Here is a 57,671-nt window from a genome sequence, read left to right as displayed (position 1 = left end):
AATCAATTAAATTGATGAGCTGATTAATGAGCTTAGTATTGATAATTAACTGTCAACTTAACTATCACGAACGTAAAACTTTATTATAAACTGTTGAGGCAATTTTAATGGTTTAAAAAACATTAAATGTATGCGAAAAAATTAAACTTAAGCAATCCGCATATTGCCTGCTCATCATGGGTTAGATACCCACACTATAATTTAAGCTTATGGATTATACTTTACGCTTAAAAGTGATAAAGGTCAAGAGGTTTTTAAAAAATCATATTAATTCTTTGCTGAATAAATAAGCTGCTACTAATTTTTCAGTAGCTTCAATTGATTCAATATGTGTTCTTTCATAAGCATGACTAGCCTCGATACCTGCCCCGATTAAACCATGCTTAATATCAGCACCAGATCTGATAGCAGCAGAGGCATCACTACCGTAGTAAGGGTAGATATCTAGCTGGTAAGGAATGTGGTTATTTTGACAAAGTGTAACAAAATGATTTCTAAGAGAAAGGTGATAGGGCCCGCTTCCATCTTTTACACAGATTGAGACGCTGTATTCATCAGTTTGTTGATCATCACCCATAGCACCCATATCAACGGCAACATACTCAATCACACGAGGGTCAATATTTGAATTACCGCCATAACCAATTTCTTCATTATTAGAAAATAAAAAGTGTGTCGTAAATGGAATCGTATCACCTGATTTTTTCAGTTGAAGTAGAAAATTAATTAAAATAGCAACACTCACTTTGTCATCAAGATGTCTAGATTTAATAAAGCCAGTAGGAGTAATGACAGTACGTGGGTCAAAGCTAATAAAATCACCAACTTGAATCCCTAATTTTTGAGTTTCTTCTTTACTTGTTACTTTTTCATCCAGTCTAATCTTCATATTGTCTTGGTTTCTAGGAGCATCACCAGCATCTTTATAGACATGAACACTGGTTTGATGCATTAAAATCGTTCCTGTTAGTTCTTTACCATTTTGTGTGTAGACTGTACAGTATTCACCTTCAATGGCATTAAACTTAAAACCTCCAATTAGATCAATCTTAAGTCTACCATCAGGTTTAATAGCACGAACCATAGCACCAAGAGTATCCACATGAGCTGTAATAAAGCGATGTTTATGGTCATCATTTCCTGGAACACTTACTAGTAGTGCACCTTTGTTCGTTTTTTTCGGTACATAATTTGATTCTTTTAAAAGAGTCTCAATGTAGTCGATAATAGTAAAAGTATTTCCTGTTGGTGAAGCGATATTAGTTAATTGGCTAGTTAATTCAATAGTTGATGTCATCTATATCTTCCTTTCTTGTTGTCAAATCAAGATTAGAGGAATTGGGTTAATAAATCAATAAAAAATAACCGTAGGCGGTTATATGCCTATGATTATTTTTTATTGTCATTAGATAAGTAGAGTTTACTTATTTTTTATAAGAACAGTAATGTTGTTGTTTCTTCATATAATCTTGTTTTTGTCGGCGCTTGTAATTTTTATCATCCCATAACATCAACCAAATTAAGACAAGAGGGGTTAAAACAAGTAGGGCAATATTTAAACTCATATTCCCTAAAAACATCCCAACAATCAAAACAACTAAAATAAACGCATATCTTCTTAATGCTAACATGATGATCTCTCCTTTATTCTTAATAAGAACATTTGTTCGATTGTCCTTATTATACGAATGCTTGTTCGATTTGTAAAGTAAAAAATAAAGCATTTATTAAATGCTTTATTATATATGGTTACGATATAATCCAACGACTTTACCTAAAACAGAGACATTATCTAAAATAATAGGCTCTAATGTGTCGTTTTCAGGTTGTAGTCGAATGTAGTGGTCTTCTTTAAAGAATCGTTTACATGTTGCTTCATTGTCATCTGTCATAGCAATAATAATATCACCATTGTTTGCTTGAGACTGTTTTCTAACAATGACATGATCTCCGTCAAATATACCTGCATTGATCATACTCTCCCCACGAATCGTTAGCATAAATAAACTATTTTCTTCATATTTTAAATCAGGAGGTAGAGGAAAGAAATCCGATGCTTCTTCGACAGCCAGGATCGGTTCACCAGCTGTAACAACTCCTAACATAGGAATAAAAGGTGATTTAACTCCTATTAATTTAAGTCCTTCATCGGTTAATTCAATAGCACGTGGCTTTGTTGGATCTCGTTGAATAAGTCCTTTTTTTTCTAATCTTGATAGGTGACCATGAACAGTAGAGGTGGAAGATAGATTAACAGCTGTTCCAATTTCTCTAACCGTTGGTGGGTATCCTTTTTCTTCAACTTGTTCGTATATATATCTTAAAACATTAATTTGTCTAGATGAACGAGAGTTTGACATTCGATTCCCTCTTTTCGCTTTTTTTTGAGTGTAACATAAAAGTTTAAGTTAATCAAACACATGTTCGTTTTTAGGTTAAGGCAGCTAATTAATTGAATTTTTAAAGAATTTAAGCTACTATTTAGGTAGTCAATCCAAGGAGGAATATAATATGTTAAGTAAAGATAAATTAGATAGAATTAACGAATTAGCGAAAAAAGCTAAATCAGAGGCGTCTTTAACAGAGGCAGAACAAAAAGAACAACAAGAGTTAAGAGATGAGTATATTCAAACCTTTCGCTCAGGTATGAAAAATCAAATAGAGGGTATGAAAGTTGTAGATGAAGAAGGAACAGATGTGACTCCAGAAAAATTAAAACAAATTCAAAAAGAAAAAGGATTACATGGAAGATAACTCTTCCATGTTTTTCAATTTTACCTTGAAAAAATAATGTAACCGTTGTAAAATACAATAAAGGTAAAAAAAACCTAAATAGGAGGATGTTAGATGTTATTTGATAAAACAGATCAGTTAGGTGTTAATTCAATCCGTACATTAAGTTTAGATATGATTCAAAAAGCTAATTCAGGTCATCCTGGATTACCAATGGGTGCAGCACCAATGGCCTATGTGCTTTGGACAAAATTTTTAAAAGTAAACCCAAAAACGTCAAGAAACTGGGTGGATCGTGATCGTTTTGTTTTATCAGCAGGACATGGTTCAGCTATGCTTTATAGCTTATTACATTTATCAGGTTATGACTTACCGATGGATCAATTAAAACAATTTCGCCAGTGGGATAGTTTAACGCCAGGACATCCTGAAGTATTACATACTGACGGGGTTGAAGCGACGACAGGACCATTAGGACAAGGGATTGCAATGAGTGTTGGTTTTGCAATGGCAGAAGCTCACTTAGCTGCAACGTACAACAAAGAAAATTATAATATCGTTGATCATTACACCTATGCTTTATGCGGTGATGGGGATTTAATGGAAGGTGTTTCTCAAGAAGCTATTAGTTTAGCTGGTCACCTTAAATTAGATAAACTGATTGTGTTATATGATTCAAATGACATCTCTTTAGATGGTCCTTTAGACAAATCATTTAGTGAAGATGTTAAGGGGCGTTTTGAAGCATCAGGTTGGCACCATATTTTAGTAGAAGATGGTAATAATTTAGAGTCACTAGAAGAGGCAATTAGTATTGCTCGTGCTCAATCAGCTAAGCCGACTATTATTGAAGTGAAAACAATTATTGGTTTTGGTGCGACTAATGAAGGAACAAATAAAGCTCACGGAGCGCCACTTGGGGTAGATGGTGTAGCTCATGCCAAAGCTAATTATGGTTGGGATTACCCAGAATTTACTGTACCAAAAGAAGTTGAAGAGAGATTCCATGAGGATATGGTTGTTAAAGGTCAAGAAAAAGAAGCAGCTTGGCATGAATTATTTGAAAGCTACAAAGCTGAATATCCAGAGTTAGCTAAACAATTTACAGAAAGCTTTAGTGAAGAAGTTGTGGTTGATTTAGAAAAAGTATTACCAGCTTATGAAGTAGGAGAGAGTGCTGCAAGTCGTGTGACAAGTAAAGAAGCAATCCAAGCTCTATCTAAAGCTCTACCTAATTTCTGGGGTGGTTCTGCTGATTTATCTTCATCAAATAATACTATGGTAGCAGATGAGTTGGATTTTGAACCAGGACAGTATCAAGGCCGTAATATCTGGTTTGGTGTACGTGAGTTTGGAATGGCAGCTGCGATGAATGGTATTTCATTACATGGTGGCACGCGTGTGTACGGAGGAACATTCTTCGTCTTTGTTGACTACCTACGCCCAGCATTACGCCTATCAGCTATTCAAAAAGTTCCTGTGACATATGTCTTAACACATGATTCAATTGCTGTTGGGGAAGATGGACCAACTCATGAACCGATTGAGCAACTGTCAAGTTTACGTGGTATGCCAAATGTGAACTTAATTCGTCCTGCTGACGGTAATGAAGTATCAGCAGCTTGGAAATTAGCAGCTACAGCAACACAAACACCTACAGTTCTAGCTTTATCTCGACAAAACCTTCCAGTATTAGAAGGAACTAAAGAAAAAGCTTATGAAGGTGTGGCTCGTGGTGGGTATGTATTATCGGCTCAACAAGGTGAAAAAGCAGATGGTATTTTAATTGCAACAGGTTCAGAAGTGAACTTAGCTATGGAAGCACAAAAAGTATTACGTGGTGAAGGTATTGATGTGTCAGTTGTTTCTATGCCATCAACAATGCTTTTTGATTCTCAATCTAAAGAATACAAAGAATCGGTTTTACCATCAACAGTTGAAAAACGTGTTTCTATCGAAATGGGCTCAACAGTTGGTTGGGAACGTTACACAGGACTAAATGGTGCTTTGATTGGAATAGAAGAATTTGGTGCAAGTGCTCCCGGAAATAAAGTGATGCAAGAGTACGGATTTACAGTAGAAAATGTTGTTTCAACATTTAAAGGGTTAAATTAATCATTATAATTACAAACAGGACTAGTTGATGCTAGTCTTGTTTTTTGTTATAAATAAAAAACCCACTCATTCTTTTAATTAAAAATGAGTGGATTTTAAGTTATTTAGTCCATCTAAGCGTTTGAATCTTAGCAGGAATTAAAGTTGTCTCAACTGGTGTTTCTTCTTTAAATTCTTCAATCATATTGGCTTCATGAGCTGTGTAGCCAGGTATATCAATATTAACATCACATGTTTCAGTATTAGATAAGTTAAAGCCACGTGTGATAATATCAACACCATTTTCTTGGCGTTTAATCGCTGTTAGAGCGTATTGATCACCTTCAAGATTTAAGAATTGATGCGTTGGTTTTTGAGTGCCTTCATGAATATCTGTTTGAGTGATTGTCCAAGGGATTTGGAATCCTTGAGCATTAGTAAACGTCTCATACATATCATCTTTACCGTGGAATTCAATAGCAAAGTCAACAGATTGCTCACCTAAACACTGTGCTTCTGGTGTTGGGAAGTAACCCCAGTCACCTAATTCACCAACTGCTCTTAAAATAGTTAGTGCAATTGTATTGTCATCACTAAGTAATTCATATTCATTTAACCCGTAGTTAGCAACAGTTACTCCTTGTTTGTCATCGTGAACATTGACAAATGAATGTTGATGTTGAGGGTTTGTTGGGTTTTCCCAAGTTGCTTGGTTCACATTATTTGGTCTTTCTACCACTTCAAAAATACTTTCAGCAAAATGCGTATCAGCAGTGATACCAGTAGGGAATAAGACACGTAATCTATGATCTTTCATTTGGTTGTCAAATTCTGTATGGAACGTTATTTGTTTATTGTATTTTTCTAGACGAACCACTGTTTTAATCACAAACTCAGCAAGTTTTGTACTACGGTTTGCTTTTCGTTGACGCATTTCATAGACAGCTTCCATCTCGTCTTGAAGTAGTTTTTCAGCTGATACTGGAATCATCATACGTTGTGTGATTAAAATTTCAGCAACAAGTGGTGAGTCAACAATCACTTCACGAGTTGTAGGGAAGTTGTGAGCATATAATGCTTTATCTTCACGCGGTTGCTTAAAGATATACTCATTACCAACATCACCAACATTTTCATAAATAAGCCCACTTGAGTAAGTGTTATTATGGATTTTATCTGTAAAGTTAATTAGGCCGTTTGGTTGAACTTCAGCCTTAACATAATCATTTTCTAAAGTCATTGTGTTATCATCTACAAGGGACTTACCAGTAAGTTCATATTTTCCTTCAAGTAGAGCAAAAGTACTCCAAGACATACCAGGCATTTTTTCAATACTCATGCGTACCGTCACGTAAATGGCCATATAAGGAATTCTAAATCGGTCAGTTGGTAAATCGTAATCAAAAGCGACATCTGTTTTAACAACTTCAGCAGGTACAGCTTGTCCATTTTCATCTATCACATAGAAATCAGTTAAGTTTTTCACTTCTTCTTCTAACTGGTGATATAACTCTAAAGGAATACCCTCAGCAAACGTTAGGCGTTTCCACTCGATTGTTGTTTCAACGATTTGAGTTCGCTTAGTTCCAGCTGTATTAAAGATAACAAAAGGTTTACTATCTTTAGCAAATTTAGATGTGTTAATTGAGTCTACTAAGGCAGTCTCAGCTTCTTCAGCTAGGAATTTACCTACTTCTTCAGCCTTTTGGTAACGTGTCATCATCTCTTGATGCACCTCATCCACACTACAGCCACAAATACTATCATGAGGGTGATTTTGCATTAGAGTTTTCCATGCATAACGTAACTCGTCATGAGGATAGTTCTTTGTTACTTCATAAGCCATAGTAGCTAGTGGCTCTGTCACATTTTCTAATTGTCTTTGGACATCAGTATTACGTTGTTTTAAGTAAATACGAGCAGAAGATGTGTTAGCTAATGTATACCATCCATCTGTTTCTTGAGAAGTTAATTCTCCTTCTACTGTACTTAAATTATCAGGGACATCACTCATAACAGCACTTAAATAGTCATCAAAGTTACTGTGAATAAATTCGTAGTCAGGGTACAATTCGTTAGCTAGCTTAATCGCTTGTGTCACGTCTTTTTGTACGGGTTGGTGATCCACACCGTTCATCATCAATATATGATCTGTTGAAGCATACTGCTGGGCATCAGCTAATTTTTGATCCCAAAAAGCAATAGCTTCTTCTTTTTTAGCTGGTATCTCATTACCATTACTGTACCAGTTGGCAAATAATAGGGCGAAGATATTAGATTTGTCAGGACCTTCCCACCACATTTCAGAAAACTGAGAAGCATATTTTTCGTCATTAATCACGGCGTTATTAAATCCAGTTGGTTTTACACCGCGACCAAAAGCTGCAGCTTCAATGCCAGCTTCTTTCATCATTTGTGGTGTTTGTCCCATATTACCAAATGTATCTGGGAAATAACCTAACATCACAGGATCTCCCCACTTACGACTTTCTTCTAAACCAATCATAGTGTTACGAGCATTTGACTCACTACTAATTAAGAAGTCATCTTGTAAAATATAGAAAGGTCCAATTTTTAATTTACCATTATCAATGGCTGCTTGGACTTCCTCACGTTTTTCAGGACGAACTTGTAAGTAGTCATCTAAAATAATAGTTTGCCCATCTAAATGGAAGCTATTGAAGTCTGGATTTGTTTTAAAAATCTCTAAAAGATCATCCATTAAACGGACAAGTCTCATATGGTGTTGTTCGTATGGTAAGTACCATTCTCTATCCCAATGGCTGTGAGAGATGATATAAACTTTTTTCTTTGTCATGTTAGTTAATCTCCTTATTTGTCATAATGTGCATCAATACGAATGTCATAGTAGTCCATCACAAGCTCACAAAACATCATATTTGCCCATGAGAACCAGTCACGAGTGAAGTTGTTTGGATTATCCACATCAAATCCTTCATGCATTAAGTTAGTCCCACCATCACAATCAACTAATAGGTTTAAGATACGTTCTTTTTCAGCTTTGTCATCTGTTGTTAACCCTTCAATTGATAGAGCGATTGGCCAAACGTAATTTTCAGGAGTATGAGAGCTTCCGATACCTTTAGCAAATTTTCCTTCATAAAAATAAGGATTTTCTTTGCTTAAAAGTGTTTGACGAGTATTTAGATAGAAGTCATCATCCTTAGCACAGTAACCTAAGTAAGGGGCTGCCATTAAACTTGGTACATTTGAATCATCCATAATTGAATAGCCACCTAAACCGTCAACTTCATAAGCAAAAATATCTTCACCTGCAGCATTTTTAACAATGGCATGTTCTTTAATTCCTTTGTCAATTTCAAGACGTAATTGTTTGGCTTCTTCAACAATGTTTGGTTCATTAAATAATGTTGAATAGATCTCTTCAATATATCCTAAAACTACAACAGCGAACATATTTGATGGGACTAAGTAACCGTAAATACAAGCATCATCACTAGGTCTAAATCCTGACCAAGTCATACCAGTTTCTGCAACGGGTGTTCCTTTGCCGTCGTGAGATAGTGTGTCTTCAAGGCGTGTTGTATCTCTTTCGAAGCTGTAGGGAGAATTTTTATGATTTTGTTCCGTTTTCCAAACTTCAAGGATTTTTTTAACTCCCTCATGGAAATCTTCGTTAAACTGAGATGTTTCGCCTGTTTGTTTGTATAAAAGATAAGCTAGTTGAACTGGGTAACATAATGAATCAATTTCATATTTTCTCTCCCAAATCCATGGAGTCATTTCAGTGTCATCACTTTGATGCCCTTTATTATTTGCTTCTTCATTAAATGCATTAGCATATGGATCCATATTTATATATCTAAACTGACGTTTTACTAAGCCAGCAATCATGTCACGAATATCTTTGTCTTCTTTAGCAATCACTAAATAAGGACGAAACTGGGCTGTAGAATCACGAAGCCACATAGCAGGAATATCTCCTGTAAGTAAAAACGTTGTACCGTCATCGTAGCGTCTAACTGTTGTCAGTAGAGTATTTGCAAATCCTGCTTTAAAGTTTTCTGCCCAACGTGGATGCTCGTCAATGCATAGCGCTTCCATTTTATCCATAAATGTTTGTACTGATGTTGGTACTTCTGTGTAAGCCATAATTTATTTCCTCCTGATGATATATCATTTATTTGTAATTCTTATTATATGATATATCATTAAGGCTGTCTAGTCGATAATTATAGTTTTTTAAAGTTTTTTTATATGGTATGATATATCATGAATAAAGGAAAGAAGTAGGTGAAAGATTATGGCTAGTAAGCCTTTATATAAAAAGATATATCAAGACTTAAAGAAAGATATATTAACAGGTGTTTATGAAGAAGAAGGGCAGATACCAACAGAATTAGAGTTGGCAGAGTCATATGGTGTTAGTCGAATCACATCAAAAAGAGCTCTTGTAGAGCTTGAAACAGAAGATTTGATATATCGTGTGAGAGGAAAAGGGAGCTTTGTTAAAAAAAGAGAGAAAGGCATCTGTGTATCAACGAGTGATAATTTATTATTTGTGATGCCTTTTGCTCAAAATGAGGGCTTTGGGAATTATGCAGAAGGGATTTTAGAAACATTAAAGGATACAGATTATAGGTTACATATGCAACCTCATGAGTGGCTATCCTCAGAAAAATCTATTAATTTAAAAGAAGATTATGCAGGTATTATCTACTATCCAATTAATACACAAGAAAGCCTTGATTTTTTATATCAATGTCAACTTCAAGATATACCTGTGATTTTATTAGATAAAACGATTGAGAAGATGAATTATAGTTCAGTAGTGGCTGATAATGAATCTGGAGGTTTATTATCAACAGAGCATTTAGCAAGTACTGGGTGTGAACAAATTTTATTTGTGAGTGGTAATCGTTTAACTGATGTGTCATCAGTGAGGGATCGCTATTTAGGTTATTTATCAGGTATGTATCAAGTTAATTTATTACCTAAATATTTATTAAAAGAACCAGAAGAAGAGACAGATGATTTCTTTAATCGTGTTTATGAAGAAATTATATATCAAGCAGATATAAAAACAGGATTAGTGGTTGAAAATGATGTTTTAGCTATTCGTTTAATGACTTATTTAAAACAAAGAGGATTAGATATTGGGGCTGATGTTGCGATTGTTGGTTTTGATAACATTCAAGCTACACAACTAATGGATCCACCGCTAACTACAATTGCCCAAGATTTTTACAAAATGGGAGAAGTCGCTGCTAAGTTGCTGATTAATAACGTGACGATCAGGTCACAAGTTGCAAGTGAACATGTGATACCTGTAAAATTAATTGTTAGAGAAAGTACGACTAATTAAAGATAAGGGGTTCAACATGATGATTCTTAAAACCATTCAAAAAGCTTTAAGGAAGTATGATGAGGTTGTTTTTACTCAAGATTTTATCCGTATTGATGAAGAAGAACTTAGAATCTTGTTTGTTGGTAAATATTTTAGATTTCAAAATCACGAGTCTATGATTGATCTAACTCTCTTTTCAAAAAATATTACTTGGCAAGATAATTCTAGTACTACTTCCCCTCATATGACACTTATTCACGAGTTTTCTCGTGAGATAGGTCATGATGGATTTGAGCTATTGATATGTCCAGAATTATATCAAATAAAAATAAAAAGTTTTAATAGACGTGGCTTTAACTATGCTATAAAGTTGCTATCTCAAATGATTATGAAACAAAATGATTCATTTTTTATACCAGTTCTTAAAGTGAAACATACACCATCATTTTCTCTTCGAGGAGTTATTGAAGGGTTTTATGGAACACCTTGGACTCATGAAATGCGCCTAGATTGTATTAAATGGATCAGTCACGAGAGAATGAACACTTACATGTATGCCCCAAAAGATGATGACTATCAGCGTAAACTCTGGCGTGAGCCATATCCTAGTTCGGAGTTAGATAGATTTCAAGAATTAATCACCTTGGCTGACACGGTACAGGTCGATTTTTGGTATATGATAAGTCCAGGAAATGATATAAATATACTAAACAAAGAAGATTTAAAAGAACTTGAAAATAAGTTACAACAATTAATAGATCTTGGTGTGACGAGGTTTGGCCTTCTGATGGATGATATTGATTATACGTTATCAGTACCTATGCGTAAAAAATTCAGTTCAAATGCGGATATGCATGCTTATTTAATTAATTATGTTTATGATTTTTTAGTTGAACAGATCCCTCAGGTAGAACTTGTAGCTTGCCCGACTGAGTATGATAATCACATGGATTCATATTATTTAATGCATTTAACTAAGATGGTAAATCAAAATGTTCCTTTCTTTTGGACTGGACCAAGCACTTTAGCTAGACAAATTTCAGAATCAAATATAAAAGAGATGAGTCAAGTTTACGAACGAGAGATGATTATTTGGGATAATGTTCCTGTGAATGATTTTGAAGCCGACAATGAATTATTATTTTTAAGTCCATATAAAAATCGTAGTCAGGCCTTGGGTGATAAAGCCTATCAAGTGAAAGGTATCGTATTAAATCCTATGCCTCAATGGGAATTATCAAAATTTACCGTTGCTAGTAGTGCACAATATATGTGGCAAACAAGCACTTTTGATGCTGTGAGAGATTTTTATGATGTCTATGACTTGTGGACAAATGAAGAAGAAATAAAACATAGTCTAGATATCTTTTGTTCTCACTTTAAAAATCGTCACATAGAGCCTGTAAGATGGATAGATATTGAATTGGCGATTGAAAGAGGTGAAACAAAGGTATTAGGTAGGTTATTAGAGGAGTTAAGAGAAGTAATTGAAAAGATTAAAACAATTGAAAATAATCAGTTTCAATTAGAAATAAGTCCTTGGATTGAGAGGATAAAATTAGAGTGTGAGTTATGGAATACTCTAATCAATGAAGAAGATAGTAGGACAAAAATGATTGTAGCTAGTTTAGAAGAGATGACTTACCGAGTAGGATCTAATATTCCTTTAACGTATTATAATACCCATTTTTTAAATGAAATTGAAATAGGCAATTAAATAAACGGGGTTTGTCAAGTTAAGTGTGTAAATTCCTTAAAAATAAAAATAGAAACTCAATTTGACAATGAGTCGTCCTGTGATAATCTCTAGGAATAAGAGGGTATTTTTAATAAACCTCTTGTCCCGATAAAAAATCGCAGGACGAGAGACTCGTTGTCAAATTTTATATGTCTCACTTATTTTGATTAGTAACGATTATATTTTTCGACACGTTTTGAAAAAGAGTCGTTGACCGTTAATTGGTTAAGCACCATAGCCCAATTATGAACATGCCCACCTTCCCATTTACTTTGAAGTTCTTTCACTCGAAGATATAATAGCTTAAGAAGGGCATTCTCATTAGGGAAAGCTCCTTTTTTAGTTACCTTGCGGAAACTAGAGTGAACACTTTCTACAGCATTTGTCGTGTACATTATTTTTCGAATAGCTGAGCCGTAATCAAATAATTGTTCGACATGGTGGAAATTTCTTTTCCAAACATCAATAGCTCCAGGATAGACTGCCCACTTTGTTTGAAAGGTATCAAAAGCTGTTTGAGCCGCTTTTAAGGAGGAGGCACTGTAAAAAGACTTCATATCCTTACAAACCTCTTTATAACTTTTACTTGGCACATAACGAAGGGCATTTCTAACTAAATGGACCAGACAACGTTGAACGACAACACCTGGGAAAATAGCTTTGGCTCCATTTTCAAGCCCTGATACACCATCCATTGAAATAAACAAAATATCTTCAACGCCACGCTCTTTAATCTCATCAAAAATCTGCATCCATCTATTTTTCGATTCTGTTTGATTTAGCCAAAGACCTAGAATTTCTTTATTTCCTTTTAAATCATAACCAAGAATTGTATACACCGCACATTCTTTCACTTCATAATTTTCTCTTAGAGTGACATACATACAATCGACAAACAAGAAGGCATAGCATTTGGCCAGAGGTCTGATTTGCCATTCCTCAAGTTCTGGTAATATTTGATCTGTGATATCCGACACCATATCATGAGAAATAGTAAAACCATAAATATCTTCAATTGTCGAGGCAATATCTCGTTGACTCATGCCTTTGGCATACATAGAAAGAACTTTTCCTTCAATACTTGAAACGTCTCTGCTTCTTTTAGGAATAATTTCTGGCTCAAAAGAAGCGTCTCTATCTCTAGGAACCTGAATGTCTAATTCACCAAAACTTGTTTTTAATTTTTTATTTCCATATCCATTCCGTCTGTTTTGAGTTTCTTTTTCTTGTCTTGACTGATTCTCATAACCTAAATGATTATCTAATTCTCCACGAAGCATTGCTTCAAACATCGGTCCAAAAACATCTTTTAGGGCTTCTTGCATGTCTTCAACCGATTCTGGTTGATAGGCATCAATAATTGATTGAGCTAACTTCGCTGATTTTTGATCTTTTTTCTTTTTTGTCATGACTTACCACTCCTTTAATCTATTGTAAAAAAAGAAAAACCGCGAAGCAACCCACTACCTAGGATGGTAGGTTACTTACACGGTTTATATTACACTCTCAATAAACGACTCAGAAAAAGTCATTAATCATTTTTCTGAGTCGTTTTTTTATCATTTATTTGGTTAATGAATAAGGCAGTTGCTCACTAGTATACGTTGTTGTAGGTGGAACGAGTGCTAAATCATAGATAATCTCGCCACCATTCATCAACTCATCATAAGTGAAGAATAACGATTCGTGTTTACTACCATTTAGAGTAATCTCTTTTGTATAGTGGTACTGCGCTACATTATTTTCTGTCTCAACAATTAGAGTTTTTCCATTTGATAAATGAATTGTTGCTTTATCAAATAAAGAAATACCAATCGCATACTCTCCACTTCCTGGAGTCACAGGATAGAAACCTAGACTGTTTAAAATATACCAAGCACTCATACTACCGTTATCCTCATCTCCTGGATAACCATCATAGCCAAGTTTAAAGGCACGTGTCATTAACTCTTTTAAAATCATTTGGGTAGTACTTAATTGTCCAACATAATTAAATAAGTAAGGCAAATGGAAACTTGGTTGGTTTGAAATAGCGATTTGTCCAAAGTCGATGGCTGCCATTTCACTCATTTCATGAATTTCAAACCCATAACCATCCACATCAAAGATTGGGTAAGAATTAGATAATTCTGTGATAATCTCTGTAAAACGCTCTACACCACCATGTTCATTAATCAATCCTTGATAGTCATGGAAGGCTGCAAAACTATTTTGGAAGGCACTTCCCTCGGCATAGTCACGGCCCCAAGCATAAGGATTAAATGGTGTACGAGGATTACCTTGACTATCTTTAGCACGTAATACACCATACTCTTTATCAACTAAATTACGGTAATTTAGAGATTGTTTTTCATACTTATCTTTGATATCTACTTTATTAAGAACATCAGCCACACGAGCAATACAAAAATCACTATAAGCATAATCTTGAGTATGATTGACACTTTCATGATAATCAGTTGGAACATAACCATATTTTAAGTAGTCTATCGTTCCTTGACGACCATAATTATCTTTGCCACTACTTGTTGTCGCACTTTTTAGCATAGCTTCTAAAAAGTCAGGCATCATATCAGTTGCAATTCCTTTAACGGCAGCATCAGCAATAACAGCATCAATTAAAGTACCAGGCATTAAGCCACGCTCATCAGGAGATAACCATTTTGGCAAGTAGCCACTATTTTTATAAGCATTATAAAAACCTTGTAGCATTTTTTCATACTCTTCAATAGCAATGAGTGAATATAGTGGATAAACTGAACGACAGGTATCCCAGAAGCCATTATTTGTATAGTAATAACCAGGTTTTACTGATTTACTCAATGTATCATAATGAACTGCCTCATCTTTATCATTGTATTCATGCCAAGTTTGTGGAAATAAAAAGCTGCGATACATCATTTGATAAAATAATTTAACCTTATCTTGGTCACGATCTTGGACTTCAATTCTATTTAAGTAAGATAGCCATTTGTCACAAGCTTCCTCTTTATGCTCAGCAAATGTTTTATTTAATTCACGAGATAGGTTTAAATCAGCTTGTTCAACAGAGATAAATGAAGTGGCTAAAATGACATCGATTGTTTGAGATACATCTTTTGTCTCAAAGCCGATATAGAAAGAAGCATTGTCAGCTGTATAAGTATTTCCTTTAATCTCCTCAATTTTTTCGTCTATGGTTGTTTTCCAATTTGTAATATCCTCAGAAAAAGTCATTGAAACATACATTTTTAATTCTTTATCCTCAGAGCCAGAAAAGTTAGTAATATAACCTTTTAATGTATTTCCTTCTTTAGTAAATGAGGTTGGGCCAGGAGAGGTGATTAACAGCCCATTAGCTTCACCAGCACGTTTATAAGTAAAATTCATGTGACTACCATAAGTGAAGCCAGTTAACTGACTTAAAATACGATGTCTTTCTGAATAAACTTCTAGATAATGGGGTGAAAAAATCGCTGCTTCAGGACGATATGATCCCTGGTTGAAGAAAAGTTCTGTTGATCGTAATTCTCCCGATACTGGAGAAATAAGCATATGAGAAAAATCTCCCATCCACGGACTTGGTTGGTGAGTTAAACGAAAGCCTTGGAAAGTACGGTCTTCAGGATGGAACCACCAGCTACCTTTTTGATCTGTTGATTGAACTGCAAAATAATTCATAGCAAAAGGAACACCAGTATAAGGCAGTGTATTTCCATTTGAATAACTATGTTGATTAGCTGTACCGTGTCTTGTATCGATTTGTGATAACATAAAATAGCTCCTTTGGTATATCATTTTATAAGTATCTTTTATATGGTATATCATAACATTTTATGGAAACGATTTAAAGAACATAATAAAAAAACGATGAAATTTCATCGTTTTTTTAAGTAACACATTGACATGTAGGTTAGTCAACATGGTTCACTTCAAGATTGTGTTTTTTATTATACTTGTAACACATGAAACCTGAGATACAAAATAGAGAACAAATCAAGAAAAAGAAAGCTGTTGAATACGGGCTTTCATGGAAGCCACCAAATAAGATAATCAACCCACCAAGAATAGCTAAAATAGGTGAAATGAAGCCTGTGAAAACATCCGTAATTTGTTTTTTCATAAACATTTGGAATACTTTGACATATAAAGCGATATACCATAAGTAGCCAAAGACAATTGCAATCTCACTCACGTCCCCTGCACCGATTAAGTTAAAGCGTTGGGTTGTATAGTGAATAACAAACCAACCAATACTAACTAAAAAGGCGATTAAAGCAGATGTATGAGCTTTTTTAGTCCCTTCATAGCTTTGGATGATTTTTTGGCTTTCAGGCATCATATCTTTTGTTGCAAGAGCATAGGGCATTCTGATATGACCTAGAGTTACCCCGTTTATAACACCAAATAAGGCAATTAAAATAAACATTAAGATAATAATTTCCCCGTAACTTCCTAATATCATGTTACCAACTGCCATAACGGCCTCTTCACCTGTTGATAAAATATATTCAGGTCCAAGAATAGCTGTTAGTCCAAGGAAGTAACATAAGTAAACAGCTAAAACAATAATTGGTCCAAAGAACAGAGCTTTTTTCATTGTTTCGTGTCCACCTTTAACTTCATTTGAAATTGATAAGGCAATTGGCCAACCATCATATGAAAAAGCCATCGGAGCAAGAGCTGCGACCCAACCCCAACCGACATTTGATACTGGAACGGCTTCAACACCACTAGGAATAGCAGGTGGTTCTTTTGTCCAAAATAAAGCAAGTAGCCCGATTCCAATTAAAGGAATAAGTTTTGTGATAGTTGAGATAATTTGAAATTTACCAGCAAAATCTTTTGAGTAAATATTAATTGAGTAAAATAATAGCATGTATAAAAATCCAATACCCATTTGTATATCTATTGTTTGTGGTAAATTTAATAGTAGGGTAGTGTAAATACCAGCGGCCCAAGATACAACAACAGCAATAGTAGGGTAGTATAAAAATGTTTGATACCATCCAAAGGCACTTGCCATTGAGTTAGAATAAAAATCTTCAAAATAAGCTACCATACCACCATTTTTAGTCGTGCGACTGGCTAAGTTAGTTAGAGATAAACTACCAAAAATAATACATAATGCTCCAATAAAAAAGACAAGTACTCCTAGCAAGACGTTACCACCTGTAAATGCTAAAATGCTACCGACCTTGAAAAATATACCAGAACCGACACAAATACCGACGATCATGGCTGTTGCTGTCCATAAACCATATTCTTTTTCTTGTTTGATAATAATCCCCTCCTTTGGTTATAAGGAGAAATATACCACAAATTGAATGAAAATTGAATAAAAATTTTATTTTATTTATTGATAACTTGTCATGAGTATGCCATGAGATATGGTAAACTTAAATAGAATAAAAAAAGAGAGGTGTTACTATGAGTCTTCAGTTTATTATGAACCGAGCAGATCAAAATCCTTTACCTGATTTATTAAAATCATCACTGACTTGGTTAGATGAAAAACAGTGTCATGAGGTATTCTATTTAGTACCTAATCATGTGAAGTTTGAAATGGAGATCAATATTTTAAAAGAGTTAGAGAGCTTAACTCGCGAAAAAGACCGACAATATATGACAAGTATGAAACTTCAGATTTTTAGCTTTTCGAGATTAGCTTGGTACTTTATGCAGCATACCAAAATGTATCAAAGTACACGTTTATCTGATTCTGGTAAATTTATGCTGATCAAAAAAAGTTTGCTAGCTTGTCAAGATGAGCTAACTTTATTTAAAAAAGAAATAGATCGTCCTGGATTTATTAGCCAACTAGTAGAGTTATTTGATGAATTTGAAGATGGTTGTATTACAGTTCATGACTTAAAAGAGATGACAGAAGTACTTAATGAACATCATGCATCGAAAGAATTATTTAAAATAGTTGATATCTATACAATTTATAGTACTTATATGGATATATTGATGGCTCATCAAATTAGTCAGGAAGATTTATTACTGGAATTAGCTAATTTTTTAAAACAAGAGGACTTATCTTATCTTCAAATTAGCCTCTTAGGTTTTTCAAATTTTACAGCAGTGGAGCAAGAATTGATTGAAACCTTACTTCTTGTTTCTGGTGAAGTAAAGATGAATATAATAATGGATAAAGCATCTCGTGAAACCACTCAAGAAGCCTATCAACTGTTTTTTAATGGTCACAGGTTATATCATCAGTTTTATCAACTTACAAGAGAGTCAGACATTCCTATTTTATTTGATAAGTATGTGTCGGATACAACAAATGAGTTAATGAAGGATATAGGGCTTGGTTGGCAAGATCTTCAAGAAATATCTATTGCTAAAAAAGCTAAACAAGATGTTTCGCAAGCACTATCTATTTGGTCTTGTGATGATACTTACACAGAATTAAGAGCAGTAGGAGCAGAAATTAGACGTTTAGTTAGTGAGAAAGGGTACCGCTACCAAGATATCATTGTATTATACCGAGATTTTGAACCGTATGCAGGGCAATTGACAGCGGTGTTTGATAATAGTGATATTCCTTTTTATTTAAATGAGGAAACACAAATGAAGTATCACCCTTTAGTTGAATGGCTTATTTCTTTATTTCAAATCAATCAACGATTTTATCAATCAAAAGATGTGATGCGTTTTTTAAGAACAGAATTACTTTTTCCAAGTACAGTTTATGCGGAATCTTCGTCATTTACAGAGGCAACACGCTTATTTAGAAAACAAGTTGATTTAACAGAAAATGTTGTCCTGGCCCAAGGATATACCGGAAAAGACTGGATATCTAATCAGGATTGGAATTATGTAACGTATCAATTTAGTAGTCTTGAAGTAACAGAAAATACCCAAGAAGCGATACAAGAAGCAACAAATGAGATTAGAGGCCTAATAAAGCAGCATCTTCCGACATTCTTTGAACAAATGAAAGCTAGTCAAACTGGATTAGAAGGCATAACAATTTTTTATAATTTTCTATTAAATTTAGGTATTGATCGACAAATGTTAAATATGCAGCAACAAGAGCTAGATCGAGGTAACTTAGTAGAAGCTAAAAATCACGAGCAAACATGGCAGTCTCTGATGAATTTATTAGATGAGTATGTGGAGCTAATGGGAGAGGAAGCTTTTGATTTTGATGTGTTTTCAGAAGTGATTATTAGTGGGCTTGAAGGGTTGACGTATGGAAAAGTACCAACATCCCTCGATCAGGTCAGTGTGTCTTCTCTAGACATGGTACGGGCAAAAAAATACAAAGCGACTTTTTTAATTGGTGCAACAGATCATGTTTTACCACAAAAAATAGAAAATAAAAGTTTATTATCTAATGATGAAAGATCATTTTTTAGTGAGTATCTACCTAGTAATCATTATTTAGGGATTGATCTTGGTAGGCAGATGGCAAATGAACCTTTTATTTTTTATCAAGCACTACTTTCTGCTACTAATCATATATATTTAAGTTATCCTAAGCAAATTGACCAAGTGAAGGACTTGAATATGTCACCTTACTTAAGTCAGTTATTACGCTATTTTATTGTTGATAAACAAGAAAAGAGTTTGATTTATCTAGGGCAACAAGAAGAGTTACTACAAGATGTTTCAACTAACAAATTATTGCTTAGTGACTTAGTTAGAATACTACGAGCTACTCAAGATGAAAAAGTAGGTATTCCTTGGATTTGGCAACAATTAAAAAAACGTTTAGAAACTAAAATGCCAACAGAGACCTCTCGTTTATTAGCTAGTCTGACACATAAAAACATTCCAGAAAAGTTAAATGAAGAAACTGTGGACATGCTGTATGGTGATACGATTTATGCCTCTGTTTCTAAAATTGAGAGTTTTAATAAATGTGAGTACCAATATTTTTTAACATATGGGTTGGACTTAAAAGAAAGAGCTATTTTTGAGCTGTCTCCAGCAGCTACTGGAGAGTTTTACCATGAAGCTTTAGATATCTTTTTTAAGAAATTAATTGAATCAAAGTGTAGTCTATCAGAGATGAGTTTTGAAGAAGTAGCAGTGCTCTCACAACGTGTGTTAGACGATGTTCTAGGTAAACCTCAGTTTGATATTTTAAAAACAACGAATAGAATGAATTATATTAAATATCAATTGGAGCAAACGATTAGACGTGTTTGTTGGGCGTTGAAAGAACAAGCACTTAGAAGTGGTATGAATACTATTCAAACAGAAGTATTATTTGGAGAAATTCTACAAAAAAAGGGTCTGGATAGTTTAATAGTCCCATTAAAAAATGATAAAAAACTAAGTGTTAGAGGTAAGATTGACCGAGTTGATGAATTGGTTTTAGACGGAGTCCCCTATATTAGTGTCGTCGATTATAAATCTAGTGCTCACAATTTTGATTTTACAGATGCATATGTTGGATTAAGTATGCAAATGATTACATACTTAGATGTGGCACTAAGAAATGCTGTGAAGCTAGTTGGAGATGAAGCAAAACCAGCAGGAGCTTTTTATATGCATGTGAAAAATCCAGTGATTTTAGGTAATGAAAAATTTCATATGGATAAATTGGAGCAAGATTTAGTAGAGAGCTATCGCTTAGATGGTTTGTTAGTTGAAGATAGTCAATTGCTTAAAAAAATGGATAAGACGGTATCCCCCGGAGAGAAATCTTTAGTGTATCCATTTAATCAAATTAAAAAAGAAGAAGCCATGAGATCAGCAAAATTTGTAACAGATGATGATCTAGATGCTCTAATTCACCATAATAGAGAGCTTTTTGAAAAAGCAGGTAATCATATTTATCAAGGAAGTAATCAGTTAAACCCATCTTATAAAGATAAAACAAGGATAGCTTGTGGCTTTTGTCCTTATAAGAGCATTTGTCAATTTGATGTGATGTTAAAAGAAAATAATTATCACCGAATCGATCATATGAAAAAAGATGATGTGATAAAAAGAATTCAATCAGGAGGTGAGAATCATGACGATTCAAACTAAATTACCCCTTAGACCTGAAAATAGTCATTTTACTCAAGAACAGTGGGAAGCAATTTATGATTATGGAGATAATGTTTTAGTTTCTGCCTCAGCAGGTTCAGGTAAGACGACAGTCCTTGTTCAGCGAGTGATTGAGAAAATCAAAAGTGGTGTGAATGTCGATGAGTTATTAATTGTCACTTATACAGAAGCAGCAGCTAAAGAGATGAAACAACGTATCCAAGTGGCTATTCAAAAAGCTGTAACAGATGAACCAGATGAGAAGGAGCGTCAACATTTAACTAAACAATTATCACTACTGCCGACAGCTTCAATTAGTACACTTCATGCTTTTTGTTTAAAAGTTATTCAACAGTATTATTATTTGATTCATATTGACCCTGTTTTTCGAATGATGACAGATGAGACTGAGATGTTACTTATGAAAGAAGAGGTATGGTCAAACCTTAGAGAAGAGCTGTACGGTGACATGTCATCAGACTTTTTTGCTTTAACTGAAAATTTTTCTAATGACCGTAATGATGACGGGTTAATGGAGATGATTTTTTCTATCCATTTGTTTGCTTCGGCCAATCCAGACCCTAAAAAATGGTTAGATCAACTTGTGAGTCATTATGATGTGTCAGAAGACTTACGAACTAGTCCGTTGTATGAAAACTATATGAGACCAACCATTTTAGAAGAGCTAACTCTAGCAAAAGAGCAAATTAATCGATTATCTAAGCTAATTGAAGGTGAAACTGAATTTGTTAAAACTCTAAAAACATTACAAAGTGATCAAGAATTACTTAATCAATTACAAGAGAGCTTAGAGCAAAATCGGCTGGATGACTTTTATGAGATATTGCACACTGCTAAATTTGCTAGAATTGGGCAATTAACAAAACTTGAAGGTGCAGATGAAGTATCTCCTGTGTCAAAAGAATTATATAATCAGGTGATCAAAAAAGAGCGGGATGATGTTAAGGAGCAAGTGAAAAAAATAGAAACAACATATTTTAAACAAAGTCCAAAAGACATGCTAAACATATTACAAGTAGCTAAGCCTTTAGTGGAAGAATTAGTTCGAGTAACAAAGCTGTTTTTAGAGGCTTATACAGATGAAAAAGCTCAACGGCACACTCTTGATTTCAATGATTTAGAGCATTTAACCTTACAAATTTTAAGAAAAGAAGCCCCAGATGGCTACAGTGCTTCTGAAGCATCTTTATATTTCAGACGTCAATTTAAAGAGATTATGGTTGATGAGTACCAAGATATAAATAGATTACAAGAAGCTATTTTATTTTGGCTACGTGTAGATAATATTGGAGAAGGTAACCTATTTATGGTAGGAGATGTTAAGCAGTCGATTTATGCGTTTAGATTAGCTGACCCAACGTTGTTTATTGAAAAGTATGATACTTTTTGTGATGAGTATACAAAAGACAGTATAGGCTCAAGAATTATTTTAGCAGAAAACTTTAGATCAAGAAGTAGCGTTTTAGATTTTACGAATTTAGTGTTTAAACAATTGATGAATGCTGAACTTGGACAGATTGATTATGATGATAAAGCTGGTCTTGTTGTTGGTAATAAAAGTTACCCTACAAGTCAAGAACACCATACGGAAATTTTAATTTATGAGTCACAATTGGAAGAAGAATCTGCTCTAGATAACTTATCATTTCATCTAGACACCTCAACAGAAGGGGAACTTCATCTTGTAGCATCAAAAATCAAAGAGTTAATAACTAGTAAGTTTCCCCTCTTTGATAAGAAAAAAGGGGAAAGTAGACCAATTTCTTATAGTGATATTGTATTATTAACCCCAACAAAAAAGAATAATTTAGAAATCATGGATATTTTAGGTATGTATGACATCCCTATTTTAGTAAATGATACTCAGAATTATTTTCAAACAACGGAAATTAGAATGATGATTTCATTGCTTCAGTTGATTGATAACCCTTATCAAGATATTCCACTAGCAAGTGTATTACGCTCACCCATTGTTGGCATTAAGGAAAATGATTTGGTTTATATTAAAAAGCATAGCCCTGTTAGTTTTTATGATGCTCTAGAAGAATACTTAGAAACAGAGCATAGAAACACGTTAAGTTATCAAAAAATAAAGGCATTTCACGAGCAATTTTTAAATTGGCGAGAAATGGCAAGAAGAAAACCTTTAGCTGAGTTGATTTGGTCTATTTATAATGAAACAGATTTATTAGACTATGTGGGTGGTTTACCTTCTGGAGAACAAAGACAAGCAAACCTCCATGCCCTTTATCACCGGGCAGCAGCTTATGAGGAGATGAATTTTAAAGGGCTATATCAATTTATTAGGTTTATTGAAAAGATGCAAGAAAAAAATAAAGATTTGGCTGAAGCAAGTCAAATGAGTGAAGGTGAAGATGCTATTCGGGTTATGACAATCCATGCTAGTAAAGGATTAGAATTTCCTGTTGTATTTGTTTTAGATATGAGTAAACAATTTAATCTAATGGATATTAATCAGCGTCCTTATATTTTTGATGAAAAACTAGGCATGGGAATGAAGTATTTAGATGTGAAGACACGAGTGAAATATGATACTTTTGTCTACAATGTTATTAGGCAAGAAAAACGTAAAAAAATATTAGCAGAAGAAATGCGTAAACTATATGTTGCCCTAACCCGTGCTGAGGAAAAACTATTTTTAGTAGGATCATGTAAAAATCAAACAGATTTACTAAATAGATGGTCTAAAACTGTTAACGAGGAAGAGATGGTTTTAAGTTCTACTAATCGTTTACGCCAAAAAAGTTTGATGGACTGGATTGGTATGACATTAATTCGTCACCCGCTACTGCATCAACAATTCCCTAGTATTCAAGTGGATACTTTAAGAGGTCTTAGTAGTACTCCAGCTCAGTTTAAGCTCACTTTTTATGAAGACAGTGATTTGGTTAACACAAATTCGACAGCTGATAAAAAGACGTCAGAGACTAAGGCTAAAGATAAACCAAATCCTACCTTACTAAAACAAGTTGTAGATCGACTTGATTTTACTTATGGTGAAATAGATGCAACTAAAACAACAAGTTACCAATCAGTTTCTGAGGTGAAACGCTTATTTGAAGATCCTGATAATCAAGAATTACCAACCTTAGAACTAATGAATCGTAAAAAAGAAAAAGCATATCGACAAGTGACTGGTGAGTTAGCTAAACCTAAGTTTTTAACTCAGGAAGTCAGTGTATCAGCAGCTGAAGTTGGATCTGCAGTGCATCTAGTGATGCAATTGATTCCTTTAAATACTAGACCTTCAAAAGAGAGTATTGAAAACCTTATTCAAGAGTTAGTAAGTAATCAAGTGTTGAGTCAAGCAGTTACTAAAAAGATTGATATCAGTATGATATTGCGATTTTTTGACTCTGAACTTGGTCAAATTTTGCTTAAAGAACATGAGTATGTAACAAGAGAACAACCATTTTCTATGTTATTGCCTGCCAAAGACTTATATGATGGCTACCAAACAAAAGAAGTCGATACAGTATTGATTCACGGGATTATTGATGGGTATATTCATCATGGTAAGGATGTTATTTTATATGATTTTAAAACAGATCATGTATCAAATGAAAATAAAAAAGTTAGTATTGAAACGATTAAAAAGCGTTACCAAGGTCAAATAAGACTATACCAGCTTGCTTTGGAAGAGGTTTTAGGGGAGAGTGTGACTAAAACTATGTTAGTCCTACTTAAAACTGGTGATATCATCTCATTTTAAAATATGAAAAAACATGGTAAAATGAAAGAAAGGGAGTGGAAATTATGTATAAATCAAGTAAGCAATTAAAAGCCGAAGCAAAAGATGCTTTGCGAGGAAGATGGAAAGATGCTGTTATTTTAAATATTGTACCAACGATTTTAAAAGTAATAACGATTTTTGTTGCGTCAATTGCAATCATGGGTGCTGTTTTTATTATTTCAAACTTAAGCTCATTTAGTAGTAGTGATGTAGAATCTATATCAGCAAGCATGTCAGCACAAAATTCTTCTGTATCATCATCTCTTTGGACACCAATCTGGAACTTTTTCGTAACATTTTTAACAATTGGTATTTCATTTACCTTTTTAGATGTTCTTAGAAAAGGTAAAGAGCAAAGCATGTCATTTAAAGAGGCCTTTAGATTATTCAATGGTCGTGATTTTGGTCCAATTTTTTTAATTAATCTATTAAGCTATATTTTTCAATACCTATGGACATTACTTTTCATTATTCCAGGTATTGTTAAGTACTATGCCTACTCACAGGCAAACTTTATTTATAAAGATTTATCTGAATCAGAGGACACAAGTAGTATGGGAGCAACAAACTTTATTACTGAAAGTCGTGAATTAATGAATGGACACAAAAAACGTTTGTTTTGGTTAGATATTTCGTTTCTAGGATGGTATATTGTTGGGATCCTAACACTAGGTATTGGTTTGTTATGGATTGATCCATATATCAATACAACAAAAGCAGCCTTTTATAAAGATTTGGCTAAAGATAAATATTTAGCTGACTAATAACATCCGTAAAAAAAGAATGAGATGTTTATCATTCTTTTTTTACTAGATTAAAACAATAGAATCACTTAGATTTAATCCATGGGTAATAAAATGATTATATACCAATTATCCCAAATTGGGTTCTAACATCAACTGCATATAAAGATGAATAGAACAACCTTCATTTCCACTAGAGCGACGGCTTTAGTGGTTTTTTTTTGCTATTTATTTTATAATAAGGGCAACGCATGTTCTAGTTAGAGGTGAAAAAATTGGGGAATGATTTAAGGTTTCCATTAAACAATGATTTATCAAGAAAGATTATTCATATTGACATGGATGCTTTTTACGCTTCTATTGAAGAGCGGGATCATCCAGAGCTAAAACACCATCCCTTAGTTATTGCCAAACATCCTAAAGATACTGGGGGAAGAGGGGTTGTTACGACTGCAAACTATGAGGCTAGAAAGTATGGTATTCATTCTGCAATGAGTGCCCAGAAAGCTTATGAACTTTGCCCAAAAGCAAATTTTGTTTCTGGTAATAGGTCATATTATGCTGAAGTTTCTAAAGAGATTCAGCGTATTTTTCATCGTTATACAGATTGTATAGAGCCTTTGTCTTTAGATGAGGCTTATTTGGATGTCACAGAAAATAAGTTAGAAATTAAAAGTGCGATTAAAATTGCTAGAATGATTCAACGAGATATTTGGCAAGAGATTCAATTAACTTGCTCAGCTGGTGTTAGTTACAATAAATTTTTAGCAAAACTTGCTTCAGACTTTGAAAAGCCAAAAGGGTTAACTGTTATTTTGCCAGGAGAAGCCGAAGTTTTTTTAGCTGAGTTACCGATTGAGGATTTTTATGGTGTAGGGAAAAAAACGGTGCCCAGAATGCATGAATTAGGTATTTATACAGGACGAGATTTAAAAAATATAGAGGAGATGACCCTCATTAAAGAATTTGGTAAGATGGGATATTCTTTATATCGTAAAGTTCGTGGTATTCATAATGCTCCAGTAATGCCAGAAAGAGATAGAAAGTCAGTTGGTAGAGAAAACACTTTTCGTTATAAACTGCTCTCAGAAGAAGATGTTATTAAAGAATTAAGAGAACTCTCAGAAGATGTGAGTAGGTCTTTAAAAAAAGAACAACTTAAAGGCCAAACAGTGGTCCTAAAAGTAAGAAATGATGATTTTGATACAAAAACCAGAAGAATAACTATTTCTGAATACATCGAAGATCAAGAATTGATTTTCTTTTATGCTAAAAAACTTTGGGATGACATGGAGGTTGATCATCAAGATGTAAGTATTAGACTTTTAGGAATTACTTTAACTAATTTGGAAACAATAGACTACGAAGTACTAAGCTTACCTTTATGGGAAAAAACAGAGAGTGACCAAAAAGGTTAGTCTCTGTTTTTTTATATAGGTGATAAGTTACCTTTAAATGTTTTTCTATAAATAATAGGTGTCATATCAGTATTTTTTTTAAAGGTTCGACTAAAATAGGCAGGATCTACGTAACCTACTTGATGACTAATGTCTTCTAGTAAGTCATCTGTTTGTCTTAATAATAACTTAGCTTGCTCTACTCTATATGAAGTCAAGTATTGATTATAAGTCATACCCGTTTCTTTTTTAAAAAGAGTGGATATATAATGTTTATTTAGATGCATATAATTAGCTAAATCATCAAGTGTTGGTTGCGTCAAGAATTATGTGTAAATGGAAAATCCATTCCATTTTTTTAAGTTAAAACATTGATTCTAATGTATCTTGTATTTCCTTAAATCCTTTATGTACTCTGCCTAAAAATTTTTGGTTATATTCATTGAACTGAGAAACAAGGAATCTCTCCAGAGATTCTTCATTAGGAAATTGTTCTTTTCTCTTTGTATATTTTTTTAACTGTTTATTAAATCCCTCAATCAAGTTAGTTGAGTAGATAGTTCTTCTGATTGATGGTGGGAAGTTATAGAAAGTTAATATAGCAGGATTCAAGAGTAATTTAACTACTCGTGGATACTGCTTTTTCCATTTATCTATCATAAAACTTATTTGATTCATAGCTTCTTCTTTTGAAGCTGCTTGATAAACCAATTTGAAATCATTACAGACTTCTTGTCGATCACTAACACGAACCTTATGAGCAATATTTCTAGAGATATGGACACAACATTGTTGAAATTGAGCATTTGGATAGACACTATGGATGCTATCGTGAATACCACTTAAACCATCAGTTACAACTAATAAAACCTCTTCTAAACCACGGTCTTTTAGGTCTTGAAGTATCTCTTTCCAAATGTAGGCAGATTCAGTTGGAGCAATAGTAAATCCTAGAACTTCTTTGGTTCCATCTAACCGGATACCAATTACTATGTAAATAGCTTCTTTTGCTACGGTTTTCCTTTTTACTGGAATATGAGTAGCATCCATAAAAACAACTGAGTATTTAGCCTCTAAAGTTCTTTCTTTAAAAGCTAAAACATCTTCAGATACAATTTTACTTATGTTTGAAATAGTTTGTGGCGTGTAATAATGACCATACATCTTTTCAATTAAATCAGAGATTTCAGACATCGTTATTCCTTTTTGAAATAGCTGAATAATAGTCGTTTCTAAAGAGTCATTGGTTCTTTTATAAGCAGGTAATGTTTGTTGAGAAAACTCACCATTCCTATCTCTAGGGATTACTAAATTTAGTTCTCCATATTCTGTTTTAAATGAACGTGAATAATTTCCATTTCGGGAATTACCTGAATTAAATCCAGATCTATCATATTTTTCATAGTCAAGAAATGCTGTCAGTTCAGCTTTTAATAATGAATTAATAGCTAACTCTAGATGATGGCGAAACAAATCATCCAAATCACCTTTATTGATTAGTGTTTCCATAATTTCTGTAGTAAAATTATTCATGAGAAAGTCCTCCTATAAAATTTCTGTGTCGTAACTTTAATTTTACAGAATGGACTTTCTTTTTTTCTACCCTAAATTTCTATTTACACAAAATATTTTACGCTATCCAAGTGTTATTTGTTCTGAAAAATGTGAGTGAATATAGTCAATCATGGAATAAACCATATCGTTATTAGAAGAAACACGGTCTTTCGTTTTTGTTTTTAATAAAGATACTTGGTTTAAAGAGATAATTGTTCTATGGATGCTCTCAAGAATTTCTTGTTCATCAAAGGGGAAAACGAGGTAATCCACAGCACCTAATTGCATTGATTTCTTGATGTTTTGAAAATTTTCCTCATGATCAATGGCGATAAAATCGCAATGAAAACTCGTAATCCAATTATTTTTGCTTTCCACCCATCAGCTCAAAAATCATCTCGTGAAGCGGCGCGAGTGGTTCGTTATGCAGCAGTTAAAGCAGGAGCTCCAGAAAATTGTATTCAGTGGGTAGAACACCCATCTATTGAAGCGACTAACATGTTAATGAATCATACAGGAGTGGCATTAGTTTTAGCTACAGGTGGATCAGGCAGAGTAAAAGCAGCTTACTCAACAGGTAAACCAGCTCTTGGCGTAGGTCCTGGTAATACACCAGCTTATTTAGAAAAAACAGCTAACATTAAGCGTTCTATACAAGATTTAGTGATGTCAAAATCATTTGATAACGGGATGATTTGCGCCACTGAACAAGGTGTGATTGTTGACTCAGATATCTATGATGACGTTAAAAAAGAATTCCAAAAACATCGCGTTTATTTTGTAAAACTAGAAGAATTATCAAAACTTGAAGCAGTGGTAATGAATGAATCAAAAACAGCAGTTAATGCAGCAATTGTTGGAAAACCAGCTGTTGAAATTGCCAAACTTGCCGGTATTGATGTTCCTGAAAAAATGGGTCTATAATAAATCGTATTAATAGAAACTATCCATCAACACGATTTATTATAGCCCCAATTAAATAACTAAAGGAGGTGACCTAGCCAGGTCACCTCCTTCTTTTAATGCTATGGTTTATTATCTTAGTGGAAGAAGTCAGTATCCTTATCCATTATATTGGCTATCAGACATCTCAAGTAATTTATTTTTTAGATCATCTTCCATAATTGATAATTCAATCTCAGCATTTTTACGTTTTTCTTTTCCTTCTTTTTGAATACGTAATGTTTCTTGAATTGTTTCAATTAAATCATTTTGAGTTTTTTGTAAGGTTTCAATATCAACGATGCCACGCTCATTCTCCTCAGCTGTTTCAATAGCTGATATTTTCAACATTTCCGAATTTTTAGCTAGTAAATCATTTGTTGTTGCTGATACTTGCCTTTGAGCTGTGACAGCATCTTTTTGACGCAAGAGAGTAAGGGCAATGGCTACTTGGTTTTTCCATAAAGGAATGGCAGTGTTGATTGAAGCTTGGATTTTTTCAGCCAGAGCTTGGTTTGTATTTTGAATCAACCGAATTTGTGGTGCTTGCTGGATTGTAATTTGACGAGCTAAATTTAAGTCGTAAGTTCTTTTTTCTAGGCGGTCAACGAATTGGTTTAAATCACTTACAATTTGGGCATCCATTTGATCTCCTGTTTCTTCAGCATGTTTCATCGCTTGAGGAATTGTTTCTAGTTGTAATTCTTCTAGCTTCACCTCACCAGCAGCGATGTAAATATTTAAGGCATCAAAATAATCTTTATTTTTGTGATATAGCTGCTCAAGCATCTGATTATCATTTAGCAAGCCATCTTTTTCTCTATCTAGCTTAATAGCAATTTTATCAATTTGAGCACCAATTTTTTGATATTTAGCAGTGACTTCATAAACTGATTGTTTCACTTTACCAAACATTTTCTTGAATATATTGCTATCTTGAGCTTCTAGTTCACTAGGGCTAGCTTCATTTAAACGATACATCAATTCATTTAAAGAGTCTCCCATAGGACCAATATCTTGGTTTTGAACATGGTTTAACATAGAGTGAGAAAACTCACCTAATTTTTGTTGAGCAGCCACACCATAACTCATAACAGATTGGCTATCAGAAACATCAATTTGACTGGCCAGCTCAATGGCTTGTTTTTTTCTATCTTCTGGTAATTTATCTAATACTCTAATTGATTCAGCAGCATTAGTTGATGTCTTTTCCACAACCACTTCTTGTTTTACTGGATTTTCAAAAGGGTTACTTAATAAATCATCAAGTGTGTCACTAACAGGGGTCATATTTTTTAATTCATCATTCTTCATTAGAAATCCTCCTCAAATAGGTCATCGTCATCAGTATATCGCTTATCTCGGTTCACATTTTGCTTAGCAATTGAAATTTCCACTTCAATATCATCAATGTCATCAGAAACAAAATTTACATAATCTTGACTAATCAGTATAGAAGCTTCCTCAATGGCAACAGCACTATCATTTAGTACAGTATAAGTGTTTTTTGTCTTAATGTCATGGTTATTGATCTCGATGTACTTATTAGTTAATTCAACTATATTTGGTAAATGGTGATAAAGAAAGTGATCAGCTAAGTGTAGCTTTTTGGGATCTCTCACTAATTCTTTAAACAATCCTTTTGAAGCTTTCAGAGTATCATATCTTAAATTAATAGCTTTAAGTTTTGCTACACTTTCCATATTATGAGATAATTGCTCAATTTGTTTTTTTGTTTCTGCCATTGTTTGTCTAAAGAAGATAATCTCATCTTGAGTCATTCCTTCTTTAATGTAATGACTTTCTTTTTCTCTACTCAAACGTGGTACATCAATTGGGACATCCTTAACCCTTGTTGTTTTGTGATAAAATTTATAGCCCAAGATACCTAATACAGCTAGTATGAGTAGGTAAAAGATATCAATCATATGCCCACGACCAACTAGGAACAAAGATAGGGCGATGAAGATAAGCACAAGGATATTAGTATAGATATATTTTTTTTGTTTCATACGTCTCACTCCTAATTTAATTGTTTGTTTTATAACAATAGTTTATCATAAAACATTTTAATTCCCTATCAGTCTGGAGGTTGATTTTATTATCCGTTTCAAGTTTTAAAGGAGAGTGATTTAAGACGAACTATTGAAATGATGTGTCTTTAACGGTATGATAATAGCGTGTAGCTTAGATAAGGGAGTGTTTTACATGGTAGATAAATTCAATGAGAAAACAATTCATAGAGAGACTATTTTTAAGGGACATGTCATAGATGTGTATGTGGATGATGTTTCTTTACCTAATCAAGAAATATCTAAGAGAGAACTTGTTTTTCATCAAGGAGCCGTTGGGATTTTAGCTATTACTTCTGAAGATAAAATTGTATTGGTTAGACAGTTTCGAAAAGCGCTTGAAAAAAGTATATTAGAAATACCTGCTGGAAAAATTGAAAAAGATGAACTTGATTTAGCGAAAACTGCCAAACGAGAATTGGAAGAAGAGACTCATTACAGATGTAAAAAACTTGAAAAAGTGACATCATTTATCACGTCACCTGGATTTTGTAATGAGGAGCTGACGTTGTACCAAGCTTTTGATTTAGAAAAAGTGGACAATCCATTACCTAGAGATGAAGATGAGTTTTTAGATATTATAGAATTAACCTTAACACAAGCTAAAGAAGAAATTAAAAAAGGCACTATTTGTGATGCTAAAACAATGTATGCATTATTATATTGGGAATCACAACAGCTATAAGGAGTTAAAGGATGAAGCAAAAAAAAGAAGGAAAAGAATCACTAAAAAAAACACAAACACAACAAATTTTAACAAGAAGTCGTGTGAGAGAGCATAATCAAACAAAAAAAACGAATACATGGTTAAATACTGCTATTGTTATTGTCGTTGTGTTGTTAGGTATTACGCTATATGCGATAGCTAAATGGTAGGAGGTAGCAAATGAAAATAGGAATCATAGGTGCTATGGAGCAAGAAGTAACATTGCTAAAAGAGCATTTGGAAGACATGAAAGAATGGAAGGAAGCAGGGGTTTGCTTTTACTCTGGTAAAATTAATGAACATGATGTGGTATTGACACAATCAGGAATTGGTAAAGTGTTAGCTGGAATGACAACAACCTTATTGATTAGTCATTATCATGTGGATGCTGTGATTAATACTGGTAGTGCTGGTGGTATTGGTAGTGGGTTAAAAATTGGTGAGTTGGTTATCTCGGAAAAGCTGGCCTATTTTGATGCTGATGTGACAGCTTTTGGTTATAACTATGGACAAATGCCACAAATGCCTCTTTATTATGAGGCAGATACTAAATTAATAGAAGCTGCAAAGTTAGCTTCAGAACAAGTAGATTTAGCAACACATACTGGCTTAATTGTAACAGGTGACACTTTTATTCATAGTCAAGAACAACAAGATCATATTAAAACACATTTTCCAGATTGTTTAGCCAATGAAATGGAAGGAGCAGCTATTGCTCAAGTTGCAGCGCAATTTAATGTACCGTTTGTTGTCATTCGTGCTATGAGTGATGTAGGTGATGAGAATGCTAGTGTTAATTTTGATGAATTTATTATTGAAGCTGGTAAACAATCAGGAGCCATGGTATTAGAATTACTATCACACTTAAAAGAGAGGTAAGATATGGAAGCTTTAATATCAATTGATTACACATATGATTTTGTGGCAGATGATGGGCGTTTAACAACAGGTGAGTGCGGGCAACAGATTGAGAAATATTTAGTTGCTGTAACTAAAAAATTTATTGAAAATGGTGATTATGTTGTGTTTGCTATCGATGGTCATGACACAACGGATACGCTTCATCCAGAAACTAATTTATTTCCACCTCATAATATTATAGGGACATCAGGTAGAGAGTTATATCAAAGTTTAAAAACGTTATATGATGATTATTCAAGTCTAGGAAATGTTTACTGGATTAATAAGCGCCATTATTCTGCTTTTAGTGGCACGGATTTAGATATTCGCTTGCGTGAGCGACATATTCAGACAGTTCATTTGACGGGTGTTTGTACAGACATTTGTGTCTTACATACGGCTATTGATGCTTATAATTTAGGTTACAAGATTGTTATTCATGAACAGGCTGTACAAAGTTTTGATGCTCAAGGTCATGAATGGGCATTAAGACATTTTAAAAACACATTAGGTGCGACTATTATTTAAAAAAGTCTCGTATAACCATTTGAAGCGACCTCCAAAAGTTAGATTAAACAGCTAATTTTTGGAGGTCGCTATTTTTATGGGTTAAATATAAATATTAAAATGATCGCTAGAATAATTTGAATAACACCAACGGCTAAAGCATATATAATGAACCTGTGTCCTTCTTTTAGAAATTGTTTTGCGTTAATTCTCAAACCAATAGCAGCAAGAGCTGTTACCTCACACCAACTACTAATAAAATGGCTACTTTCCTTAATTATACTAGGTATAGGTAATAGGCTATTTAAAGTGCATAGGATGATAAAACCTATGATATACCAAGGAAATGGTGACTTTAATGTTTTTTCTATTTGTCTTTGCTGATGGCTGTCTGTTTTTTGCGTGAAACGCCTAAAAAAATAAACGACAAATACAAGACAGATAATTCTTAATATTTTGAATAACGTTGCCATTTCTAAAGTTTGGCTACTTACCATACTAGCACTTGCAATGACTTGTCCTACTGATTGTAAAGTCCCACCAATCAAAGCACTTTGTTTCATGGTATTTTCTGGATAAAGAATAGTTGATATGATAGGAAGTGTTAACATCATAATGGTTCCAAGTAGGTTAACTAAAGTGATAATCTGTCCCTTTTCTTCATCCTTAGCCCCAATTTCTGGTGCAATAGCACCAATTGCAGAAGAGCCACAAACTGCATTTCCTCCAGCCATTAAAAGTGACATATTTTGATTAAAAGATAGAAGCCGACCTAACATATAGACAAAAATAATGGTTAGAGTCATTTGACTTAAAATAAATAAGACACCAGCAATACCAATTTTAGTAATAGTTTGAAACGTAGCGCTCATTCCTAATAACACAATAGATATTTCTAGAAGCCGCTTTTCAGCCCATTTTGTCCCTACTTCCCAAGTTTTTTGGTGAAAGAAACAGTTTCCTGAAAAAATACCTATTAAAATCGCCAAAGTCTCAGCTCCTAAATTAGGAAAGAACCTAGCTCCAAATTTAGCAAAAACGGCTAAAATAAATGCTAAGAAAAGACCGGGAATAATTTTTTTTGCTTGTTTAAGGCTTAACATACACAGCTCTTGGCCCACCAATGAGTTTCGGGCGACTTCCTAGTGCTGTCACGTGAGCTTCTCCTAATGTTTTATGAATAGGTCTAATAGGGATTTGAACATGTTTAACATGCATACCAATGGCAGTGTCACCGATATCGATTCCAGCTTTAGCTATAATATGTTCAACAGCAACGGGATGACTCATTTGTGAAAATGCAGCCGTTGCACAAGCTCCTCCAGCTTGCAGAGCAGGGACCACAGATACTATTTCATAGCCAAACTTTAAAGCCACATCTTTTTCTAAAATAAGAGCTCGGTTAATATGTTCACAGCCTTGGACAGCTAAGTGAATACCTTGCTTATTTAATAAAGTTAGTATTGTTTCGACGATGAGAATACCAGTTTCCTCACTAGTTTGTTTACCAATCACACCACCTACTACTTCACTGCTACTACATCCTAAAACAAATAAGTCACCTGAATGTAACTCTGTTTGTTCTAATATATTATAAATAATACTTGCTAGCTGGTCCTTTAATTCTTGATTAGTCATAAATGACACTCCTTTATAAAATCGTTCACACCAATCTAAGTATAATCTATTTGCCTAAAATAAAACAGAGTCGAGAAATCATTTTTACTCGAAAGGTGAAAAGTAATTCAGGTAAACAAAAAAAGAGGTTGACCCTTGAGTCAGCCTCTAATATATTTCATATTTTGCTTCTAAATCATCTTTTGGATGGGTTAGCTTTGTTTCAATAACTTTAAGTAAGGAGATACTTAGTGGGAATTTAACCATAGTAACAAGTTTACTTGGGTAAACTAATTTTTGACACGTTTCATGATAAGGTGTAAGAACCATATCTGCCACATCTTCATCAAAAGTATCTAAATAACAAACTTGATGATTGAAAAATAAATCTAAATATTCTTTAATTTGTTGCTGTTGAAAGCTATCAAAAGATGGTTCCATATAAATATTAATCACTTGATCTAAATTACTAGGATCGATAAAGTACAATAATCTAAATAAATACTGCTGTAGTAAAGTATTTATCTCTCTGTCAGAGATAAGTTTTTGATCAATTAAATGCTCTTGCAAGAGTTGTGTGATTTTTTTACAAAGAGACGGATGCCTACTTAGATCATATTGGACATCCATACTATATTTATAGTCAAAAACTAAATCACCATATTTCATGGTTAAGTAATTAATATAAAATAAATTTTGTGTGATAGTCTCAGATTCACTAGGAGTTAAAGGCTTTAATAACCCTTTAATTTGATTGAAGATAGCAATGGTATGTGTGCAAATCGGTAAGTCATTTTTTTGAGAATGACGATAAACGATATTTGTTACTTCATTTCTATTTAACTCATTATCTAAAGATATAATATAAAAGTAGAATGTTATTTCTCTTTCATCAAAGACAAGATACTGATTAAATAAGGCTCTAATGGCCGGATAGAACTCATGGTTTTTTAAAGTCATAGTAATACTATCATCAAATGTTACTTTTTTATTTAAACTGATACGTTGCAGGTGGATTAAGAAGCGATTAATTAGACGGATTTTTTTCATTTGAGATAACTTGATATTCATCTCTGTAAAAAACTCAGTGAATACGTCTTCGATTTTATTGTAATCAATGCCCTCAATCTGGTATAGAGGTTCTCTGTTGGTCATTTTAGAGATTAGCGAAATAAAAAATCTGATTTTTTCTTCATCACCAGTTAATTGAAAGCGATAAATATCTAAACCATAATACTGACAAGTTTCTTTTATACGCTTTAAATTCTTTCTAACGGTTGTTTCACTAATAAAATATTTTTGTGAGTAATTAGCAACAGACGTCATACGGTGATTAATAATATCTTGTAAAAGAATAATAGTTAGACTATTTTGAATAGTAAATTTTTTGAAATCTTCGAATTCATTTTTATAATCAATAATCCTAATACCTTTTGTTTTAAAGTATAAAATTTTTAAGTCGTTTGGTGTATCTTCATCAAATGCTTCTTTTAGACTAAAAATATCTTTGAAATAGTGCTGAACAGTTCGTTCCGAAATATCTAGCTCCTCAGATATAGAGGAAGTCTTTGTCCACCTGTTATTTTTATATATTTCATTTAATATAGCTAGATTAGTCTTTACTTTTGGTTCTAGTAATTTATAAATCAATCGGAATTCCCCTTTCTATGAACAAAACTAATATCATTCTTGTATAAAAATTATAGTATTTTTTTGAGGACAACACAATGTTATTTTTTATTTTTTTTTCGTTTCGTAAGCAAGAAATAAAAACAACATGGGGGTATCGAACTGATAAACTTAGTGACATAACCGTTGAAGAGGAACAGAGTAGTATATAAAATAATGGTGATACAGTGCTTTTACTTATAATTCTTTAAAAACTTTTTAAAAACAAGAAGTATGAGATTTTTATTTATAAAAATGAAATATGGTGTCTTATATTTAGTCAATTACGCCTTTATTTTAACAGAATAAAGGGTAGATTATATACTTCTTGATAGAATTTTTATATTTTACACACCTTTAACGAAAAAACTTATAATATAGCATCAAAAAATTAAAGCATACTATTAAAATAAGTTTAATTGAACGAGGAAAGGCGTTATTCTATAAAAAAAAAGAGATATGTAGTAGTATGAGGGTAGTACATTTGTACATAATCCTTATTTTTTTATAGAAATTATTTAATCATGAGTATTTTGTTTAGCTACTATAATGAATAATGGAAAAAATGTGTGATAATTTAGGAGAACAGGAATTAAAAGTTTTTTTTTTCAATTGAACGGACGAAAAAGAAGAAATAGTGTAGTAATTTTTTATCTATAATTAACATGTGACCTGTTCTTTTATGAGTCACCAACTAAGTTTGAAAGGAGAATCAAAAGTAGCAGTACGGGAGAATAAATAACAAGATAATTAAATAGCTATTCTATACTATTCAAATTATTTTATTGACGTTCATTGTCATAGATTATTAAAACGTGTTCTCCAGTAAGATTCTTCTTCTTTGAAACTTCAAAGAAAAGTATTGGGAGATATAAAAATTGATTTGTTTGAGTATGAAGAGACAAGGATAAAAAAATTGTACAAGTACTAAAGTCTCGTTCTAATGCTTACATGATTTTAATTGATGATGTGATTGTGATCCGTAAAGGATGAGTAAGTATAAGAATCTATTAGCAATTACTCCAATGGCCTTTGTATTACTTTTCATTAGTTAAAAGTAATAGAGGGGAAGACAGAGCCAACTAATAAAAAGAAATTATTTTAAACTTTTTAAGAAAAAGGCATTACTATACACGTTTAACATCTACTTACAAATATGAGGTCATATTATATTATGACACCCATAACCGTTGTTTGTTGTAACAATCTACATAGTAAGTTCTTAGATTGGTAGTAAGGCTTTGGTAATAAGCTGGTAAATACCATGCTATTAGCCAATGTTTTCAAATAACAGTAGAATTTATTACGATAATCTACTTTGTAGTTGGAACATGATCATATGTGTTTGATACACCTAAATTAATAAGAATCCTTTATTTATATTCCAATGTGTTAGTATTATTGTTTTATTAGTTTTATCATAGATAAGCTACAAATTAACTAATTTAAATAATAAAAAATCATGAGTAATTAGACATTAACGAATGAAGCGAGTCAAGCATATAAAGACAGTTAAAGAAGAATTTAAAAAAATGACGAGTAACAAAACATTATTGATTTCTGTTATTGTTATTATTTTAATTCCCATGTTGGCAGCCAGTGTATTAGGTAAGTCGATGTGGAACCCAACAGATTTATCGAAAAATTTACCCGTAGCTGTGGTAAATGAAGATAAGAATGTTGAAATGATGGGAACGAAAGTGAACGTCGGAGAACAACTTGTTGCTAACTTAAAAGACAACAAAGATTTAAAGTGGGAGTTTGTCAGTAAAGAAGAAGCAGAAAAAGGAATGAAGGATTTATGCTACTATATGACTATAACGTTTCCTGAGAACCTTTCAAAAGATGTCACAACTTTATTTGATCCAAACCCAACCCCATTAGAAATTATTTATTCAACAAATGGTTCCCTAAGTTATTTAGGGTCAGTTGTAGGAACTGTGGCAGCCTCAACTATTGAAAGTCAACTACGTGAAAATATCACAGAACAGTATTTAGATGCTGTGGTAAAAGCTGGTGGGGAAGCTGTGAAAGAAATCCCAACGGTTTTAGATGGTGTCGATCAATTACCTGGTGGATACACACCACCAGAAAGATTTGTAAGAGCTGCATTCTTTAAAGAGCATACAAATCAAGCTGTTAATGAAATTGATGGTGTAAGTAATGCTTATCATATCTTAGCTACAGTACGTATTCCTAAAGGTGTTGTTGTGACACCAGAAAAACAAGAAGACTACTCATTATATGTTGGTTCTATGTGTAACGAATCAAGAACTTACTACTATAATGGCTATGATAATAACCAAATTGCTAAAGCAACAATTACTGACGAATTATTAGAAAAAACTGAACCAGTTATATTCGCAGTTGATAGAGAACAAACAATTAAAGACTTACAAGCTAACTAATTTATTTTGATAGCTACAGATTAATAGTGAAAAATAACTAATCGTAGTGTATTGAATTGTGAGTTTTTAGTAAGAGTGAGTTCGAGGCACAATGCTTGACACTCTAATTAATCAGGTATATAATGTCTTTATAGGATATATAATATAATACATTTTTAAAAAAAAGAAAGGAAGTAATTATTATGACAGATTACGCAAAAAAACAAGAAAAAGCAATTGATAAAATCGCAGAGGTTTTAACTAGCTTAGACAAAAACTTAAACAATATCGATGCAGAAGTTGCAAAAGGTAAAGAGCATTCATTAAAATGCTGGTTTGAAGAGAAAAAAGCTACTCATGACATCAAAAAAATTCTTCATGAAATTGATAAATATGACAAATATGATGAAAAAGAATTAGATGAAATCAACAAAGAGTACGCAAAATACACATCAACAGCTGATGATAAATCTGACGACAAAAAATAATTTTAACTAATATCTAGTTAAAGTGAAATATGCTTTAAATAGCACAGGGGGAAAATAATTTTATGAAAAAAATGACAATTTTAGGTACAACACTAGCAGCAACTTTATTAGTAGCTTTAAGTGGATGTGGTCAAAAAGAAGAAGTTAAAGGTAACATTGAAGAAGGATCAATCGAAGCAACAACTACTGAAACATTAGATAATGGTGAAGAAGTAGACATAGCTGAGGGAACATTAAAAGAAGATGGCTCATTTAAAGAAGTTATCCATGATGGAAACGATCCTAAAGTTAAGTTTGAAGCAACATACAAAACTGACTGGACAGAAACTTGGGAAGATGTGAAATTTGACATCGATCAAGCTAAAATTGTTGAAGTTGATAAATACAAAGACAATGATGGTAATGAATTCAAAGGTTTAATGGCTCTACATTATACTTTAGAAAACCAAGGAACTGAAGAAGTTAAAGTTCGTCCTAGCGAAGCTACTTTAATTTTAGAAGATGGTACTGAAATCAAAGGTGAACACTTAGCAGATTACTGGGAAGATATCTTTGAAAAAGATAAAAAACGTGACGGACACGTTCACTTCAAATTTACTGAATTAAGCCAAATTGATCAAGCAAAAGAAATCAAATTAACATTTGATGGACATAAAAAAGGTGACGAAGAAGATAAAGTTTCTCATACATTTGATGTAAACTTACCTTTAGAGTTACAAAAATAAAGTTAAGACAAGCGGAATAATTTATTATTCCGCTTGATTTTTTAAGTCTATAATTTTTGGCTCTTCGTCAAATCGTGTTGATATTTAAAAATTGATAAAATAAGGCTCTTTGTCAAATGATGTGGATGAGTAAAATTAAGTGAATTTAGGCAGCAGAAACCGAATGGTTTTTGCTGCTTTTTTGTTTGTGTCAATCGAACATAAAAATGTCCCAAAATGAGGGCTCACATTAGCGCAATCTTTACTGCGTAAAACTTGCACTAATGTGACCATTATTGGTAAAATAAGGTACTTTTTGTTTCAGGCTGTTTTTTCAGCCTCATATTCTTCGATAGTACGGTCAATACTTTGAAGATACCTTTTGAAAGACTCAAGTTTCCACGGATGTGACTGTGGTGGAATGTACTTGCGTCTTTCTTTTTTTATATCTGAAGAAACCCCATCAAACTCTTTTGAATAGGTCTCGTGGGTTTTTAATCGTCTAGTAGGATAAATTTTTTCTGCTATATTAACATAAATCTCCCCGTTAAAAGCTTTTATAATTAATGCTTTTGTTTTTCTTGTAAAATATTTGTCGCTACTACCTTCCATTGGAAGATAAAATTTATTTTGATACTTAATATGATGGCCATTATCGACTATACGATGAGAGACAGTAGCTAGTAATAAATTAATTTCAGCTGTTGTAGGAGAAGTTTCATAAACACTTTCTGCAGTTTTGTGACCAAATTGTCGATTAAACTTTCGAATCCATACAGATAGAAATTGATTAGCCTCCTCTATAGAATGTATATTTGCTATCTCAAGATCAACAGGCAATCTTGATTGCACTGTCCCATTTAAACGTTCTACACGACCTTTCGCTTGAGGAATAGAGGATGTTTTTATGTCAATACCTAATTGATGACAAGCAAACCCAAACTGCGTGAACGTATCTTCTTCTACAGCTTTTGTTGATTTTCTGTTGTACTCAAAGACGGTTCGTTTATCTGTTAGAAAAGTGGCAGGAATCCCTTGTTTTGTCAGAATTTGATGAAGAACATGGTAATAACCATTGAGCGTTTCCTGTTGGTCAAAATAAGCGCCAACAATATTACCTGATGCGTCGTCAATAGCTAAATGAAGATGAGTTATTTGATTTCCAAACCAATTATATGAACTAGCATCTAATTGAATTAATTCTCCTTTGTATTTTTTTCTAGGTCGACTAGGATGGGTCTTTTCAGGGAGTTCTAGGTAGTCTTCAGCTCTTGGAACCAATAGGTTCTCTGATTGTTTGGTTTGTTGACCTTCTTGCTTTATTAATTGTTTGAGTCTTCTTTTTGTCTTTTTTTGAGCCTTTGGTGAAAGTATTTTTGCTTTGTACAGGATGCTTCTAATTGTAGTATCTGTATAACAGATATGATGGTCGTTTTTCAGTATTTCAGTAAAATGCCTAATATTTGGTTTAATACTAAACGATTGATAACTAGTGATTATTTGTTGTTTTACTTTTTCAGGCACAGAGTGCTTATTTTTTCTCCCTCGATTTTTATGGACAAATGCTGATTTACCATTTTCCCTGTATGATTTCACTAAACGGTTAATTTGTCGTATAGATAAATTAAGTTCAACACTAGCTCTCTTTTTTTGTTTTTTATTTTCAGCGACAGCTTTAATAACTTGATACTTTTTGGTTTCATTCATTGTTAGATTTATCCTTTTCATAAAGTTATTTTATCATTTTGGGACATTTTGTCTTTCGACCTACTTAGGACATTATCACTTTCGAATGATAAAATTTACAAAAAATAAAATAAGTATTTGCAAAAAGGAGAGCAGTGTTATATACTATCTTAGGTATGTTAAGAACTTGACATAACTAAATCCACATTCGTTGTATATTTTTTAAGAGGTGCTTGACCTAGTTTAAGTCCTTAAAAGAGCTTTAAAACAACGAAGAGGAAACTAAAAAACCATATTGGAGGAAACAAAACATGGCAGTAATCAGCATGAAACAATTACTTGAAGCAGGTGTACATTTCGGACACCAAACACGTCGTTGGAACCCAAAAATGAAGAAATATATCTTCACTGAAAGAAACGGTATCTACATCATCGACTTACAAAAAACAGTTCGTTTAGTAGACGATGCTTACAACTACATGAGAAATGTAGCTGAAGATGGCGGAATCGCTTTATTCGTTGGAACTAAAAAACAAGCTCAAGAAGCAATTAAAGACGAAGCAATTCGTTCAGGTCAATACTATGTAAACCACCGTTGGTTAGGTGGAACATTAACTAACTGGGATACAATCCAAAAACGTATTGCGCGCTTAAAAGAAATCACAGCTATGGAAGAAGACGGAATTTTTGAAGTACTTCCTAAAAAAGAAGTTGCTGGTCTAATGAAACAACGTGAAAGATTAGAAAAATTCTTAGGTGGTATCGCTGATATGCCAAGAATTCCAGATGTTATGTACATCGTTGATCCACGTAAAGAGCGTATTGCTGTTCAAGAAGCTCATAAATTAAATATCCCAATCGTAGCTATGGTTGATACTAACTGTGATCCAGATGAGATCGATGTTGTTATCCCATCTAACGATGATGCTATCCGCGCAGTTAAATTAATTACTGGTAAAATGGCAGATGCTTTCATCGAAGGCCGTCAAGGTGAAGATGAAGTTGCTGAAGAAGTATTTGAAGAAACTGTAACTGAAGCTACTTCAATTGAAGAAATTGTTGAAGTTGTTGAAGGTAAAAGTGCTGAATAAGCAAAATAAATAAACAAAAAAGCTATTTAAGGCTACGGGTAAAGGTGAACGAAGTAGCCATATGTATCTTGTACCTTAAGTAGCTTTTCTTTTTTAAAATAATGAATAGTTAATGAAACTTAGGAGGAAATCGTAAATGTCTAAAATTAGTGCTTCTATGGTAAAAGAATTACGTGAACGTACAGGTGTTGGAATGATGGATGCTAAACGTGCGTTAGTTGATGTTGATGGAGATATGGATAAAGCTATCGACTTATTAAGAGAAAAAGGTATGGCCAAAGCTGGTAAGAAAAATGACCGTATCGCAGCTGAAGGATTAGCAAATGTATATGTTGCAGGAAACACTGCGGCTATCGTTGAGGTTAACTCTGAAACTGACTTTGTTGCTAAAAATGAAATGTTCCAAGATTTAGTACAAAACATTGCTAAATTAGTAGCTGAAAACAAACCAGCAACAATGGAAGAAGCTTTAGCAATTAAAACTGATAAAGGAACAATTGATTCAGATATCGTTGAAGCAACTCAAGTAATTGGTGAGAGAATTAACTTCCGTCGTTTTGATGTTCTTGAAAAAGATGATAACGCAGCATTTGGTGGTTACTTACATATGGGTGGCCGTATCGCTGTTATCGCTGAATTAGAAGGAACAACTGACGAAGGTGCTGCTAAAGACGTTGCAATGCACGTTGCTGCAATTAATCCTCGTTATGTATCTAAAGACCAAGTATCTCAAGATGAATTAGATCATGAGAAAAAAGTGTTAACTGAGCAAGCTTTAAATGAAGGTAAACCAGAAAATATCGTTGAAAAAATGGTTATTGGACGTATGAATAAATTCTTAGCTGAAATTTGTTTAGTTGACCAACCATTTGTTAAAGATCCAGATATGACTGTTGAAAAATTTGTTGCATCTAAAGGTGGAAAAGTTAAAGGATTCGTACGTTTTGAAGTTGGAGAAGGAATCGAAAAACGTGAAGAAAACTTTGCTGATGAAGTTGCAAATCAAATGAAATAATCGTCATCAATCAGGAACGCATTTATTGTAACTTATAATATATGCGCTCCTTTTTTTTAGAAAAAAATCGTTAATTATTAAGAGTAACAAGGATAAAACTGGAGGTAAGACAATGGTAGAACCGAAATATCGTAGAGTATTATTAAAAGTCAGTGGTGAGGCCTTAGCTGGAGAAAAGGGCTTCGGGATAAATCCACCAGTAGTTAATGAGTTAGTCAAAGAAATTAAAGAGATTCATGAGTTAGGTGTTGAAGTTGCCATTGTGGTTGGTGGTGGAAATATTTGGCGTGGGAATATTGGCTCTGAGATGGGAATGGAACGCTCACAAGCAGATTATATGGGAATGCTTGCTACTGTTATGAATGGTCTGGCTTTACAGGATACACTGGAAAATTTAGGTGTACCAACCCGAGTACAAACCTCTATTGAAATGCGTCAAATTGCAGAACCTTATATTAGAAGACGTGCTATTAGACATTTAGAAAAAAATCGTGTTGTTATATTTGCTGGTGGAACGGGTAACCCATATTTCACAACAGATACAACGGCAGCTCTAAGAGCAGTAGAAATTGGTGCAGATGTTATTTTAATGGCTAAAAACAATGTTGATGGCGTGTATTCTGCTGATCCCAAATTGGATAACACTGCTACCAAATATGAAGAATTAACCCATATGGATGTTATTTCAAAAGGATTATCTGTCATGGATTCAACAGCAAGTAGCTTGAGTATGGATAATAATATTCCACTTGTTGTCTTTAATATGAATGAAGTTGGAAACATTAAAAAAGTATGTTTAGGTGAAAATATCGGAACTACTGTAAGGGGGAAATAATTATGAGTCAAACAATTATTAATGAAGCAAAAGATAAAATGATAAAATCAGAAGAAAGCTTACAACGTGAACTTGGTCAAATTAGAGCAGGACGTGCTAATGCTAGTCTTTTAGACCGTATTCAAGTAGAATATTACGGTGTACCAACACCTCTAAATCAAATTGCATCTATCACTATTCCAGAAGCACGTGTCTTAATGATTACACCATTTGATAAAACAGCAATGGAAGATATCGAAAAATCAATTTTAATGAGTGATATTGGTATTAGCCCATCAAATGATGGGACAGTGATTCGTTTAGTGATTCCTCAATTAACTGAAGAAAGACGTAAAGAAATCGCTAAAGAAGTTAGTAAGCAAGGCGAAAATGCTAAAATTGCTATACGTAACATCAGACGTGATGCGATTGATTCACTAAAAAAATCTGAAAAAGATAAAGAGATTTCTGAAGATGAATTAAGAACATATGAACAAGAAGTTCAAACAATTACTGATGCAAGTAGTAAAAATATTGATAAGATTGTTTTAACAAAAGAAGAAGAAATTTTAGAAGTTTAATAAAATATAGAGATAAATATTTAAAAGTTGAGCCAGTTTTAGGTTCAACTTTTTTTTTGGAAAAATAACTAGAGGTGAAATAGCATCATAAATGAAAATTTATATAAAAAAACTATAAATTTCCTTTTTTAATAGGTTTTTTTGTTGGCTTTTGCTACAATAAGGAGAGTGTATTTTTAGACGTCAGTCTTTTTAGGGGGCTTTTATATGTTCAATTTATTTAAAAAAGAGTCAAAGGATTCTAATTTAGATTCAGGCGAAGACCTGTTTGAGAAAAATGGAGAGATTCCTAAGCATATTGCTATTATTATGGATGGTAATGGTAGGTGGGCACAAAAAAAATTTTTACCACGAATTGCTGGTCATAAGGAAGGTATGAATAATGTTAAAACAATTACGACACATGCGAGTAGATTAGGTGTGAAAGTACTAACGTTATACGCTTTTTCAACAGAAAATTGGAAACGCCCAACATCTGAAGTTGATTTTTTAATGAAGCTACCTGTTGATTTTTTTGATGTCTTTGTACCTGATTTAATCAAAGAAAATGTAAGAGTAAACGTAATGGGGTATACAGAATATTTACCAGAGCACACTCAACAAGCTGTCTTTGATGCCATTGAGAAAACTAAGGATAATACAGGAATGATTTTAAATTTTGCTCTAAATTATGGTAGCCGTCAAGAAATATTGACTGCTGTCAATCGTTTAATAGAAGAGGGGAAAAATCAAAGACTAACCTCTGAAGTTGATGAAGATCTTTTTAGTGAGTACTTAATGACAGCAAGTCTGGGTAAAGAATATCAAGACCCAGATTTATTAATTCGTACAAGTGGAGAAGAAAGAATTAGTAATTTTTTACTTTGGCAAATAGCATATAGCGAATTATACTTCACAGACTGTTATTGGCCAGATTTTAAAACCAGAGATTTAGATATAGCAATCGGATCATTTCAGCATCGTCAAAGACGATTTGGTGGCTTAAATAAAGGAGAAGGAGTCGATTCAAAATGAAGCAACGGGTAATCACAGCAGTTATTGCATTAATCTTATTCATCCCGATTATTGTTATTGGTGGTGTAGCCTTACAGATTTTAGCAGCAGTTCTTGGTGGAATTGGTGTGTACGAGCTATTTAAAATGAGAGGTTGGGATATAAAAAAAATAGATGGTATTCTAGCTATCTTAGGTACAGTGTTGTTAATTTTACCAAGATCGACATGGTATGATTATTTACCAGAACCAGTTAATAGTATGTCATTATATTATTTTGTTGTTATGCTACTCTTGATTTTACCAGTTTTTTTACAAGGCAAATACTCTTTTGAAGGAGTGGCATTTCCAGTACTAGTTAGTTTATATGTTGGTATGGGATTTCAAAATTTTGTTTTAGCAAGAGAAGTTGGATTACATGTATTAATGTATGCTCTACTTGTAGTTTGGTCTACAGATATTGGTGCATACATGATTGGTAGAAAAATAGGTAAAAGAAAACTAGCTCCTCATATTTCTCCAAATAAAACTATGGAAGGTTCATTAGGTGGTATCCTTTGTGCTTTGGTTGTCGGGTTTGTTTACCCAATTTTCTGGCCACTACCTTATAATATGTTTGCCATGCTTATTTTAACTATTCTATTTTCTATTGTTGGACAATTAGGAGATTTAGTAGAATCATCTTACAAACGCTTCTATGGTGTAAAAGATTCTGGTAATATTCTACCAGGACATGGAGGTATCTTAGACCGTTTTGATAGTTTACTATTTGTATTTCCCTTTATGCATTTAATGGGATTATTCTAGTGAACGCTATTTTATGAAAGAAAGGATAACTAAATGAAAACATTTTTAACCTTTATATTTGTCTTTGGTTTGATTGTATTAATTCATGAGTTTGGCCATTTTATTTTAGCTAAACGTGGTGGTATTTTAGTTCGTGAATTTTCAATTGGTATGGGGCCAAAATTATTTTATCATCGTCATAATGGGACGACTTATACCGTTCGTCTGTTACCTGTTGGTGGCTATGTTCGTATGGCAGGAGAGGGAGAGGATGAGACGGACCTCTCTCCTGGTATGCCTTTATCTTTAGAGTTAAATGATCAAGGTGAGGTTATTAAGATTAACCCAACTAAAAAAGTTCACTTACCAAATAGTATTCCAGTAGAATTAATTTCTTGTGATTTAGTTGATGAACTTTATATCAAGGGTTATGAAAATGGTGATGAAACTAAGGAAAAAACATATCCTGTTAATCATGATGCTACTATTATTGAAGAGGACGGCATTGAAACTCAAATTGCTCCTCGTGATGTTCAGTTTCAATCAGCCTCTTTATCAAGACGTATTATGACCAATTTTGCAGGGCCTTTAAATAATTTTTTACTTGCGATTATCTTATTTATGATTGTGGCATTTATGAGTGGTGGAACTTATACAAGTGACCCATCTAACACAATAGGCGCTGTCATTGAAAACGGGGCAGCTCATGAAGTTGGTGTGAAACCAGGAGATAAAATTATTTCAGTCAATGAAGTAAAAACACCTTCTTATGAAGATATTGTCAAAAATGTATCGTCTAATTTAGGTAATTCCGTTCCAGTTGTTGTTGAAAATGATAAAGGTGAACAACGCTCTTTAACCTTAACACCTAAAAAAAGTGATGATGATCCAAACCGTGGTGTCATAGGAGTCCAGATGAATACGATATTTGAACCACTTAGTTTTATGGGGAAAATTAAATATGGGTTCACAGAGACAGCAAATAATTCACTAATGATTTTTAAAGCTTTAGGAGACTTAATTACAGGTTTTAGTTTAAATAAATTAGGTGGACCTGTTATGATTTTTAAAATGTCAGAATCAGTCTCAAACAGTGGGATTATTGCTATTCTTTCCTTTACAGCTATGTTGTCTGTTAACTTGGGGATTATGAATTTGATCCCGTTGCCAGGACTAGATGGTGGAAAGCTAGCTTTAAATGCTGTTGAGGGTGTTAGAGGTAAACCTTTAAGCCAAGAAAAAGAAGTCATGATTACAATGGTTGGTGTTGTTATCTTAGTTGGTTTAATGGTTGCTGTGACATGGAACGATATTCATAGATTCTTTATCCAATAAAAAAGAGAGAAAAAGGAGTTTACAATGAAACAATCAAAATTTTTTATGCCGACTTTACGTGAAGTACCTAGTGATGCTGAGGCAATGAGTCACAAGATTTTATTACGTGGTGGTTATATAAGACAAGTTTCGAGCGGTTACTATATTTATCTTCCACTAGCTTACAAAGTTATTCAAAAAATTGAAAAGATCATGCGAGAAGAGTTTGCTAAAATTGATGCTAATGAGATGTTAATGCCTGCTGTTATTCCTGCTGAATTATGGAAAGAAACAGGACGTTATACAACTTATGGCGATACGCTCATGACGTTTACAGGGGATAATGAAAAAGAATTCATTTTAGGCCCTACTCATGAAGAAACTTTTGCTGATTTAATCCGTCAAGATGTCAATTCATATAAGAAATTACCTTTATCACTTTATCAGATTCAAACAAAATATCGTGGTGAAAAACGTCCTCGTTTCGGGTTGTTAAGAGGTCGTGAGTTTATTATGAAGGATGCTTATTCATTCCATGCAAATAAAGAAAGTTTGGATGAGGGTTTTTTAGAGTTTGAAAAAGCTTATAAAAAAATATTTGATCGTTGTGGTTTAAACTACCGAGTTATTATTGGAGATGGTGGTGCCATGGGAAGTAATGATTCGAAAGAATTTATGGCTATTGCTGAAATTGGTGAGGATACCATCGTTTATTCAGAGGAAAGTGATTATTCAGCTAACTTAGAAATGGCTTCTAGTCAATTTGTTTCTAAGAAAAGCCATGAAACATATCTTGAGCTTGAAAAAATAGCGACACCTAATGTCGGTACAATTGCCGAAGTGAGTGAGTTCTTATCAGTTCCTGAAACCAAAACCATTAAATCTCTAGTTTATATGGCAGATAAAAAGCCAGTAATGGTTTTAATGCGTGGTGACCATGAGTTAAATGAAGTAAAGCTTGCTAATTATTTAGGAGCGACTCTTGTAGAACCTGCTAGCCAAGAGGAAATAAATCACTACTTAAAGACTGATGTTGGCTCAATTGGACCAGTTAATTTATCAGAAGAAATAACTTTGATTGCTGATCGACATGTTGAAGATATGACCAATGTTGTAGTAGGTGCAAATGAAACTGGCTTCCATTATAAAAATGTACAACCAGGAAGAGAATTTAAACCAACAGAGTATTTAGATTTACGTGTGGTAGAAGAAGGGGAGATATCTCCTGATGGTAGAGGAAAATTAAAATTTACTCGTGGTATTGAATTAGGTCATATTTTTAAACTAGGGACATTCTATTCTAAGAAAATGGGTGTTGATGTTTTAGATGAAAACGGTAAAAAAATACCTGTTCAAATGGGGAGCTATGGTATTGGTGTGAGTCGCTTATTATCAGCTATTGTTGAACAAGTGGCTGATGATTCTGGTATTAATTGGCCAACAGAAATTGCACCCTTTGATGTTCATATTATTCCAATTAATCCAAAAGATGAAACACAGTGGAATCTGGCAGTTGACATCGAAAAAGAGCTAGAAGAGCGTGGTCTAGATGTCTTAGTTGACGATAGAAAAGAGCGACCAGGTGTTAAATTTAAAGATGCTGACTTAGTTGGAGCTCCGTTTAGAATTACAGTTGGTAAAAAAGCTGATGAATCAATTGTTGAAGTGAAAATCAAAAAAACTGATGAGATGTTAGAGATTCGCCGAGATGAGCTTTATAGTACATTGAATATTTTAAATCATTAAAATAGTGATCAGCTAGATGTTGTAATAATAAATCGTATTAATGGATGATATCCACTAGTACGATTTGTTTATTTTTTTACATAAAATAAACAATCAAGAGATTTTCATTTATATTAAGTGACTTAGGAAGACTTAGCTTGCTATATTAGATAAGGCATAATTTGTATTTAATAAATATTTGACCTACATGTCTATTTCTAAGGTGTATTTTGTACAGAATTTAACTTTTTAAGTTAGCCTATTATGACATAAAAGAATAAAAAAATGTTATTACTTTAATTTTAAAGCTTGTTAAAGCCTATTGAGTTAGCTTTTTAAAAGAAAAACTAAAGATTGAAAAGTATGATATTACCTAGGATCTTAGGAAATAAAAATCTTTTATTTTGTTATAGTTTAAATTTATAAGATATTTAAATAACAGCATGATTTGACGTTGAACCTTTTTTTATTGTACATTAGTAAATGGTGCAACATTATTTTTTTATTAAAATAATAAAAGTGATTTGCTTTTTTTGATTAAGAATGTTAAATTACTTAGACGTTTAATGTTCAAGTTTTAAGATGATGGTTTTATATAGACAATAATAGGATGTGAAATATTATTATGACATCAAAAAAAAAGAAAAGAAAAGTAAGGAAGAGAACTCCTCATACAAGTAAGAAAAAAATAGATAGCTCTAAAAAGAAAAAGTGGAGTTGGTTTTGGTTAGTCTACATTTTAGGTTTTGCAATTATGCTCTATCCTGTTGCCTCAAATTTATATTACAGTCATCTACAAAACTCCGTTTCAAGTGACTATTATGGTAAAGTAGACAAGATGTCTGATGAAGATTTACAAGAAAAAAAGTCTGATATAGTAAAATATAATAAAAATTTAGCTACCTCTTTTGCTCAAGAGCTGGATATGCCAGATTTTAAATCAACTAGTTTGACTTTATTTGAGGGAATGGACACAAATCAATTAAAAGAAGTGTTAGGTGTTTTAGTCATCCCTGCCATTAAAGTAGATATGCCGATTTTTAATGGGACAAGTGATTATCAACTAAAACATGGTGCTGGAGTACTATCTGGAACTTCTTTACCATACGGAGGAGAGAACACTCACTCTGTTATTACCGGCCATAGAGGATTACCAACAGCTAAGTTGTTTACTGACTTACCAAAACTAAAAAAAGGTGATCAGTTTTATATTAAAACATTAGATGATAAATTAGCTTATGAAGTAGATAAGATTACAGTTATTGAACCAGATGAAATCGAAGAGCTTATGATTACAAAGGGTGAGGATTATGTAACGCTTCTAACTTGTACGCCTTATATGATTAATACGCATCGTTTACTAGTAAGAGGACACCGAGTACCATTTTCTGAAAAAGTTTTTGATCAAGCCGTTAAAGATAGTAAGCAAAATCAATTATTATGGTTGTTGTTGATTATTTTAATTATTATTTTGTTATTGATTATTTGGTATGTTGTAAGAAAGAAACGAAAAGATAGGCAATTGGAGGGATAGATTAGTGAAAAATAAAAGAATATCTTATCTCTTCTTTATGATTGGTTTACTAATCGTATTGTCACTACCTGTTATGGGATTGATTCAGTCTTTTCAACAACAAAAAGAAGTGAAGTCATTTTCTAAAGAAGAGCAAATCTATGAGCAGTATCCCAATTTTGCTGAAGAAGTTAAGACATATTATGAAGAAAAAAACAGAGCAGATATTGTAGATCCTTTTACAGAGTCATCTGAAACAACGGAAATCACTGAAGTCATTAGTGTTGATACAAGTGAAGGTAAATATACTCATGATTTAATTAATGGGTCAGTAGGACACATTGAAATGCCGTCAATTAATGAAAAGAAATTGCCACTTTATATTGGTGCCTCGAAAGAAAATCTTAGTAAAGGGATTGCTCAAGTCACAGGAACAGATCTACCAAATAGTGGACTGGGAAATCATAGTGTAGTATCAGGTCACAGAGGGTATTATGGTTCTAATTTGTTCATGTATATTGACTATCTTGATATAGGTGATATTTTTTATGTTACTTATTTAAATGAGACTGCAGCTTATGAAGTGACAGGTAATGAAATCATAGAAGCAACGGATGTAGAAAAATTAATAGTTAAACCCAATCAAGATGAAGAATGGTTGACTTTGCTAACTTGTCACCCGCTACCGTCTTTAGAAAAAAGACTGTTGGTTCACAGTAAACGTGTTCCTATGGATGAGTCTATTAATCAGACAACAATTAAAACCAAGACTACAAATAACCAAGTGAATCAAAAAAAAGCAATAGAAGAAAGTGAGAATCAAAAAGTATCTTCTTCTAAAGTAAGTGATAATAGTACTGAGTTAAGAGAAGTGACACCTAGCCAGCCGGTTGTTGTATTTGTGTCAAAAGCACTTCAACACTCCCGCTTATTTTATATTGTCGTATTATCAATTGGTGTTTTATTGTTCTTGTATTTAATATATAAATTTATTAGAACTTTTTAGGTTTAGCTTGAGGAAATGAAAGAGGGAAGATTAAATTGGAGAAAAAAGTGAGGCAAAAACAAGATAAAAAACATCTATTAACCCTAGTATGGGTACTTTATATATTAGGTTTTTTAATATTCTCCTACCCTTTTGCTGCAAAAAAATATCATCAAATTGTCCAAAATAGCGCAGTTAAAGAATATAAAAAAGAATCCTTAGAATCAGAAAAGAAAGCATCTGAAAAGCGTGCTAAATTGGAAAAGGAACATGAAAAGGAAATTGCCCTAGCACCAGAAAATCAAGTCAAAGATTTTGATATTGAGGCTGAAAAATTAATGAGAGAGCAGGGAATAGCATCAAGTGGAAGAGACGAGCTTGGAGAGGCTATTGCTATTCTTGAAATTCCTAAAATAAAATTAGAACTACCTGTATATTACGGGACTAATAGCAAGCAGATATCTAGTGGTGTTGGGGTGATGAGAGAAACGTCTTTACCTTTTGGTGGGGAGGGAACTCACTCGGTTTTAACTAGTCACAGAGGGTTACCAACAGCAAAACTTTTTACAGATTTGCCTCAACTGAAAATAGGAGATAGTTTTTTCTTAACAGTCGGAGCTGATATTCATGCTTATGAAGTGGATCAGATTAAAGTGATTGAACCAGATGATTTTTCTGCCTTAGAAGTTATTCCTGGTGAGGATTATGTTACTCTCTTAACTTGTACACCTTATATGATCAACACGCATCGTATTTTAGTTCGTGGTAAGAGAGTGATGCCATATGATGCCAAAGTCAAGGCTCAAGAGATGAAAAAAGGATACTGGCGTCAAATAAAACAGTTATTAATTTTGTTATTAATTCTGTTATTGTTATTGCTTCTATATATTCTAAAAAAACAAATGGATAAACGAAAACAAATGGATCCAATACCAGATCAACTAAATCCTAAAAAAACCCGTGTAAGAGTACGTGTTCCTATACAAACTAGCGAACATATACAAATAGTTCCGCCTTTAGACTCAACTAGTCCTAAAAAGAAAAAGCGTATTAAGGTCAAAAAAAGAGTCGATAATTAGGATTTTTATCATAAAATGTGTTAAACTAGAATAGAGCTTGTGTATCTATATTTAGCATATAGATAACTTGCTATTAAAGAAGAAGGAGTTATAATTTATGACTAAGAATAATTATAAAAGTGTATCAAAACAGTTAATTTCATGTTTAGCTTTAAGTAGTCTATTATTAATAGGATCACTTAATACACATGCTGAAACCATTGAATCTTCAACAACGCAATCAACTGAAGAAGTTATTTTAAAGCAAGATACTAAAGTAGCAAGTGAAGCTATTTTTTCATTGAATGACAAGGGGCATAAAGTATCTGATAAATTATTTATGTTAGTAACTGAAAATGAAGATAAGGAACTTCACCCTTTATTAGTCAAAGAAGATGATGATAAAGAGCAAGTTGTTGCTTTTAAAGCTACTAAAAAAGAAGAGATTGTTGTACCGGATTCATTATTAAAAGATGAGGTAATCAATCAATTAGAAATGGATTTTAAATTAATTGAGTTATCTGCTCCAGAAGAAAAATTAGATGAGATGAAAGAAGATAATGTCTACCTATTATCTCAAGCTGAAACAAAACAGATTCAAAAACAATTTAGTGGGTCAGCTAAAACCTTAGAAAAAAATCTTGAAAAAAATTATGATGCTATTGCAATGACTGTAGCCTATGATGATCAAACGGATTTTGAGGGTGTAGCTTATGCTATGAAATCTATGCCTGATGTAGTACCGCAAGAAGCATCAACGACTACTTCTAAAAAGGACACACAGGGTCTTTTTTCTAAAAAAGAATACGCTGAAGGCAAAGTAAAAAAGGCAGATCATGAGCCAAACAAATCAGAATATACTTTGAAATTAACATCTAAGGAAGTGACTTTAGAAAAAGGTGCAGAGCAACCGACTAGTCAAGAATTAAAGGAATGGTTTACAGCTGTTGATGTTCTTGAAGGGGATACAACAGTAAAAGATAATCTAGAAGATTACACTGTCACATTAATAAATCCAACGACAGTTGATACTCAAACTGTCGGTATAGCAATATATGATGTGAAAGTTGAAGGAAACTATGAAGGTAGTATGATTTCTAGTGAAACAAGAGTAAAAGTTGAAATTGAAGACGGTAAAGGAAAAGGTGAAGGTGAGACTCCGCCACCGAATAAAGAAAAACCCAAAGATCCGGTAAATAATTCAGGAAATAATACTAGTGACAACAAGTCTTCAAGTAAAAATCCAGAGACTTTACCACAAACAGGTGAGAACTTCACAAGTCTGTTATTACCACTAGGTATGGTGATGGTAAGTTTACCAGTTATTTTTGTCTATTTAAGAAAATAAAGACATATATTTATGAAATACTTTAAGTGAAGAAAAAGAGACTGGCTTTTGGGTCAGACTCTTTTTCTTTGTCGAGTTTTACATTGAGATAAAGAGTATTAAGAGGGGGAGACCTATGAGTTTAACACCAGAAGAGCTATACCAACAGCTACTTACTCAAATACAATTAGATAAAGAAATAGCAAAATATCCTCTACTAAGTGAAGGTAAAGTTGAGAAAGTTATGGTTCATAAGCACAGTAAAATGTGGGATTTTCATTTACTTTTTCCTAAACTGTTACCGGTGGATCAGTATCAATTACTATTAAATCACTTAACAACATCTTTTCAACATATTGCTCAGATAAATATAACGATTCATACAGTAGATGGTCAATTTAGTAGCGAGTTGATTGGTGATTATTGGTACCCAGTTTTGAAAAAAAACACAGAATTGACGAATGTCGTTAAAAAATCATTAAGTAAACAAGCGCCTCTTGTAGAAGAAAATCAAGTGGTTTTATTTGTAGAAAATGAAGGAATTATTAAATATTTAGGGCCAAAACATTTGGAGGTATTGGCAAAAGACTACCAAAGCTTTGGCTTTAAAGAGTTTAATTTTGTTTTGAAAGTGGATGAAACAAGGGAATCAGATATCCAGCAAGCTTTTGAACAGCGTCAATTGGAACAGGCTGAAGTTATGATGAAACAAGCTGCAGCTGCTATTGAGAAAAATGAGCAACAAAAGAAAAAACAAGAAGCAACTGAATTTAATGTCCCTATTCAATTAGGACGATCCATTCCTGCAGATGAAATCATTACTCGTATGGAAGATATTTTGGAAGAAGAGCGTCGTGTCACTATAGAGGGTTATGTTTTTGATAAAGAAATAAGAGAACTTCGCTCAGGAAGAAAATTATTGACCGTTAAAATAACGGACTACTCATCATCATTTTTAGTTAAGAAATTTTCCAATAATGAAAAAGACGTGGCTGTATTTGAAGGTATTAAAGTCGGTAGTTGGATTCGTGTTAGAGGAAGTATCCAAGAAGATACCTTTATGCGTGATTTAGTGATGAATTGTCAGGATCTTGTAACAATTGAGAAAGAGACAAGAAAAGATACTGTCAAAGAAGAAGATAAGCGTGTTGAATTACATGTCCATACGAATATGAGTACTATGGATGCGACAAATAAAGTAAGTGACATTGTTGCCCAAGCAGGTAAGTGGGGGATGCCTGGAATTGCTATTACAGATCATAGCGGTGCTCAAGCATTTCCGGATGCTTATTTTGCAGGACAAAAAAATAATGTCAAGGTTCTATTTGGTATTGAGGCTAATATTGTAGATGACGGTGTACCTATTGCTTATAACCCAAAACATGAATTATTAACTGATGCAACTTATGTGGTATTTGATGTGGAGACAACAGGACTTTCTGCTGTTTATGATTCAATTATTGAACTTGCTGCTGTTAAGATGCACAAAGGCAATATCATTGATACTTTTGAAGAGTTCATTGATCCAGGACATCCCCTATCTCAAACCACCATTAGTTTAACAGGAATTACTGATGAAATGGTGAAGGGCTCAAAATCAGAAGAAGAAGTATTAAACTTATTTCATGAATTTTGTGGAGATAGTATCTTAGTGGCACATAATGCCAGTTTTGATATGGGATTTTTAAATACGAGTTATGAAAAATATCAAATGCCAGAAGCTCATAATCCAGTCATTGATACATTAGAGTTGTCACGATTATTACATCCAGAGATGAAATCACACCGGTTAAATCGTTTATCTAAAAAGTATAATATTAATTTAGAACAACATCATAGGGCTATTTATGATTCTGAGGCTACTGGACATTTGTGTTGGATTTTCGTAAAAAAAGCTCAAGAAGATTATCACGTTCATTATCATGACGAGTTTAATCAACATATTGGTGAGGGTGATGCTTATAAGAGAGCTAGACCTTTTCATGCGACTATATTAGTACAAACTCAAGCAGGCCTTAAAAATTTATTTAAGCTGATTTCTATGTCAAATATCAACTATTTTTACCGAGTTCCTAGAATTCCACGTTCTGTATTAAATCAGTACAGAGAAGGTTTATTGGTTGGCTCAGCCTGTAGCAATGGAGAAATTTTTGAAGCTATGATGCAAAAAGGGGTAGAAGAAGCTAAAAAGCGAGCTAAATTCTATGATTATATCGAAGTTATGCCAAAAGGCGCTTACTCATCTTTAATCGCTGCTGAGTTAGTTAAAAATGAAGATGATTTAGAAGATATTATCAAAAATTTAGTAACAATTGGAGATGAGTTAGGTAAAACAGTTGTTGCTACTGGTAATGTTCATTATATTAATGAAGAAGATGCCGTTTATCGTAAGATTTTAATTAATTCTATGGGAGGAGCTAATCCTTTAAATAGGTACCCTTTACCTGATGTTAAGTT

General features: G+C 33.2%; 45 protein-coding genes and 1 pseudogene (1 of these 46 cut by a window edge). 29 read left to right on the top strand and 17 right to left on the bottom strand.

The genetic code is table 11. The features are described from left to right. Positions 1-262 precede the first annotated feature (262 nt). The 3 genes from VSF34_RS07200 to lexA all read right to left on the bottom strand — a co-directional run bounded on the left by VSF34_RS07200 (position 263) and on the right by lexA (position 2,360). The gene (locus tag VSF34_RS07200) at positions 263-1,297 is read right to left on the bottom strand and encodes a M42 family metallopeptidase (protein ID WP_326716663.1); all 1,035 of its coding nucleotides are present in this window, start codon (positions 1,295-1,297) and stop codon (positions 263-265) included. 127 nt (positions 1,298-1,424) lie between these two features. Then, positions 1,425-1,631: a hypothetical protein gene (locus VSF34_RS07195; RefSeq protein WP_326716662.1), complete on the bottom strand. Its 207-nt coding sequence runs from the start codon at positions 1,629-1,631 to the stop codon at positions 1,425-1,427. A 108-nt stretch (positions 1,632-1,739) separates the two neighbouring features. Next, positions 1,740-2,360 carry a transcriptional repressor LexA gene (lexA, locus tag VSF34_RS07190; RefSeq protein WP_326716661.1) on the bottom strand — a complete coding sequence of 207 codons (621 nt, stop codon included), beginning with the start codon at positions 2,358-2,360 and terminating at the stop codon, positions 1,740-1,742. Positions 2,361-2,511: 151 nt separating this feature from the next. On the opposite strand from lexA, the gene VSF34_RS07185 reads away from it, so the two are divergent. Continuing rightward, positions 2,512-2,754, top strand: coding sequence for a DUF896 family protein (locus tag VSF34_RS07185; protein WP_326716660.1), 243 nt, complete (start codon positions 2,512-2,514; stop codon positions 2,752-2,754). Positions 2,755-2,847: 93 nt separating this feature from the next. Beyond that, positions 2,848-4,848 (top strand): transketolase, encoded by a 2,001-nt coding sequence (tkt, locus tag VSF34_RS07180; protein WP_326716659.1) that lies wholly within the window; start codon positions 2,848-2,850, stop codon positions 4,846-4,848. Positions 4,849-4,948: 100 nt separating this feature from the next. Here tkt and VSF34_RS07175 read toward each other — a convergent pair whose 3' ends face one another. Together VSF34_RS07175 and VSF34_RS07170 are read right to left on the bottom strand one after the other, a co-directional pair. Next, positions 4,949-7,645 carry an alpha-mannosidase gene (locus tag VSF34_RS07175; protein ID WP_326716658.1) on the bottom strand — a complete coding sequence of 899 codons (2,697 nt, stop codon included), beginning with the start codon at positions 7,643-7,645 and terminating at the stop codon, positions 4,949-4,951. A 14-nt stretch (positions 7,646-7,659) separates the two neighbouring features. After that, complete coding sequence (locus tag VSF34_RS07170; RefSeq protein ID WP_326716657.1) at positions 7,660-8,961, bottom strand: glycoside hydrolase family 125 protein; 1,302 nt, start codon at positions 8,959-8,961, stop codon at positions 7,660-7,662. A 151-nt stretch (positions 8,962-9,112) separates the two neighbouring features. On the opposite strand from VSF34_RS07170, the gene VSF34_RS07165 reads away from it, so the two are divergent. After that, complete coding sequence (locus VSF34_RS07165; protein ID WP_326716656.1) at positions 9,113-10,174, top strand: GntR family transcriptional regulator; 1,062 nt, start codon at positions 9,113-9,115, stop codon at positions 10,172-10,174. A gap of 16 nt (positions 10,175-10,190) precedes the next feature. After that, the gene (locus VSF34_RS07160; protein WP_326716655.1) at positions 10,191-11,873 is read left to right on the top strand and encodes a protein O-GlcNAcase; all 1,683 of its coding nucleotides are present in this window, start codon (positions 10,191-10,193) and stop codon (positions 11,871-11,873) included. Positions 11,874-12,061: 188 nt separating this feature from the next. Here the strand turns inward: VSF34_RS07160 and VSF34_RS07155 are convergent, their stop codons facing one another. The 3 genes from VSF34_RS07155 to VSF34_RS07145 form a co-directional block, all read right to left on the bottom strand. Beyond that, on the bottom strand, positions 12,062-13,303 hold the full coding sequence (locus VSF34_RS07155; RefSeq protein WP_227258472.1) for an IS256 family transposase: 1,242 nt from the start codon (positions 13,301-13,303) through the stop codon (positions 12,062-12,064). A gap of 154 nt (positions 13,304-13,457) precedes the next feature. Then, on the bottom strand, positions 13,458-15,647 hold the full coding sequence (locus tag VSF34_RS07150; protein ID WP_326716654.1) for a GH92 family glycosyl hydrolase: 2,190 nt from the start codon (positions 15,645-15,647) through the stop codon (positions 13,458-13,460). A 139-nt stretch (positions 15,648-15,786) separates the two neighbouring features. After that, a complete protein-coding gene (locus VSF34_RS07145; protein ID WP_326716653.1) occupies positions 15,787-17,112 on the bottom strand; it encodes an APC family permease in 1,326 nt (441 codons plus the stop codon). A 191-nt stretch (positions 17,113-17,303) separates the two neighbouring features. Between VSF34_RS07145 and VSF34_RS07140 the strand changes: the two genes are divergently transcribed. The 4 genes from VSF34_RS07140 (at position 17,304) to dinB (ending at position 26,803) form a co-directional block, all read left to right on the top strand. Next, complete coding sequence (locus tag VSF34_RS07140) at positions 17,304-20,867, top strand: PD-(D/E)XK nuclease family protein (protein WP_326716652.1); 3,564 nt, start codon at positions 17,304-17,306, stop codon at positions 20,865-20,867. After that, a complete protein-coding gene (addA, locus tag VSF34_RS07135; protein ID WP_326718044.1) occupies positions 20,857-24,621 on the top strand; it encodes a helicase-exonuclease AddAB subunit AddA in 3,765 nt (1,254 codons plus the stop codon). Before VSF34_RS07140 ends, addA begins: the two co-directional genes overlap by 11 nt. A 44-nt stretch (positions 24,622-24,665) precedes the next feature. After that, a complete protein-coding gene (locus VSF34_RS07130) occupies positions 24,666-25,406 on the top strand; it encodes a DUF975 family protein (RefSeq protein ID WP_326716651.1) in 741 nt (246 codons plus the stop codon). A gap of 254 nt (positions 25,407-25,660) precedes the next feature. Then, entirely contained in the window at positions 25,661-26,803 is a 1,143-nt protein-coding gene (gene dinB, locus VSF34_RS07125; RefSeq protein ID WP_326716650.1) for a DNA polymerase IV, read from the top strand. An 11-nt stretch (positions 26,804-26,814) separates the two neighbouring features. Here the strand turns inward: dinB and VSF34_RS07120 are convergent, their stop codons facing one another. The 3 genes from VSF34_RS07120 to VSF34_RS07110 all read right to left on the bottom strand — a co-directional run bounded on the left by VSF34_RS07120 (position 26,815) and on the right by VSF34_RS07110 (position 28,624). Then, on the bottom strand, positions 26,815-27,105 hold the full coding sequence (locus VSF34_RS07120) for a helix-turn-helix transcriptional regulator (RefSeq protein WP_326716649.1): 291 nt from the start codon (positions 27,103-27,105) through the stop codon (positions 26,815-26,817). A gap of 40 nt (positions 27,106-27,145) precedes the next feature. Continuing rightward, positions 27,146-28,315 (bottom strand): IS256 family transposase, encoded by a 1,170-nt coding sequence (locus VSF34_RS07115; RefSeq protein ID WP_326716648.1) that lies wholly within the window; start codon positions 28,313-28,315, stop codon positions 27,146-27,148. Between the two features lie 102 nt (positions 28,316-28,417). Next, the gene (locus tag VSF34_RS07110) at positions 28,418-28,624 is read right to left on the bottom strand and encodes a hypothetical protein (RefSeq protein WP_326716647.1); all 207 of its coding nucleotides are present in this window, start codon (positions 28,622-28,624) and stop codon (positions 28,418-28,420) included. A gap of 48 nt (positions 28,625-28,672) precedes the next feature. Here VSF34_RS07110 and VSF34_RS07105 point away from each other — a divergent pair. Continuing rightward, a pseudogene (locus VSF34_RS07105) lies at positions 28,673-29,245 on the top strand (aldehyde dehydrogenase family protein); the annotation flags it as partial. A gap of 153 nt (positions 29,246-29,398) precedes the next feature. Here the strand turns inward: VSF34_RS07105 and VSF34_RS07100 are convergent. Further along, positions 29,399-30,592, bottom strand: a complete 1,194-nt coding sequence (locus VSF34_RS07100; RefSeq protein ID WP_326716646.1) for a toxic anion resistance protein — start codon at positions 30,590-30,592, stop codon at positions 29,399-29,401. Beyond that, positions 30,592-31,290, bottom strand: a complete 699-nt coding sequence (locus VSF34_RS07095) for a 5-bromo-4-chloroindolyl phosphate hydrolysis family protein (protein WP_326716645.1) — start codon at positions 31,288-31,290, stop codon at positions 30,592-30,594. The genes VSF34_RS07100 and VSF34_RS07095 overlap by 1 nt, the downstream gene beginning before the upstream one ends. A gap of 196 nt (positions 31,291-31,486) precedes the next feature. On the opposite strand from VSF34_RS07095, the gene VSF34_RS07090 reads away from it, so the two are divergent. From VSF34_RS07090 to VSF34_RS07075, 4 genes are read left to right on the top strand one after another with little or no spacing between them, the layout of a single operon-like run. Further along, complete coding sequence (locus tag VSF34_RS07090; RefSeq protein WP_326716644.1) at positions 31,487-32,035, top strand: NUDIX hydrolase; 549 nt, start codon at positions 31,487-31,489, stop codon at positions 32,033-32,035. Between the two features lie 11 nt (positions 32,036-32,046). Then, on the top strand, positions 32,047-32,226 hold the full coding sequence (locus VSF34_RS07085; RefSeq protein ID WP_326716643.1) for a hypothetical protein: 180 nt from the start codon (positions 32,047-32,049) through the stop codon (positions 32,224-32,226). A gap of 10 nt (positions 32,227-32,236) precedes the next feature. Continuing rightward, on the top strand, positions 32,237-32,935 hold the full coding sequence (locus VSF34_RS07080; protein WP_326716642.1) for a 5'-methylthioadenosine/adenosylhomocysteine nucleosidase: 699 nt from the start codon (positions 32,237-32,239) through the stop codon (positions 32,933-32,935). Positions 32,936-32,938: 3 nt separating this feature from the next. Beyond that, positions 32,939-33,484, top strand: a complete 546-nt coding sequence (locus VSF34_RS07075) for a cysteine hydrolase family protein (RefSeq protein WP_326716641.1) — start codon at positions 32,939-32,941, stop codon at positions 33,482-33,484. 74 nt (positions 33,485-33,558) lie between these two features. Here VSF34_RS07075 and VSF34_RS07070 read toward each other — a convergent pair whose 3' ends face one another. From VSF34_RS07070 to VSF34_RS07060, 3 genes are all read right to left on the bottom strand, one after another. After that, complete coding sequence (locus VSF34_RS07070; protein WP_326716640.1) at positions 33,559-34,566, bottom strand: YeiH family protein; 1,008 nt, start codon at positions 34,564-34,566, stop codon at positions 33,559-33,561. Continuing rightward, positions 34,553-35,101 carry a TIGR01440 family protein gene (locus tag VSF34_RS07065; protein WP_326716639.1) on the bottom strand — a complete coding sequence of 183 codons (549 nt, stop codon included), beginning with the start codon at positions 35,099-35,101 and terminating at the stop codon, positions 34,553-34,555. The genes VSF34_RS07070 and VSF34_RS07065 overlap by 14 nt, the downstream gene beginning before the upstream one ends. Before the next feature lie 147 nt (positions 35,102-35,248). Continuing rightward, positions 35,249-36,730: a helix-turn-helix domain-containing protein gene (locus tag VSF34_RS07060; protein ID WP_326716638.1), complete on the bottom strand. Its 1,482-nt coding sequence runs from the start codon at positions 36,728-36,730 to the stop codon at positions 35,249-35,251. 1,502 nt (positions 36,731-38,232) lie between these two features. Here VSF34_RS07060 and VSF34_RS07055 point away from each other — a divergent pair. From VSF34_RS07055 to VSF34_RS07045, 3 genes are all read left to right on the top strand, one after another. Next, complete coding sequence (locus VSF34_RS07055; protein WP_326716637.1) at positions 38,233-39,156, top strand: YhgE/Pip family protein; 924 nt, start codon at positions 38,233-38,235, stop codon at positions 39,154-39,156. A 182-nt stretch (positions 39,157-39,338) separates the two neighbouring features. Further along, entirely contained in the window at positions 39,339-39,623 is a 285-nt protein-coding gene (locus tag VSF34_RS07050) for a hypothetical protein (protein WP_326716636.1), read from the top strand. A 62-nt stretch (positions 39,624-39,685) separates the two neighbouring features. After that, the gene (locus VSF34_RS07045) at positions 39,686-40,348 is read left to right on the top strand and encodes an LptM family lipoprotein (protein WP_326716635.1); all 663 of its coding nucleotides are present in this window, start codon (positions 39,686-39,688) and stop codon (positions 40,346-40,348) included. A gap of 300 nt (positions 40,349-40,648) precedes the next feature. On the opposite strand, the gene VSF34_RS07040 is transcribed toward VSF34_RS07045, so the two are convergent. Beyond that, positions 40,649-42,034: an ISNCY family transposase gene (locus tag VSF34_RS07040; RefSeq protein ID WP_326716316.1), complete on the bottom strand. Its 1,386-nt coding sequence runs from the start codon at positions 42,032-42,034 to the stop codon at positions 40,649-40,651. Between the two features lie 290 nt (positions 42,035-42,324). Between VSF34_RS07040 and rpsB the strand changes: the two genes are divergently transcribed. The 13 genes from rpsB to VSF34_RS06975 form a co-directional block, all read left to right on the top strand. Continuing rightward, entirely contained in the window at positions 42,325-43,104 is a 780-nt protein-coding gene (gene rpsB, locus VSF34_RS07035) for a 30S ribosomal protein S2 (protein ID WP_326716634.1), read from the top strand. A 136-nt stretch (positions 43,105-43,240) separates the two neighbouring features. Then, a complete protein-coding gene (gene tsf, locus VSF34_RS07030; RefSeq protein WP_326716633.1) occupies positions 43,241-44,119 on the top strand; it encodes a translation elongation factor Ts in 879 nt (292 codons plus the stop codon). 112 nt (positions 44,120-44,231) lie between these two features. Beyond that, positions 44,232-44,954: a UMP kinase gene (gene pyrH, locus VSF34_RS07025; protein WP_326716632.1), complete on the top strand. Its 723-nt coding sequence runs from the start codon at positions 44,232-44,234 to the stop codon at positions 44,952-44,954. Between the two features lie 2 nt (positions 44,955-44,956). Then, positions 44,957-45,514, top strand: coding sequence for a ribosome recycling factor (frr, locus tag VSF34_RS07020; protein ID WP_326716631.1), 558 nt, complete (start codon positions 44,957-44,959; stop codon positions 45,512-45,514). 207 nt (positions 45,515-45,721) lie between these two features. Next, positions 45,722-46,528 carry an undecaprenyl pyrophosphate synthase gene (uppS, locus tag VSF34_RS07015; RefSeq protein ID WP_326716630.1) on the top strand — a complete coding sequence of 269 codons (807 nt, stop codon included), beginning with the start codon at positions 45,722-45,724 and terminating at the stop codon, positions 46,526-46,528. Next, entirely contained in the window at positions 46,525-47,313 is a 789-nt protein-coding gene (locus tag VSF34_RS07010; protein WP_326716629.1) for a phosphatidate cytidylyltransferase, read from the top strand. The genes uppS and VSF34_RS07010 overlap by 4 nt, the downstream gene beginning before the upstream one ends. A gap of 33 nt (positions 47,314-47,346) precedes the next feature. Next, entirely contained in the window at positions 47,347-48,627 is a 1,281-nt protein-coding gene (gene rseP, locus VSF34_RS07005; RefSeq protein WP_326716628.1) for an RIP metalloprotease RseP, read from the top strand. 24 nt (positions 48,628-48,651) lie between these two features. Further along, positions 48,652-50,352, top strand: a complete 1,701-nt coding sequence (locus VSF34_RS07000; RefSeq protein WP_326716627.1) for a proline--tRNA ligase — start codon at positions 48,652-48,654, stop codon at positions 50,350-50,352. A gap of 604 nt (positions 50,353-50,956) precedes the next feature. Beyond that, positions 50,957-51,865: a class C sortase gene (locus VSF34_RS06995; RefSeq protein WP_326716626.1), complete on the top strand. Its 909-nt coding sequence runs from the start codon at positions 50,957-50,959 to the stop codon at positions 51,863-51,865. Positions 51,866-51,869: 4 nt separating this feature from the next. Continuing rightward, entirely contained in the window at positions 51,870-52,850 is a 981-nt protein-coding gene (locus VSF34_RS06990) for a class C sortase (protein ID WP_326716625.1), read from the top strand. A gap of 35 nt (positions 52,851-52,885) precedes the next feature. Then, entirely contained in the window at positions 52,886-53,908 is a 1,023-nt protein-coding gene (locus VSF34_RS06985; protein ID WP_326716624.1) for a class C sortase, read from the top strand. A gap of 97 nt (positions 53,909-54,005) precedes the next feature. Continuing rightward, the gene (locus VSF34_RS06980; RefSeq protein ID WP_326716623.1) at positions 54,006-55,235 is read left to right on the top strand and encodes an LPXTG cell wall anchor domain-containing protein; all 1,230 of its coding nucleotides are present in this window, start codon (positions 54,006-54,008) and stop codon (positions 55,233-55,235) included. Positions 55,236-55,350: 115 nt separating this feature from the next. Beyond that, a protein-coding gene (locus VSF34_RS06975; protein WP_326716622.1) for a PolC-type DNA polymerase III crosses the window boundary here: on the top strand, positions 55,351-57,671 show its 5' portion. 2,008 nt of this gene lie beyond the right edge of the window; only the first 2,321 of its 4,329 coding nucleotides appear in the window; its start codon is at positions 55,351-55,353; its stop codon lies beyond the right edge, outside the window.

The organism is Vagococcus jeotgali, assembly GCF_035918315.1.
In the GTDB taxonomy this organism is placed as follows: domain Bacteria; phylum Bacillota; class Bacilli; order Lactobacillales; family Vagococcaceae; genus Vagococcus; species Vagococcus jeotgali.
The sequence above is the reverse complement of the archived record's forward strand: the minus strand, read 5'-3'. Positions and strand labels throughout refer to the sequence as shown.

Excerpts from the sequence above, each read along its gene's own strand:
- VSF34_RS07200 (WP_326716663.1), bottom strand. The coding sequence starts at position 1,297 with ATGACATCAACTATTGAATTAACTAGCCAATTAACTAATATCGCTTCA.
- VSF34_RS07195 (WP_326716662.1), bottom strand. The coding sequence starts at position 1,631 with ATGTTAGCATTAAGAAGATATGCGTTTATTTTAGTTGTTTTGATTGTT.
- lexA (WP_326716661.1), bottom strand. The coding sequence starts at position 2,360 with ATGTCAAACTCTCGTTCATCTAGACAAATTAATGTTTTAAGATATATA.
- VSF34_RS07185 (WP_326716660.1), top strand. The coding sequence starts at position 2,512 with ATGTTAAGTAAAGATAAATTAGATAGAATTAACGAATTAGCGAAAAAA.
- tkt (WP_326716659.1), top strand. The coding sequence starts at position 2,848 with ATGTTATTTGATAAAACAGATCAGTTAGGTGTTAATTCAATCCGTACA.
- VSF34_RS07175 (WP_326716658.1), bottom strand. The coding sequence starts at position 7,645 with ATGACAAAGAAAAAAGTTTATATCATCTCTCACAGCCATTGGGATAGA.
- VSF34_RS07170 (WP_326716657.1), bottom strand. The coding sequence starts at position 8,961 with ATGGCTTACACAGAAGTACCAACATCAGTACAAACATTTATGGATAAA.
- VSF34_RS07165 (WP_326716656.1), top strand. The coding sequence starts at position 9,113 with ATGGCTAGTAAGCCTTTATATAAAAAGATATATCAAGACTTAAAGAAA.
- VSF34_RS07160 (WP_326716655.1), top strand. The coding sequence starts at position 10,191 with ATGATGATTCTTAAAACCATTCAAAAAGCTTTAAGGAAGTATGATGAG.
- VSF34_RS07155 (WP_227258472.1), bottom strand. The coding sequence starts at position 13,303 with ATGACAAAAAAGAAAAAAGATCAAAAATCAGCGAAGTTAGCTCAATCA.
- VSF34_RS07150 (WP_326716654.1), bottom strand. The coding sequence starts at position 15,647 with ATGTTATCACAAATCGATACAAGACACGGTACAGCTAATCAACATAGT.
- VSF34_RS07145 (WP_326716653.1), bottom strand. The coding sequence starts at position 17,112 with ATGATCGTCGGTATTTGTGTCGGTTCTGGTATATTTTTCAAGGTCGGT.
- VSF34_RS07140 (WP_326716652.1), top strand. The coding sequence starts at position 17,304 with ATGAGTCTTCAGTTTATTATGAACCGAGCAGATCAAAATCCTTTACCT.
- VSF34_RS07130 (WP_326716651.1), top strand. The coding sequence starts at position 24,666 with ATGTATAAATCAAGTAAGCAATTAAAAGCCGAAGCAAAAGATGCTTTG.
- VSF34_RS07115 (WP_326716648.1), bottom strand. The coding sequence starts at position 28,315 with ATGAATAATTTTACTACAGAAATTATGGAAACACTAATCAATAAAGGT.
- VSF34_RS07110 (WP_326716647.1), bottom strand. The coding sequence starts at position 28,624 with ATGCAATTAGGTGCTGTGGATTACCTCGTTTTCCCCTTTGATGAACAA.
- VSF34_RS07100 (WP_326716646.1), bottom strand. The coding sequence starts at position 30,592 with ATGAAGAATGATGAATTAAAAAATATGACCCCTGTTAGTGACACACTT.
- VSF34_RS07095 (WP_326716645.1), bottom strand. The coding sequence starts at position 31,290 with ATGAAACAAAAAAAATATATCTATACTAATATCCTTGTGCTTATCTTC.
- VSF34_RS07090 (WP_326716644.1), top strand. The coding sequence starts at position 31,487 with ATGGTAGATAAATTCAATGAGAAAACAATTCATAGAGAGACTATTTTT.
- VSF34_RS07085 (WP_326716643.1), top strand. The coding sequence starts at position 32,047 with ATGAAGCAAAAAAAAGAAGGAAAAGAATCACTAAAAAAAACACAAACA.
- VSF34_RS07080 (WP_326716642.1), top strand. The coding sequence starts at position 32,237 with ATGAAAATAGGAATCATAGGTGCTATGGAGCAAGAAGTAACATTGCTA.
- VSF34_RS07075 (WP_326716641.1), top strand. The coding sequence starts at position 32,939 with ATGGAAGCTTTAATATCAATTGATTACACATATGATTTTGTGGCAGAT.
- VSF34_RS07070 (WP_326716640.1), bottom strand. The coding sequence starts at position 34,566 with ATGTTAAGCCTTAAACAAGCAAAAAAAATTATTCCCGGTCTTTTCTTA.
- VSF34_RS07065 (WP_326716639.1), bottom strand. The coding sequence starts at position 35,101 with ATGACTAATCAAGAATTAAAGGACCAGCTAGCAAGTATTATTTATAAT.
- VSF34_RS07055 (WP_326716637.1), top strand. The coding sequence starts at position 38,233 with ATGAAGCGAGTCAAGCATATAAAGACAGTTAAAGAAGAATTTAAAAAA.
- VSF34_RS07050 (WP_326716636.1), top strand. The coding sequence starts at position 39,339 with ATGACAGATTACGCAAAAAAACAAGAAAAAGCAATTGATAAAATCGCA.
- VSF34_RS07045 (WP_326716635.1), top strand. The coding sequence starts at position 39,686 with ATGAAAAAAATGACAATTTTAGGTACAACACTAGCAGCAACTTTATTA.
- VSF34_RS07040 (WP_326716316.1), bottom strand. The coding sequence starts at position 42,034 with ATGAATGAAACCAAAAAGTATCAAGTTATTAAAGCTGTCGCTGAAAAT.
- rpsB (WP_326716634.1), top strand. The coding sequence starts at position 42,325 with ATGGCAGTAATCAGCATGAAACAATTACTTGAAGCAGGTGTACATTTC.
- tsf (WP_326716633.1), top strand. The coding sequence starts at position 43,241 with ATGTCTAAAATTAGTGCTTCTATGGTAAAAGAATTACGTGAACGTACA.
- pyrH (WP_326716632.1), top strand. The coding sequence starts at position 44,232 with ATGGTAGAACCGAAATATCGTAGAGTATTATTAAAAGTCAGTGGTGAG.
- frr (WP_326716631.1), top strand. The coding sequence starts at position 44,957 with ATGAGTCAAACAATTATTAATGAAGCAAAAGATAAAATGATAAAATCA.
- uppS (WP_326716630.1), top strand. The coding sequence starts at position 45,722 with ATGTTCAATTTATTTAAAAAAGAGTCAAAGGATTCTAATTTAGATTCA.
- VSF34_RS07010 (WP_326716629.1), top strand. The coding sequence starts at position 46,525 with ATGAAGCAACGGGTAATCACAGCAGTTATTGCATTAATCTTATTCATC.
- rseP (WP_326716628.1), top strand. The coding sequence starts at position 47,347 with ATGAAAACATTTTTAACCTTTATATTTGTCTTTGGTTTGATTGTATTA.
- VSF34_RS07000 (WP_326716627.1), top strand. The coding sequence starts at position 48,652 with ATGAAACAATCAAAATTTTTTATGCCGACTTTACGTGAAGTACCTAGT.
- VSF34_RS06995 (WP_326716626.1), top strand. The coding sequence starts at position 50,957 with ATGACATCAAAAAAAAAGAAAAGAAAAGTAAGGAAGAGAACTCCTCAT.
- VSF34_RS06980 (WP_326716623.1), top strand. The coding sequence starts at position 54,006 with ATGACTAAGAATAATTATAAAAGTGTATCAAAACAGTTAATTTCATGT.